A 57,671-nucleotide genomic window follows, 5' to 3' on the forward strand; every position below is an offset into this window, starting at 1 on the left:
CTACTGGAAGAAGCCGGAACATAATCTCAAGGAGATCGTGTTCACGCCGATCGCGTCGGACGCAACGCGCGTTGCGGCACTGTTGTCGGGTGAGGTCGACGTGATCGAACCGGTTCCGATCCAGGACATCCAGCGCGTCAATGCGAGCCCCAATGCGACGGTGCTGTCCGGGCCGGAACTGCGCACGATCTTCATCGGCATGGATGAGTCGCGCGATGAGCTGCTGTTCTCGAACGTCAAGGGCAAGAACCCGTTCAAGGACATCCGCGTCCGCGAGGCCTTCTACAAGGCGATCGACGTCGAGCTGATCAAGAATCGCGTCATGCGCGGGCTTTCGACCCCGTCCGCCCTGATGGTCGCCCCGGAGCTCTATCCCCTGTCGAAGGAGTTCACGCGGCCGAAATTCGATCTCGATGGCGCCAAGAAGCTCTTGACCGAGGCGGGCTATCCCGATGGCTTCGAGGTCACGATGGACTGCCCGAACGACCGCTACGTCAATGACGCCGCGATCTGTCAGGCCGTGGTCGGCATGCTTGCCCGCATCGGTGTCAAGGTGAGCCTGCTGGCGCAGCCCAAGGCGCAGTATTTCGCCAAGGTGCTGAAGCCCGGCGGCTACAAGACCTCCTTCTTCATGCTGGGCTGGACGCCGGCCACGATGGACTCCCAGAACGTGCTGCACGACATCATGGGCTGTCGCGACGATCCGAAGGATCCCAACCGCGGCGAAGCCAATCTCGGCGGCTACTGCAACAAGCAGGTCGACGCACTCACGGACCAGATTCTGGTCGAGCCTGACATGAACAAGCGCAATCAACTGATCAAACAGGCCTTCGAGATCGCCAACAAGGACTACGCCTATATCCCGCTGCATCAGCAGGCGTTGGCCTGGGGCGTATCGAAGAAGGTGAAACTGGTTCAGCGCGCGGACAACCAGGTCCTGCTCTACTGGGCCACCAAGCAGGAAGAGTAAGTGTCGACGAGTTGTGAAGTCCCGGAAGCCTCGGCTTCCGGGACTTGCCGTTTAGGGTTACGCAATGATGCGCACCGCTGAAGAGACGTGAAGGTATCAGATGCTCGCTTTCACGCTTCGCAGGGCAATCCAGGCCGTCGGTGTCATGATCGCCGTAGGCATCATTGCGTTCTCGATGTTCCGCTTCGCCGGCGATCCCGTGAACCAGATGGTGTCGATCGACACCTCGGGCGCCGAGCGCGCCGCGATCCGCCAGTCGCTCGGCCTCGATGATCCCGTGATCGTTCAGTTCGGCCGCTATGTCGCCAATGCAGCGCAGTTCAAATTCGGCATCTCCTACCAGTTCCGCCTTCCGGTCACGAATCTGTTGATGGAGCGGATGCCGGCGACGCTCGAGCTCGCGATCTGCGCCACCATCTTCGCGATGGTAGGCGGCATACTGATGGGCGTCTATTCGGCGCTCCGCCGCGACACCTGGCTCGCGCATGCATTCCAGGCGATCTCGCTGATCGGCATCTCGCTGCCGACTTTCCTGATCGGCGTCCTGCTGATCTATCTGTTCTCGGTGACGCTTGGCTGGCTGCCCTCGTTCGGCCGCGGCGACGTCGTTCATATCGGCTGGTGGACGACGGGGCTTCTCACGCTCTCCGGATTGAAGGCGCTGATCATGCCCTCGATCACGCTTGGCCTGTTCCAGATGACGCTGATCATGCGCCTGGTGCGCGCCGAGATGCTGGAGGTGATGCGCACCGACTATATCCGCTTCGCCCGCGCCCGCGGCCTCACGACACGCGCGATCCATTTCGGCCACGCGTTGCGGAACACGCTGGTTCCTGTGATCACGGTGGCCGGCCTGCAATTTGGCTCGGTAATTGCATTTGCGATCATCACCGAGACGGTATTCCAGTGGCCGGGAATGGGCTTGTTGTTCGTCCAGGCCGTTCAGAATGTCGATATCCCGATCATGGCAGCGTATTTGATGATGGTGTCCCTGATCTTCGTCACCATCAATCTCGTCGTCGACATCCTCTACACCATCGTCGATCCGCGCTTGCGCTCGACGGTCAGCCGGGCACACTGAGATGAGCGAGGCCGTCGTCCAGCACAAAACGGAAGAGCCCCTCGCGCGCAGTGCGGCCCATTCCGGCTGGTTCAAGCGCGCCGTTGAGAGCGACCTGTTCTATTCCTTCCGCCGCTCCAGGATCACCATGATCGCGGCTGCGATCACGCTGCTGTTCTTCCTGCTCGCCATCTTCGCCTCATTGCTGGCCGTGCAGAATCCGTTTGATCCGGCGCAGCTCCAGCTCCTGAATTCGCGCATCTCGCCACTCTGGACCGCCGACGGCCAGAGCCCGTTCCTGCTCGGCACCGACGAGCAGGGCCGCGACGTGCTCTCCGCGATCCTCTACGGGCTGCGGATCTCTCTCGTCGTCGGCGTGCTCGGTGTCGTCTTGTCCGGTGCGCTCGGCATTCTGCTCGGCTTGACCGCGGGCTATTTCGGCGGCGCCGTCGACGGCCTGATCATGCGCGTCGCCGACGTGCAGCTCTCCTTCCCCGCGATCCTGATCGCGCTTCTCGTCAACGGCATCGCCAAATCGGTGCTCGGCAACAAGCTCGACGAGATGAGCATGCTGGGTGTGCTGGTGCTCGCGATCGGCCTGAGCTTCTGGGTGCAATATGCCCGCACGGTGCGCGGCTCGGTGATGGTCGAGAAGAACAAGGATTACGTTGCCGCAGCGCAACTGATCGGCCTCCCCGCCCCCGTGATCATGCTGCGCCATGTGCTGCCGAACACGATGGGGCCGATCCTTGTCATCGCCACCATCAACCTGGCGCTGGCGATCATCACCGAGGCGACGCTGTCGTTCCTCGGCTCGGGCATGCCCGAGACCATGCCCTCGCTCGGCACGCTGATCCGCATCGGCAACAACTATCTGTTCGCCGGCGAATGGTGGATCGTCGCCTTCCCCGGCCTCGCGCTCGCGGCGCTGATCCTCTCCATCAACCTGCTCGGCGACTGGCTGCGCGACGCACTCAATCCCAAGCTCAGGTGAGTCCACCTCGTTCATGACCGACACAGTTCTCTCCGTGCGTAACCTTCAGGTGGAGTTCGCCTCCCGTCGCGGCACGCTGCGCGCGATCGACGACGTCTCCTTTGATATCGCCAAGGGCGAGGTGCTGGGCGTGGTCGGCGAGTCCGGCGCGGGCAAGTCGGTCACCGGGCTCGCCGTGATTGGCCTGATCGATCCGCCCGGCCGCATCGCCGGCGGCGAGATCCTTCTCGCCGGCACGCGCATCGACAACCTGCCGCCGGAGGAAATGCGCCGCGTCCGAGGCAAGCGGATCGGCATGATCTTCCAGGATCCGCTGACCTCGCTGAACCCGCTCTACAAGATCGGCGACCAGATCGTGGAGACGATCCGCACGCATCTGAACCTGTCCGAGCAGGCTGCGCGCCGCCGCGCCATCGATCTCCTCGCCGAGGTCGGCATCCCCGCGCCGGAGAAGCGCATCGACGGCTATCCCCACGAATTCTCCGGTGGCATGCGCCAGCGCGTGGTGATTGCGCTCGCGATCTGCGCCGAGCCGGAGCTGATCATCGCGGACGAGCCGACCACCGCGCTCGACGTCTCCGTGCAGGCGCAGATCATCTCGCTGATCAAGCGGCTCGGACGCGACCACGGCACCGCCGTGATGCTGGTAACCCACGACATGGGCGTGATCGCAGAGACCTCCGACCGCGTCGCGGTGATGTATGCCGGCCGCGTCGCCGAGATCGGCCCGGTGCAGGATGTCGTGAAGAATCCGCTGCACCCCTACGCCAAGGGTCTGATGGGCGCGATCCCGACGCTCGCCGGCGAAGACAAGCGCCTGGTGCAGATCCCCGGCTCCATGCCGCGTCTGTCGGCGATCCCGCGCGGCTGTTCGTTCAATCCGCGCTGCGCCTTTGCGTTCGACCGCTGCCGGGTCGAGCGGCCCGAGCCGCTTGCCCAGGGCGCGCAATCGGTCGCGTGCCATCTCTATGACAACGTCCCCGCGGAGAGCGCAGCATGAGCGCATCCTTCGTCCAGGCCAGGAACTTGCGCCGCGTCTTCGACGTCTCGAAGCCATGGTTGAACCGGGTGATCGAAGGCGGCCATCTCGAATATCTCAAGGCCGTCGACGGCGTCACCTTCGACATCAACAAGGGTGAGACTTTTGCGCTGGTCGGAGAATCCGGCTCGGGCAAGACGACGGTCGCACGGATGGTCGTCGGGCTGTTGCCGCCGAGTTCGGGCCAGGTCCTGATCGACGGCGTCTCGATGACCGATCCGAAGCAGGCGCCGGCGCGTCGCCGCTTGCGCCGCCGCATCCAGATGATCTTCCAGGATCCTTATGCGAGTCTCAATCCGCGTTTCCGGGTCGACGCCATCATCGCCGAGCCGATCCGCGCCTTCGACCTGATCCAGGGCGAGCGCGACATCCAGGCCCGCGTCGGTGAATTGTTGAGCCTGGTGGGGCTGCATCCCGACGACCGGCTGAAATACCCGCATGAGTTCTCCGGCGGCCAGCGCCAGCGCATCGCGATCGCGCGCGTGCTGGCGTCCGACGCCGAGTTCATCGTCTGCGACGAGCCGACCTCGGCGCTCGACGTGTCCGTGCAGGCGCAGATCCTCAACCTGATGCGCGACCTCCAGGACAAGTTCGGCCTCACCTACATGTTCATCAGCCACAATCTTGCAGTCGTTCGCCACATGGCGAGCCGCGTCGGCGTGATGTATCTCGGCCGCATCGTCGAAATCGCCGAAGGCCGTGAGCTGTTCGCGCGCCCGCGCATGCCCTACACCAAGATGCTGCTCGGCGCGGTGCCGGATCTGGCGATGTCCGGCCGCCAGCGTATTCCGGTCAAGGGCGAGATCCCGAATCCGATCAATCCGCCGCCGGGCTGCGCCTTCAATCCGCGCTGCCCTCTCGCCTTCGATCTCTGCCGCAAGAAGACGCCGCAACTGATCGACGGCGTCGCCTGCCACGCCGTCAACACCGCGCCGGTACCGGCGTGACGCGCGCGTGCCATGCTGCCCGCGCAATTGGCAGCGGGTCGTGCCTGTGATCAATTGTGGCCGCAGCAAACAAGAAAAGTGACCCCCCATGGCCAGCAATGTCAATCCCGATCCCTTCACGACGCGGCCCGAGATCGAAGGCACGTTCGGGGTCGTCGCCACCACGCACTGGATCGCGACCGCCGTCGGCATGGCCATCCTCGAAAAAGGCGGCAACGCGTTTGACGCCGGCGTCGCGACCGCCTTCACGCTTCAGGTGGTCGAGCCGCATCTCAACGGCCCCGGCGGGGACGTGCCCATCATCGTGTATGACGTCAAGCGCGGCCGCACCGAGGTGATCTGCGGCCAGGGACCGGCACCGGCGCGCGCCACCATTGCCCACTACAAGAGCGAAGGCCTGGATATGGTGCCCGGCACTGGCCTCCTTGCGGCCTGCGTCCCCGGCACCTTCGAATCGTGGATGCTGCTGCTCCGCGACTACGGCACGATGCGTGTGCGCGACGTGCTTGAGCCCGCGATCTCCTACGCACGCGACGGTTATCCGCTGGTCGAGCGCGCCTGCGCCACGATCAAGACCGTCGAGCAACTGTTCCGCAAGCACTGGCCGACGTCGGCCGCTGTCTATCTTCCGAACGGCGAGGTGCCGAAGCCCGGCACACTCTTCACCAATAAGACTCTCGCGGCGACCTACGCCCGCATTCTCAGCGAAGCCGAAAGCGGCGGCGGTGGCCGCGATGCCGAGATCGAGCGCGCGCGAAACGCCTGGTCGAAAGGCTTTGTCGCGGAGGCCATCGACAGGTTCTGCCGGACGCAGGAGGTGATGGACGTCAGCGGCGCGCCGCATCGTGGCGTTCTCTCGGCCGACGACATGGCGCGCTGGCAACCGACGATCGAGGCGCCGCTGACCTACGACTACGGCCGCTACACCGTCTGCAAGGCCGGCGTCTGGAGTCAGGGTCCGGTCACGCTCCAACAGCTTGCGCTGCTCAAAGGCTTTGCCCTCGACGGGCTCGATCCGACGGGCCCCGAGTTCATCCATGTCCAGATCGAATGCGCCAAGCTCGCTTTCGCTGACCGCGAAAAGTTCTACGGCGATCCCAAGTTCAACGAGATCCCGATCACAACGCTGTTGTCGGATGCCTATAACGACGAGCGCCGCAAGCTCGTCACCGAAAAAGCCTCGCTCGACTTCCGGCCCGGCTCGGTCGAAGGCTTTGGCGGGGTCGTCAAGCTGCGCCGCGCCGAAGGCCAACGCGAGGCGGTCGGCGCGCTCGGCGCCGGCGAGCCCACCGTCGGCAGGTTCGGCGAGGTACGCGGCGACACCGTGCATTTCGACATCATCGACAAGGCCGGCAACGTAGTGTCCTCGACGCCGTCGGGCGGCTGGCTACAATCCTCGCCGGTCATTCCGGAGCTCGGCTTCTGTCTGGGAAGCCGCGCCCAGATGTTCTGGCTGGAGGAAGGTCATCCCGCCTCGCTCGCGCCGGGCAAGCGTCCGCGCACCACGCTGTCGCCGACCATGGCGCTGCGTGACGGCGAGCCGTATCTCGCCTGGGGATCCCCGGGCGGTGACCAGCAGGATCAGTGGATCACGCAGTTCTTCTTGCGGCATGTCCATTGCAACCTCAATCTCCAGGAGGCGATCGACGCGCCGGCATGGCATTCGGAGCATTTCCCGATCTCGTTCTGGCCACGCACCGCGCGACCCGGCGTGCTCGTCGTGGAGAACCGCGTGCCGAAGGCGACGATCGAGAATTTGCGCGAGCGCGGGCATATCGTGGAGGTCGGTCCCGACTGGTCCGAAGGCCGCCTTACCGCCGCATCGCGCGTCGGGGGGCGCCGACGCGCCGCGGCGAATCCACGGGGTATGCAGGGATACGCGGCAGGGCGCTGACCGAGACGAGCACAACATGACCTGGTCGATCATCGCGCGAGATCCTGCCACCGGCCAGTTCGGCATCGCGGTTGCGACGCGCTTCTTCGCCGTCGGCGCGCGCGTCCCCTTCATCGCCGCTGGCCTCGGCGCCATCGCGACGCAGGCTTTCGTCAATCCCTATTATGGCATCGACGGCGTCAAGCTGTTGCGCGAAGGTCTGAATGCGCATGACGTACTCGCGGCGCTGCTCGCGACCGATGATGGCCGTGAAAGCCGCCAAGTCCACATCATGGATGCCAGCGGTGAAGTCGCGGCGCACACCGGCCGCGACTGCATCGACTGGTGCGGACACACGGCGGGAAACGGCTTCTCCATTGCCGGCAACATGCTCGCCGGCCCCGACGTCCTCAGCGAGACGGCAAAGACCTACATCGCCAATGACAGCCTGCCCTTCCCGCGCCGCCTGCTGGCGGCGATGCGGGCCGGAGAAGCCGCCGGCGGCGACAAGCGCGGCAAGCAGTCTGCTGCCTTGCTCATCCATGGCGAGGAGGAATGGTCCGCGCTCGACCTGCGCGTCGACGATCATCTCGATCCGCTTGCCGAACTGGCACGGCTTGAGCAGGTCAGCAACGAACTCTGGGTGCATTTCCGCGCCTCGCTGCCGACGCGCCGGAACCCGGCCGGGATCACCGACCGCGCCGTGGTCGATGCCCGCACCGCAGCGGCCCGCACGACAGAGCAATGAGCGCGGCGCCCCTCATCAAGATCGAGAACCTGCGCGTCCGCTTCCACGGCGACGATGGTCGCATCACCCACGCGGTGGACAGCGTCGATCTCAGCGTCGCCAATGGAGCGACGCTCGGCCTCGTCGGCGAATCCGGTTGCGGCAAGAGCGTGACGTCGCTTGCGATCATGGGACTGTTGCCGAGGCAAACCAGCGAGGTCACCGGCTACATCCGCTTCGATGGCGTTGATCTCCTGCAAAGCTCCGACAAGAGCCTGCGCGACCTGCGCGGCAATCGGCTCGCGATGATCTTCCAGGAACCGATGACCTCGCTCAATCCGAGCTTCACCATCGGCGACCAGATCATCGAGACGATTTTGCGCCACCGCGGCGGCTCGAGGAAGAACGCCCGCGAGCGGGCGATCGAGCTGCTCCGCCGCGTCCACATTCCCTCCCCCGAACGGCGCATCGACGAATACCCGCATAAGCTCTCCGGCGGCATGCGCCAGCGCGTGATGATCGCAATGGCGCTTGCCTGCGACCCGCGCCTTTTGATCGCCGACGAGCCGACCACGGCGCTCGACGTCACCTTGCAGGCTCAGATCCTGGAACTGATGCGCGAATTGAAGGCGGCGAGCGGCGCTGCCATCATCCTGATCACCCATGATCTCGGCGTCGTCGCCGAAGTCTGCGACGAGGTCGCCGTGATGTATGCCGGCGAGATCGTCGAGCGCGCGCCAGTGGACGAGCTGTTCGCCTCGCCGCAGCATCCCTATACCGTCGGCCTGCTCGGCTCGATCCCGCGCCTCGACCACCGCGCCGAGCAGCTTGCAACGATCGAAGGCATGGTGCCGAACATGGCACATCCGCCGGCCGCCTGCCGCTTTGCTGCAAGGTGCCCGTTCATGCTGGAGGCCTGCACGAAAGCGCCGCCGCCGCTTGCCGAAGTGAGCGCCGGCCATCTCTCGCGCTGCATCCGCGCGCCGCTCGAGCAGTTGGTGTCGTGATGGCGCTGCTCGAGGTCGAAAATCTGGTCAAGCATTTCGTTGCCGAGCGCTCGCTGCTCGGCAGGCCCAAGTCCCTGGTCAAGGCCGTCGACGGAGTCAGCTTTGCACTCGAAGCAGGCAAGACGCTGGCGCTGGTCGGCGAATCCGGCTGCGGCAAGTCGACGGTCAGCCGGCTGGTGCTGCGGCTGATCGAGCCGGATGCCGGTAGCGTTCGCTTCGAAGGTCGCGATCTGCTCGCGCTCAACGCCGATGCGCTGCGCGCCTTTCGCCGAAAGGCGCAGATCATCTTTCAGGATCCTTACGCCTCGCTCAACCCGCGCATGACGGTCAGCCAGATCCTGACCGAGCCGCTCGCGCTGCATAATCTCGTCCCGCCATCGCGCCGGCGCGAGCGCGTTGCGGAACTTTTGCAGCTCGTCGGACTGGAATCGCGGCTGGCTCGCCGCTATCCGCATGAATTCTCCGGCGGCCAGCGCCAGCGTATCGCGATTGCGCGGGCGCTCGCGGTCGAGCCCAGGCTGATCATCTGTGACGAGCCGGTCTCGGCGCTCGATGTCTCCATCCGCTCTCAGATCCTGAATCTGCTGCGGGAGCTCCAGGATCGGCTCGGCCTCGCCTACATCTTCGTCTCGCACGATCTTGCCGTGGTGAAGCATATCGCCGACCGTGTTGCCGTGATGAACCTTGGCCACATCGTCGAGACGGCCGACGCCGACGCGCTGTTCGCCGCGCCGCGCCATCCCTATAGCCGCGCACTTCTGTCCGCGATTCCTCTGCCGCAACCGCACGCAAAGCGAAGCACCATCCTGCTCAAGGGCGAGATGCCGAGCGCGCTCGCCCCGCCGGCAGGGTGCCGCTTCCACACCCGCTGCCCGTTCGTGGTCGACCGCTGCCGCAGCGAGGCACCGCAACTTTTGGCTGACAGCAGCGGCCATGCCACTGCATGTCACCGCGTCGCCGAGCTGCCCCCGGCCGATGCCATCCTGCCCGCCCCGCACGCTTTGTCGCCGGCGCTCGCGAAATTGGTTGCCGCCTTCAGCCGAAAGACGGAAGGCGCTGGCCCCTCCGGGGTTGGTATACAAGATGCACCGGCAACACCGAGATAGCCGCCAGTCATGTCAGATGAGTCTTGATAGCCTTGGGGATGATGCAATGAAGATGTTCCGCCTCGCGGCCACCGCCGCCGCATTGCTGGTGTCACTCGGCGCCGCGCAGGCCCAGACCACGCTGCGCATCGGGCTTGCCGAGGACCCCGATATCCTCGATCCGACCATGGCGCGCACCTATGTCGGCCGCATCGTGTTCTCCGCATTCTGCGACAAGCTGTTCGACATCGACGAGAAGCTGAACATCGTGCCGCAGCTCGCGCTGTCGAGCGAGACCGCCGACGACGGCAAGGCGCTCGTCATCAAGCTCCGCCCCGGCGTGAAATTCCACGATGGCGAGCCGTTCGACGCGGAAGCCGCAAAGTTCTCCCTCGAGCGACACCTCACCTTCCCCGGCTCGTTCCGCAAGCCCGAGCTCGCCTCGGTCGACCATGTCGAGGTGGTCGATCCCCTCACCATCAGACTGGTGCTGAAGGCGCCATTCTCGCCGCTGCTCGCGCAGCTCACCGACCGCGCCGGCATGATGGTCTCGCCGAAGGCAGCCAAAGCCGAAGGCGACAAGTTCGGCCTGCATCCGGTCTGCGCCGGTCCCTACAAATTCGTCGAGCGCGTGCAGCAGGACCGCATCGTGTTCGAGAAATTCGCCGACTATTGGAACAAGGACAATGTCTTCATCGACCGCGTCGTGTTCCAGCCAATCGTCGATTCCACGGTGCGGCTTGCCAATTTGAAATCCGGCGGGCTCGACCTGATCGAGCGCGTACTCGCGACCGATCTGAAGGACGTGCGGGCCGACTCGCGGCTGAAGGTCGCGACCGCGATCGAGCTCGGCTATCAGGGCGTCACGCTCAACATCGGCAAGGACAAGGCCAAGGGGCCGCTCAGCCAGTCCGCCAAGGTGCGCCAGGCGCTCGATCTTGCCATCGACCGGGACGCCATCAATCAGGTCGTTTTCAACGGCGAGTTTCAGGTCGGCAACCAATGGGTCAATCCCGACCATCCCTTTTATCAGAAGGCCGTTCCGGTCCGCGCCCGCAACGTGGAGAAGGCCAAGGCGCTGCTGAAGGAAGCCGGCGTGACGCCGCCTGTCAGCGTCGATTTCCTGGTGCCGAAAGGCGCGGAAACCGAAACGCCGGCGCAGGTGATCCAGTCGATGGCGGCGGAAGCCGGGTTCGACATGAAGATCCGTGTCACTGAGTTTGCGACCGGACTCAAGCAGGCCGAGGCCGGCGATTACCAGGCCTTCGTGCTCGCCTGGAGCGGCCGCGTCGATCCCGACGGCAACTCCTACATCTTCCTGCACAGCGACGCGCCGCAAAATTACGGCGCGTGGAATAATGCGCAGGCCGACAAGGCGCTCGAGGAGGCCCGGCTCGTCAGCGATCCCGACAAGCGCAAGGCGATCTATGAGACTCTGGCGAAGCTGGTTCAGGAGGAGGAGCCGATCCTCTATCTCTACCACCGCCGCATCATCATCGCCCACACGACCAGGCTGGAAGGTTACAAGCAGATGCCGGACGGCCTCGTGCGCGTCATCGGCCTCAAGCTGAAGTGACGTCCCGGGGATGCTGAACTTCCTCGCCCGCCGTCTTGCGCAGATCATACCGACGCTGTTCTTCGTGTCGGTGCTGATCTTCTCGCTCCAGCAGCTCCTGCCGGGTGATCCGGCGCTGGTGATGGCCGGCGAAGAGCGGGATCCCGCCGTGATCGCGCAGATCCGCCAGCAATACCGGCTCGATCAGCCGATCCCCGTGCAATACGCCTATTGGGTCAGGGGCGTTCTGACCGGCGACTTCGGGGAGTCCCTGCGCAACAAGATGCCGGTGCGCGCGCTGATCGCGCAGAAGCTGCCCGTGACGTTGCAGCTCGCGTCGATGGCAATTCTGATCGCGTTCCTGATCGGGATCCCCGCAGGCATCGTCTCGGCGGTCAAGAAAGGCACGGCCTGGGACTACGGCGCCAACCTGTTTGCGCTGTGGGGCATCTCGACGCCGAACTTCTGGCTCGGCATCATGCTGATCTTCCTGTTCTCGATCGAGCTCGGCTGGCTGCCGGCCTCCGGCTATATACCGCTGACGGAGGACTGGCGCGCGAGCCTTGCCGCCACGATCATGCCAGCCTTCGTGCTCGGCAATGCCATCGCCGCGATCCTGATGCGGCATACGCGCAGCGCCATGCTCCAGGTGCTGGAGAGCGACTATGTCCGCACCGCGCGCGCCAAAGGCCTCCTGGAGCGGACCGTCATCCTCAAGCACGCCATGCGCAATGCGCTGACGCCGGTGATCACGCTCGGTGCGCTCGAGCTCGGCACACTCTTGTCGGGCGCGGTGCTGACCGAGCAGATCTTTTCCATTCCCGGCTTCGGCAAGCTGATCGTAGACGCCGTGTTCAACCGCGACTACGCAGTCGTGCAGGGCGTGGTGCTGGTCACCGCGACGATCTACATCACGCTCAACCTGATCGCCGACATCGCCTATATCCTCGTCAACCCGCGGCTGAGGGGCTAGGTCATGACCGACGCCGTTCTCTCAGCCCATCCCGTCACTGATACGAGCGAGCTCGACAGCCCCGCACGGCGCGCCCGGCGGCGCCTGTTCAAGCGCAAGGCGGCGGTCATGGGGCTCGTCGTGATGACGACGTTCATCCTGCTGGCCCTGCTGGCGCCGCTGATCGTTCCCTACGATCCCGTCGCCACGAGCTGGAGCCTGGTGCGAAAAGCCCCCACCGCGCTGCATTGGTTCGGCACCGACGAGCTCGGCCGCGACATATTGAGCCGGGTCATCTACGGTGCGCGCGCCTCGCTGCTCGCCGGCGCCATCTCGGTCGCGATTGCGCTTGGCATCGGCGTACCGCTCGGCCTGCTCGCCGGCTACCGCGGCGGCTTCACCGACGCGCTGATCAGCCGGATCACCGATGCGATGCTCGCATGCCCGTTCCTGATCCTGGCTATCGCGCTCGCGGCGTTCCTGGGCCCGAGCCTCGGCAACGCCATGATCGCAATCGGCATCTCGGCCACCCCAGTATTCATCCGCCTGACCCGCGGCCAGGTGTTGAGCGTCAAGGCCGAGGACTATGTCGAGGCGGCGCGCGCGCTCGGCAACCCGTCCTGGCGGATCGCATTCGCTCACATCCTGCCGAACATCCTGCCGGCGCTGCTGGTGCAGGCCACGCTGTCGATCGCCGCGGCGATCATCGCGGAAGCCGCTCTGTCGTTTCTCGGCCTCGGCCAGCAGCCGCCGGCTCCGTCCTGGGGCAGCATGCTCAACGCGGCGCAGCGCTTCCTGACGCAGGCGCCGTGGATGGCGATCTGGCCTGGCCTTGCGATCTTCCTGGTGGTGCTATCCCTGAACCTGCTCGGCGACGGCCTGCGCGACGCGCTCGATCCGCGCCAGCGCTGAGGCGTTCCTCATGGTGAGGAGCGCGCTCTTGCGCGCGTCTCGAACCATGAGGCCCCGCTCTCGCCCCGGGGCCATCCTTCGAGACGCGGCCTGACGGCCGCTCCTCAGGATGAGGATTTCAGATCACGACTTCGCGCACCACGCGCCGGCAATCCATCTCGAATTCGAGATCGACCACCGGCGGCCGCGCGAAATGCCAGGTGAGGCCGGAGCGCAAGGCGCCGCGACGCACCAGCTCGTCGGCCAGCGCGTGGTGGAAATCGCGGATCGAATAGGCCTGCACGGCGGTCGTCTCCTTCCAGCCGAAGCCGAATGCCGCAAGGCGGCTTTCCATCTGCGCGGCGGTGAAGCGGACCTTCTCCGTGATGCCCTCCGGGCTGAGGTCCCGGTAGCGCACGCTGCGCTCGACATAGCTGCCGCTCCCCTCGCGCGCCTCGGCACCGCCGGCGATCACGAAGGTCGGTGTGCTCGATCGCGTCGGCCGCGTGAAGGAGAACGCATGGAAGGAAGGTTCAGTGGGTGGGTCGATCTCGGGACAGACATTGCTGCGTGCCACCGGATTGGTGGTGCCATCGAAGATGCCCCACTCGGACAGCGTCTTGACGTAGTGCAGATTGAAGTTGCGGAAGCCTTCTTCCGTGAACGCGGCCGGCGAGCGCAGCTCGCAGGCGCAGAACGCGGTCAGCGGACGCCCGGCCTCCCGGATCAACTTGGCGGCCAGGGCAAATCCTTCCGCGAGCGGCGCCAGGCGATCCAAGCGAACCCGCTCGATCTCGTAGCCGGGATCGGCGGCGGCACCCGCCGAATACTGGAACACGGACGGAATGAAACGATAGTTGCCGGCAGAGAATTCGCGGGTCATTTTCGAATCCCTATTCCAATTGCATGCGGACGCCCTTGGCGCCGTTGAGCAGGCGCTTGAGGTGGAAGCCGGCCAGCGCATCGTCGGCGTGCATGCCGACCAGCGCGGCGAAGGCTGGCATGGCCGCGACGTCGCCCGCCTCAAGCTTGGCAAAGGCTTCGGAGTATTGCGTCGTCAGAGGTGTTTCGAATCTCGCCGGCGGAAGCGGCTCGAAGGCCCGGAGCGGCTCGCTGCGGCCGCGCAACATGAGGTCGCCTACCGGGCGGCCCCGAAAATTCGCGGCCTCCTTGGCGATGGTGGCGCTGACGCAGATGCGCGTGCCCAGGTACTTGTTGGCGGCTTCCAGCCGTGCCGCCGTGTTGATAGTGTCGCCATAGGCAGTGTAGTCGAAGAAACGGCTGCCGCCGAAATTACCGACCAGCGCGGGCCCGGCATGGACGCCGATGCGTGTCGTGCCGAAATTGACGCCCTTGTCCTTCCAGCGCAGGCGGAAGTCCTCGGCCCATATATCGAGATCGTGGGCGCAGGCGACCGCGCGTGTCGCAAAATCGGGTTGATCCCCGGGGGCATTGAACAGCACTTGAATGGCGTCGCCGATGATCTTCGCAACGGTGCCTTCGTGCTGGAACACGATGTCGGTCATGCCGCCGACATAGGCGTTGAGGAGCCCGCCCAGCGTTTCCGGCGCAGCACTCTCGACCAGCGTCGTGAAACCGGTGATGTCGGTGAAAATGGTCGCCACGTCGCGCCACTGCACCTCCATGCCGTCGCTCTCGCCGCTCGCCGCGGCCAGACGCTTGGCGATCTCGGGCGAGAAGTAGCGCGACAGCGAGGCATGGGCACGCTCGGCTTCCGCCTGCCGGCGCCGCGCCTCGCGCAGCGTCTCGACGTGGCGGATGGTCTTCTGGATCGTCATCTCCAGATCCGCAAAATCAATCGGCTTGGTCAGGAAGTCGAAGGCGCCGCGATTCATCGCGGTCCGGATGTTGCTCATGTCGCCATAGGCAGAGACGATGATCGTCGACTTCTTGTCCTCGGCCTCCTGGAGCTTCTGGAGCAGCGACAGCCCGTCCATCCGCGGCATGTTGATGTCTGATACCACCAGGTCGACATGAGGATGCAGCTCGATCGATTGCAGCGCCTCGATGCCGTCATGGGCAAACATGAAGCTGACAAGCCCCTCGCGAATCTGCCTACGAAACTTCTGGAGGACCAGCGCCTCCAGATCGGGCTCATCATCGACAACGAGAATCGTGGATGTCATGCCGCTTGCTCGAGCCTGGTGTCGATCTCCTGCCGCAGCAGCGCAAAGTCGATCGGCTTGGTCAGAAGCCCGACCGCGCCGCGCTCGATCGCCTTCCGCCGTGTTTCCGCATCGCCGTAGGCCGTGATCATGATCACGGGCACATCCGGACGTGCCGCGCGCACCTTCGGCAACATCTCGAGCCCGCTCATGCCGGGCATATTGATGTCGGAAAGGATCAGGATCAGCGAGGCGTCGCGCACCGCGACGGCGCGTTCGATCGCCACCGGCGCGGACGATGCGAACTCCATCTGGAAACGGCCGGCGCGCAGGTCGCGCCGGAAATGTTGACGAAACAGCGCCTCAACGTCGGGCTCGTCGTCGACGACAAGGATATAGACGTTCAATTCCTGCCTCCGGTATGGCCTTCTGCCAGCATGCGCGGCAGCGTAATGATGAATTCGGTGAAAGCACCCGGCTCAGTGTTTACGTCGACTGTGCCGCCATGCTGTTTCACCACGATGTCGTGACTCATGGACAGGCCAAGCCCGGTTCCCTCGCCGGCCGGCTTGGTGGTGAAGAACGGATTGAACATTTTCTCCTTCACCTCGGGCGGGATGCCGGTGCCGTTGTCGCGGATCCTGATTTCGACCTTGTTGCCGAGATTCCTGGTTGAGGCGCTCAGCGTCGGCTCGAAACCGTCGCCCACCTGCTCCTTCCGTTTGGTCGCGGCATAGAAGCCGTTCGAGATCAGGTTGAGGAAGACGCGGGTGATCTCCTGCGGATAGATGTCGAGCATGCCGGCGGCCGGGTCGAGGTCGCGCTTGAGCGTGATGTTGAAACCCGGCTTTTCGGCACGCGCGCCGTGATAGGCAAGATTGAGGCTCTCCTCGACGAGCGCGTTGATGTCTGCCGCCCGCCGCTCGCCCGAGCCTTCGCGCGAATGCAGCAGCATGTTCTTGACGATGGAATCGGCGCGCTTGCCGTGCTGTACTACTTTCTCGAGGTTACCCTTGAGCATGTAGGTGAGCTCGGCGACCTCCTCCTTGGTCTTGTCGTCGAGGCCTACCGATTGCATGACCTCGTTGAGTTCGTCGATCAACTCCGTCGACACCGAGGAGAAATTGTTGACGAAGTTGAGCGGGTTCTTGATCTCGTGGGCGATGCCGGCGGTGAGCTGCCCCAGCGAAGCCAGCTTTTCGGTCTGGATCAGGCGGTCCTGCGCGGTGCGCAGCTCGTCGAGGGATTGCGAGAGCTCATTGGTGCGCTCACGAAGCTGCTTGAGCAGTCGAGCGTTCTCGATCGCAATGACCGCCTGATTGGCAAAATTCTCCACCAACGCGATCTGCTTGTCGGTGAACGCGCGAACCTCCCGGCGAAAGATCGTGATCACGCCGACCAGCTCGCTCTCCCGCAACAGCGGCACCATGAGCGTCGTGCGCGCACCCCCGACATCGGCGAGCAAGACCGCCATCTCGGATCCGGCACGATAGGCAGGGCCTTCGCGAACGTCGAGGACCTGGGCTACCTGATGCGTCCTGACAACCTGGGCAAGGCCGCTCTCGGGATGTGGAGCAATCGTGCCATCGTGCCGCCGCGTGGCTGCAAATTCCGGGGGAAGATTGTAGTCCGATACCAGACTGTATCGCTCTCCGTCCCAGAGATCCATGACGCCAAAGCTTGCGCCGCAGACCCGCGTTGCATTCTGCAACATCTTGTTGAAGACCGGCTGCAGTTCGCCGGCGGACGAACTGATCGTCTCCAGAACCTCCGAGGTTGCCGTCTGCTGCTGGAGGGATTCACTCAGCTCCGCCGTGCGCTGCTCGACCTTGTTCTCCAGGTCCGCATAGGACTCCTGCAAGCGCGCGCCCATGTCGTTGAACTGGTTGGCGAGCCCTTCCAGCTCGTCGCCGGTCTTGATCGAGATACGCTGCGAGAAGTCGCCACCGCCGATGCGCTCGGCGCCGGTGCGCAGGGCCTGGATCGGGCCGACCATGCGCCGCGCCAGGAAAATCCCTGCGAGCACCGCGAAGATGGATGCTGCGAGCAGCACGATGGCGAGACGTTGCAGGGAGGCATAGAGCGAGGCATAGGCCTCCTCGACCGGAAGCTCCACGAACATGGTCCAGCCCAGCGGCGCGATCGGCGCGGACGCGGTCAGCACCTTCTGTCCCTGGAGATTGGTCGCCTCCTGCAACGAGTCGGGCATGGTCCCGCCACCGGTCTGCGCGGCGCGCACCTGCTCGAGCCTGGACATGTCGGTGTTGCGCAACACCAGGCTGATGTCTGGATGTGCGATCAGCCGGCCCTGCGAGCCAACCACATAGGCATGCCCGTGCTCGCCGACCTTGATCTGCGAGACGACGTCCCAGATCAGCTTGAGATTGACTTCCGCGATGCTGACGCCGGCGTCCTTGCGCGTGCCGGCGAGCGCCAGCGTCATGTAGGGCTCGGATTCTCTCCGGAAATAGACCGGCCCGTAATAGACCTTGTGCGCAACGGCTTCGGTGAATTTCGCGTCATTGGAAAGATCGATCCCGCTATCGACGACGTCCATCGCCAGGCGCGAGACACGCAAGCGCTCCTTGCCGGTCGAATCCACCTGGGCGAGTTCGGTGATGGCCGGAACCTGGCGCAGCAGCCGCAGCGCATCGAAGCGGCGCTGCTCGATCGAGCCGGCCGACCACGGCAGTTGCGTGGTCCAGCCAAGCTGGCTCTCGATCTCCTTGACGAACTGGCTGATCTTGGCGGCGGCCGCCTCGGCCTGCTCGCGCTGAACGCGGATCAGCGCGGCCTTGTGCTCACGATAATAGAAGAACACCTCGAAGAGACCGTTGGCGAGCAGCGCAACCGCCACCACAGCCACGAACAGCCCGACATATTTGGTGAACAGCCGGGTCCGGATCCCGGGCCGCGCGCCGTCACCGGAAGCAACATCGCCCGCCGCTGCGCTACCAGGCAGCGACCGGCCCTGCGGCGTGTCGGGATGGAGGGAAATGCTCATCCCGCCAAACCTAGCAAGAAGGCCCGGGCTTGTCTCTTGCCGCAGCGCACAAGGTTACTCGATGACTTCGTCTGCGAGGGCCAGCAAGGTGGGCGGAATCTCGAGTCCAGTCGCCTTCGCCGTCTTCAGGTTGAGCACCAGGGGATAGCGGGTCGGCTGCTCGAACGGCAAATCGCCGGGGTTCGCTCCATTGAAAATGCGAGCGACCAGTGCTGCCGCCCGCTCGAAACATTCCGACACGTCCGGTCCGTAGGACATCAGCCCGCCGTCGCGGGCGAAATCATCATTTTCGTAGATCGCCGGCAGCTTCCGGACGGCGGCGAACTCGAACACCCGCTTTCGGTTGAGAATGGTGAGCGCATCCGCCACCATCAGGATGCCGTCCGGCAAATCGCCTGACATCACCGAGAAGGCCTCGTCGAAATCGTCGGGCTCGCGGACGCCGAGGGCCTGCACGGTCAGCCCAAGCGCCTGGGCGGCCTTCGCCGATGCCTGATAGCGCATGGTCATGCCGAGGTCGTCCTTGTTCCAGAGCATGGCGACCTTGGTCAGTTTCGGCGACATCTCCTTCAACAACGCCAGCCGCTTGGCACTGAGCGTCGCCGCGACGTCCGAAATGCCGGTGATGTTGCCGCCGGGATGGGCAAGGCTTTCAATGAGCCGGGTCTCGACGGGATCGCCGATGCCGCTTGCCGCGACAATGGGCATGCCCGCCGCCTTGGCGGCTATGGCCGTCGGGTAGCCTATGATGACAATGGCATCGACGCTCCTGGACTTCAGCTCCGCGATCAGCGAGGGGAGCTTGGCAACATCGCCTGCCGCGCCGCGGGGCTCGAGACTGAGATTCTGACCGAGGTTGAAGCCACGCTCGCCGAGCACCTTGATCAGGATCTTGCCGCCCGGTCTCGTCTCCGAAATGGGCACGATCGGTGTCAGCGTGCCGAGACGGTAGGTTTTGCTGCCCTGTGCCGCGACCGAACCCGGACACAACAGCGAAATGCAGCCAAGCCCTCCCAGGAATTCGCGCCGCCTCATCATGCCTTCCCTGCCCTGGTGCAACCTTTGCGCGGCAGAAGTCTAGCAGGGACAAGAAAAAAGCGGCAATGGCGATGTGCCATTGCCGCTCTTCACCTTGGATTGAACGGCCTCAGGTCGGCCGCAGCGCGCTGGAGTCCATATCCAGCGCCTCGATCTGCTTGTTCCGCTCGGATTCGGTCTTGGCGCGGTGGTCGGTCGCGAGCACCACGTAGACTGCCGGCAGCACGAACAGCGTGAACAGCGTGCCGATCGACATGCCGGCCACGACCACGAGGCCGATCGAGAAGCGACTGGCGGCACCCGCGCCGCTCGCGGTCAGCAGCGGGATCAGGCCGGTGACCATCGCGGCCGTCGTCATCAGGATCGGCCGCAGACGGATGCGAGCCGACATCTCGATCGCCGAACGGCGATCGAGCCGTTCGTTGACCTGGAGCTCGTTGGCGAACTCCACCATCAGGATGCCGTGCTTGGTGATCAGGCCGACGAGTGTCAGCAGGCCGACCTGGGTGTAGATGTTCATCGTCGCCGCACCGAAGAACAGCGGGATCAGCGCACCGACGATCGCCATCGGCACCGAGATCATGATGACCAGCGGATCGCGCAGGCTCTCGAACTGCGCCGCCAGCACCAGGAAGATGATGATCAGCGCGAAAGCAAAGGTGATTGCGAGCTGATTGCCTTCCTGCACGTATTGCCTGCTGTCGGCGAGATAGTCGTGGCTGAAGCCTTGCGGCAGCTTCTTGGCCTCGCCTTCGAGGAAGTCGACCGCCGCACCGACGGTGACGCCTGGCATCGGCACGGCCGAGAAGGTCGCCGAGTTCAGCTGATTATAGTGCGTCAGCGAGTTCGGCTCGGTCGAGGTCTCGAGCGACAGGACGGTGGACAGCGGAACCTGCTGGCCGGTGTTGGTCGTGACGTAGTAACCGTCGAGCGCCTCCGGCGAGAGCCGCTTCTCCCGCGGAACCTGCGGGATCACCTGGTAGGAGCGCCCCTCCAGGTTGAAGCGGTTGATGTAGTTGCCGCCGAGCAGCACGGCCAGCGCACTACCGACGTTCTGCATGTTGATGCCGAGGTCCTGCGCCTTGGTACGATCGATCCTCACCTTCACCGTCGGCTGGTTGAAGGCGAGATCGCTATCGGAGACGATGAACATGCCGCTCTTGCGCGCAGCATCCTTCAGCTTCTCCATCTGCTCATAGACGGTCTGGAAGCCCGCGGTCGAGTTGATCACCATCTGCACCGGCAGGCCGCCCGGGCCGCCCGGGAGCGGCGGCAGGTTGAAGGCGAACGCCTGCACGCCCTCGATCTTGGAGAGCTCGGCCTGCACCAGCGGCTTAAGCTTGATCGACGAACGCTGACGCTCGTCCCAGGGCTTGAGCAGCATGCCGGCGATGCCGCCCTGAGGGCCGTTGATGCCGTTCAGCACGAAGCGCAAGTCGGTCTCGGGGAAGCTTTGAAATTTCTTGTCGAGCTTTTCGCCATAGAAATCGAGATAGTCGATATTGGCGTATTTCGGCGCCTTGGTCACCGCGAACACGATGCCCTGGTCTTCTTCCGGCGCCAGCTCCTTCGAGGTGTGCATATAGAGGAAGCCGACGAGGCCGAGGATCGTCAGCGCGAACAGGCCGGTCACCGCCTTGTAGTCGAGCGAGCGGTCGAGCCTGCGGCCGTACCAGCGCGTCACGGCGCCGAACACCTTGTTGACGAGCTTGGCGAAACGGCCCTCTTCGGTGTTCTTGAGCAGCACCGAGCACATCATCGGCGACAGCGTCAGCGCGATGACGCCCGACACGATCACCGACCCCGCCAGCGTGAACGCGAATTCGCGGAACAGCGAGCCGGTGAGGCCGCCGAGGAAGCCGATCGGCGCGTACACGGCTGCAAGCGTGATGGTCATCGAGATGACGGGGCCGACGATTTCGCGCGCGCCTTGCAGGGCCGCCTGCACCGGTGACTTGCCCTCCTCCAGATGGCGGTGGATGTTCTCCACCACCACGATGGCGTCGTCGACCACGAGACCGATCGCGAGCACCATCGCGAGCAGCGTCAGCAGGTTGAAGCTGAAGCCGAATGCGAGCATCAGCGTACAGACGCCGATCATCGACAGGGGGATGGTGACGACGGGAATGATCACCGAGCGGAATGAGGCCAGGAACAGGAAGATCACCACGATGACGATGATCACGGCCTCGCCCAGCGTCTTCTCGACCTCGTCGATCGACGACTGGATGAACTTGGTCGAGTCGTAGGCGACCTTCATCTTCATCGACGGCGGCAGATTGCGCTCGAGCTCGGGGAACAGCGCGCGCACGCCCTTCACCAGCGTCAGCGGGTTGCCTTGCGGGGTGGCCTGCACGCCGATGAAGATCGCGTGCTCGCCATTGAAGGCGACGCTCGCATCCGTGCTCTGGGCAGCAAGCTCGACGGTTGCGATGTCCTCCATCCGGACGAAGCCGCCGTCCTTGGCCTTGACGATCATCTTCCTGAACTGGTTGACGTCGGTCAGGCCCGTGTTCGTCGAGATGTTCGAGACGATCAGATAGCCCTTGGTCTGGCCAGCCGCCGACTGGAAGTTGTTGGCGGTGATCGCGGCCGCGACATCGCCGGGCGACACGTTGCGGCCGGCCATCTTCACTGGATCAAGCCACAGCCGCATCGCAAAGGTCTGGCCGCCCAGAATGTCGGCCGACGCCACGCCGTCGACGGTCGACAGCACCGGCTGCACCACGCGCGTCAGATAGTCCGAGATCGCAGAGCCCGACAGCTCCTCCGAGGAGAAGCCGAGATACATGACGGCCGTGGTCTGGCCGGTCGTCTTGGTAACGATCGGGTCGTTCGATTCCTTCGGGATCAGATATTTGACCGAGTTCACCTTGGCGAGCACCTCGGTGAGCGCCTGGTTCGGATCGAAGTTCAGCTTGATGTAGATCTGGATCGTCGAGGTGCCCTGCACCGAGGACGAGGTGATGTAGTCGACACCCTCGGCCGAGGCGACCGCCTGCTCGATCGGCGTCGTGATGAAGCCCTGGATCAGGTCAGCGGACGCGCCCGGGTACACCGTCGTGACGTTGACGACCGTGTTCGACAGTTTCGGATATTGCCGGATCGGCAGCACCATCGCCGCGCGCAAGCCGATCAGCAGGATCAGCAGGCTGACGACGACCGACAGGACCGGTCGCTTGATGAAGATATCGGTAAAGGCCATCGCGGCGATCTCGAATTCGTTTGCTTGAGTGGCGTGATCCGGCGTCAGGCCGGATCACGCGAGCGCGTCAATCAGTAGCGCGGCGGCTGCGCAGGAACGGCCGGTGCCGGATCGGACGAAATCGCCACCGGCGCACCCGATTGCAGCTTGAGCTGGCCGACGGCGACGACCTTGTCGCCCGGCTTCAGGCCCTTCAGGATCTCGACGCGGCCTTCGACCCGGTTGCCGGTCTGCACGAAGGTGCGCACCGCATTCAGGCTGGTCTTGCCGTCATCCTCCTTCTTCTCGGTGATGACGAACACGGAGTCGCCATAGAGCGTGTAGTCGACCGATGTCTCCGGAACGGTGATCACCGGCGGCTTGTCCGGCAGCACCACGGTGGTGGTCACGAACATGCCTGGCTTGAGGATCTTGCCCGGGTTCGCGATCGTCGCCTGCACGCGGATGTTGCGGGTGTCGCTCGCGATTTGCGGTTCGATGGTGGTGATCTTGCCCTCGAAGACGCGGCCCGGATAGGCATCAACCTTCAGCCGCACGGCCTGGCCGACCTTGAGATTGCCTGAGTCCTTCTCCGTCACCGTGAAGTTGGCCCACAGCACCGACAGATCCGTCAGCGACACGATCGCCGTGCCCGCGGTGAGATACTGGCCGACCTCGACCTTGCGCACGCCGAGATCGCCGGAGAACGGCGCCCGCACCAGCTTCTGCGAGATCAGCGCTTCCGTCTTGGCTATGCCTGCCATCGCCTGATCGTAGGAGGCTTGCGCCTGGTCGACGGTCGCCTGCGGACTGAACTGGCGCGCGGCGAGCTGCTTGGCACGATCGAGCGAGAGTTGCGCGACGGTCGCCTGCGCCTTGAAGTTGGCGAGATCGCCCTGCTCCGGCGCGTCGAACAGCTGCACCAGTGGCGTGCCTTCCTCGACATGCGCGCCCGGCTCGAACTTGATCTCCGTGACACGGCCGTTGACGTCGGCGGTGACATTGACCTGATGCACGGCGGCGAGCTCGCCGACCGCGGTCAACAGATTCGGCACCACCTCGTTCTTCGCCTCGGCCGCGCTGACGCTCACCGGCGGCGGCTTGTTGTTGGCGAAGAACTGCTTGATCATCTGGCCACGGAACGAATTGAACCAGACCAGCCCGCCGACGAGTGCGCCGAGCAGCAAACCGACAATGATGAACCAGCGCACCGGCTTCACCGGGCGCTTGGGCGCCTTGTCGATCGGTTCGCCCGATATCTTGTGTTCAGCCACGATGTTCATGTCATGCACTTTCTGCAATCGCCGCCTTGCCGGCACCCGGCGCCAAAGCGCGGCCCAGATGCGAAGCAATTGCGGCGTCGTTAAGTCCGATACCTCTCAGGAGAAACTCACAGAGCTGCCCTTCCAGATCGTCCGCCTTGCCGTAAGCGAGGCAGGGCGTGGCCGGCAGCCTGGTCAGCGCAGCCGTCATCAGCGAATGGTGCGCGAACCAGAACAGGTTGAGCGGCGCCGTTGCGCAGGGCCTCGCGTCCCCCGCCGCCACCGCACGCTCCAGCGAGGCGACGAAGACGGCTCCGATCAGATGCTCGATCTTGGCATAGAGCAGACGAGCAAATTCGCCATCATCCAGATGGCTAGTGACCATCAGCCGCAGGCGCTGCGCCTCTTCCTGATCCGGGCTGTCGGCGACCTGCATGAAGTGCTCGACCATGCTGCGGATCAGCTCGACCAGGGTGGCCGTCGACGGCTCACGCTCAAGAAGCTCCATCAGAGCCGGATCGGCCTCGCACTCGTCGCTGAGGATTTCGGCATAGAGCGCCGCCTTGGACGGAAAATGCTTGAACAGCAGCGCCTCGGAAATGGCAGCCGCGGCCGCCACGCTCTTGGTCGTGGTGCCGGTATACCCGTGACGGGCAAAACAACGTTTAGCGGCACCGAGGATGAGTTGCCTCCTCAGGTCGCTGGTCATACGCAATGAGCTCATGTGAGTGAGTAAGCACTCACCCACGCAAAAGTCAAGCAGGATGCTGCGATGCAACCAAAATGCGTTGGCGACTCAGCGGGATATCGCCCCCTGGGCCGCCGGCACTGAGCTAGATCGGCGGGAACCCGAGGTCGCCGCGCAGCCGGTTGACGATGTAGGTGCCGTCGCGCGTGGGCAGGATCCGGGTCAGTTCGGCACTGTCGATCTTCACATTGGCAAAGCGGGGGCCGGCCGAGACGTCATGGACGGACGCGGCGAAGGCCTCGACCTCCGCCATGGTGGAGATCGCCCGGCTGTCCTTGATACCGCAGGCCTTGGCGACGCCGACGAGATCGGCGGCGGCCGAGGTGTGACTGGTCTGGCCACCGGTCTCGCCATAGCGTTCGTTGTCCAGCACCACGATCGAGAGATTGGCGGGCTTCTGCAGGCCGATGGTGGCAAGACTCCCCATACCCATCAGCATCTCGCCATCGCCGGTGATGACCAGCACCGGCAGTTTTGGCTGGGCCAGCGCCAGCCCCAGGCCAATCATCGCGGCGCCGCCCATGCCGCCCCAGAGATAGAAGTTGCGCGCATGGTCACCGGCGGCGCTGATGTCGTTGGTCGAGGCGCCGAGACCACCGATCGCGACCACATCCCTGCGGTTCGCAAGCAGCGCGGTGACGACCTGGCGGCGATCGAGGAGATTGGTCTTGCTCATTTGGTGAAAACCTTGGCACCGATCAGGCGCTGCGACAGGAGAACGGCGGTCGGCGTCAACGCGTTGTAGGCCTGCGCTGCGGCGGCCTCCAGCACGGCCGGCACTTCGGCGGCCTGCGACGCGCGCAGCACCTTAACGCCGGAGAGTTCGAACACGCCCTGCGTGGTCGATCCCATTGGTACCTGCCAGGGATTGAACTCGCCCCATTCGCCGCGCATCGTCACCAGCGTGAGGAACGGAAAGCGCAGGATCGGGATCAGCGACAGCATGTTGATGCAATTGCCGACCCCGCTCGACTGCATCAGCAGCACGCCGCGCTGTCCGCCGGTCCAAGCGCCGGCAAGCAGCGCCACGCCCTCCTCCTCGGTCGTCAGCGGAATGCCGCGCATGCTGGAGGACGCGAGCACGCGCTCGATGAGTTTGGAGTGTCCGGCATCGGGCACATAAGGCACCTGCCGGACATCGAAGCGCTCCAGGGCCGCGAAGATCTCGTCAGGCCATGACGGCGGGGCATCAGCATCAGTGCGCGCGTGCATTTTGGTGTCCAGTCGGCTAGCAAGTCGGAAGAAGTCTAGACGGACGCACGCGTCGTTCGAAGAACAATAACGGCATATCGGCTTTAACCGGTGAGTATAGCGGGATGAACGCACACGCGAGAGAGCTGGCGGCGAGCTTCGACCTGGAGAAGCTGACCGCGGAATTCTACGACAACCCCTATCCCACCTATCGTGCACTGCGGGAGAACGAGCCGGTCAAGCGCCTGCCGAACGGCACGGTGTTCCTGACGCGCTATGACGATCTGGTCGCCGCCTACAAGAACACGAGATCGTTCAGCTCGGACAAGAAGAAGGAGTTCGCGCCGAAATACGGCGCCTCCCTGCTCTACGAGCACCACACCACGAGCCTCGTCTTCAACGATCCGCCCGCCCACACCCGCGTGCGGCGCCTGATCATGGGCGCGCTGTCGCCGCGCGCGATCGCCAGCATGGAGGTCGATCTGGTTGCGCTGGTCGATCGGCTGCTCGATGCCATCGCTGCCAAAGGCGACTGCGAACTGATCGGCGACTTCGCCGCCTCCATCCCCATCGAGGTGATCGGCAACCTGCTTGACGTCCCCCATGACGAGCGCGAGCCGCTGCGCGGCTGGTCGCTGGCGATTTTGGGCGCGCTCGAGCCAGTCATCTCGCCGGAAGCTTTTGCACGCGGCAATCAAGCGGTGAAGGACTTCCTTGCCTATCTCACAACGCTTGTCGCGCGCCGGCGCCAAAAACCCGGCAATCCCGAGCGCGACGTGCTGACGCGCCTGATCCAGGGAGAAGATAGCGGCGAGGACAATGGCGAACGGCTGACCGAGACCGAGCTGCTGCACAATTGCATCTTCCTGCTCAATGCCGGCCATGAGACGACCACCAACCTCATCGGCAACGGCCTCGTGGCACTCGACCGCCATCCCGACCAGAAGCAGCGGCTGATCCAGAACCCCGAACTGATCAAGACGGCGGTCGAGGAGATGGCGCGCTACGAGAGCTCAAACCAGCTCGGCAACCGCATGACCACCGAGCCGGTCGAGCTCGGCGGCGTGGCGTTGGAGGCCGGCACCTCGATTACGCTGTGCATTGGCGCTGCGAACCGCGATCCCGCGCAATTTCCTGATCCCGAAGTCTTCGACATCGCGCGCGCACCTAACCGCCATCTCGCCTTCGCCACCGGCGCGCATCAATGCGCCGGCATGGCGCTGGCGCGGCTGGAAGGCGCCATCGCGATTTCGCACTTCCTGGCGCGCTTCCCGAACTATGCCTTGAGCGGGAAGCCCGTGCGTGGCGGCCGCGTCCGGTTCCGCGGCTTCCTCAGCGTGCCGTGCTCGATCGGCTGATGGGTGGCGAGGAAACACATGAGCATCGAGAGCTTGCGTAAGCGCTGGGCCGATCCGCTCTTGACGGCGCTGACCGGACTCCTCGTCGTCATGATGTTCGTCGTTGCGCCGCTCCAGGCCCTCGGAATCTTCGCCTTCCAGGTATCCGAGCTCGTACTCGCGCTGCTGCTCGTTTGCGGCATCTTCATCATCTCGGGGAGTCCGATCGCGGTCGCGGCGATGCTGCTCGCACTCGTCATGATCGTCATCGGCGCCGTCCTGCGCTTCCACTCGCCCTCGCTGCTCGACCTCAACCTCTTCGCCGGCTCATGGTTCATCCTCGGCGTCGCGATGGCGTGGGCTGTGGCGCGCGCGACCTTTGCACCCGGGCGCATCAATTTTCATCGCGTCATCGGCGCCGTCCTGCTCTACTTCACCGTCGCCGTGATCTTCGCAGCTCTTTTCACCTTCGTCGGATCGCTCGTGCCGGAAGCCTTTTCCGGCATGAAGGTGCAAGATAGTCCGGCGCTGGCAAGCCAAGTGATCTATTTCAGCTTCGCAACCATGACGACGACCGGCTACGGCGACGTTGCACCCGTGCATCCCATCGTTCGCAGCCTCTGCAATCTCGAAGCCATATTCGGACAGCTCTATCCGGCGACCCTGCTGGCGAGGCTGGTGACGCTGGAGCTCGAGCACCGCGACAAGGAGTGAGTTTCGAAACGTGTCTCGCATTTTCGGCCAAGGCCCGAATGCCTACGGCAGACAAGCTGGAGTGACGGCTGCCTGCGTCGGAAGATCCCAAGGCCGGTGGCCATCAACAACGAACGATTTCGCCAATCGGGTGCAGCCGGCGTTGGACGAGTTCTATGCGACGCTGAGCAGCGAGCAGAAGGCGCTTCAACGCGCTGCCCCGGACGGCAAGCCAGTGATTGCAAGCCAGTGATTTTCGCATCGCTGCCTGAGTACCGATCCTACACCACGCTCCGGTGCCGTTCGATGCAGGTGCGCAACACCTCATCCATCGGCTTGTCCCACCAGTCATTGGAGAAGATCTCGATCTCGGAATAGCCGGCATAGCCTTGGGCCTCGACCGCGGAGCGCACCGATTTGATATCGATCACCCCGTCGCCCATCATGCCGCGGTCGTTGAGGATGTCCTTCGTCGGCACCAGCCAGTCGCAGACATGGAACGCCAGCAGGCGATCCTGGCCCGCGCGCGCGACCTGGCTCATCAGCTCCGGATCCCACCAGATGTGATAGACGTCGAGCGCGACGCCCAACGTACCGCTGCGACCGGGATCGAGCCGGTCGCAGATATCGAGCGCCTGCTTCGTCGTGTTCACGCAGGCGCGGTCCGCGGCATAAGCCGGATGCAACGGCTCGATCGCAAGCGGCAGTCTTGCTTGACTGGCGTAGTCGAGCATTTCACCGAGAGCATCCTCGACCTGCGCACGCGCTGAAACGATATCTTTCGAGGCGCCACTGCCCGGCCGCGAATATTGCGGCAGGCCGCCGACGACCAGCACGATGCAGGAGGCGCCAAGCGCCTTGGCTTCGTCCACGCAGCGGCGATTGTCGTCGCGCACCTCCGTGCGGCGCGCAGCGTCGGACGTGAACATGCCGCCACGGCAATAGCCCGAGAGCTCCAGCCCGGCGTCGCGCACCGCGCGCACGGCACGGTCGAGCCCCACATTGGCGACCTGATCGCGCCAGGGATCGATGGCGCGAATGCCGTGGCGCGCGCAGGCGTCGATGATGGCGACGAGGTCGCCCTGCCTGCGGACCGTCGCCGTGTTCAGCGACAGCCAGCGATGATCGGAAGAGAAGTCGCGCATCAGGCTTCGATTCCGCGTGAGGCCATCACGGTCTTCATCCGCTGTGTCGCGGCTTCCGGATTGGCGAGCAGCCCGGCCTGATCAGCGAGCCGGAACAGCTCGGCCAGATGGAGCGTCGAGCGCGCGCTCTCCTGTCCGCCCACCATGGTGAAGTGATCCTGGTGGCCGTTCAGATAGGCCATGAACACAACGCCGGTCTTGTAGAACCGCGTCGGCGCCTTGAAGATGTGACGCGACAGCGGCACGGTCGGCCCCAGCACGTCGTGGAAACCGGCCTCGTCGCCGGCCGCGAGCCGCGACAGCGCATATGAGGCCGCCGGCGCGATCGCGTCGAAAATACCGAGCAATGCGTGCGAAAAGCCCTCTTCGTCGCCGGCGATCAGCTCCGCATAGTTGAAGTCATCGCCGGTGTACATCTTGATGCGCTGGTCGAGGCGACGGCGCATGTCGATCTCGCGCTGCTTGTCGAGCAGCGAGACTTTGACGCCATCGACTTTGGCGGCATTGCCGTTGATGATGGCGACGGCGGTATCCATCGCCTTGTCCAGATCCGTGGTGCCCCAATAGCCCGTCAGGGCCGGATCGAACATGTCTCCGAGCCAGTGGATGATCACGGGCTCGCGGACTTGCGACAACACACGGTCATAGACCTTGGCGTAGTCGTCGGCATTGCGGCCGAGTCTTGCCAGCGCCCGCGACGCCATCAGGATGATGCGGCCGCCGACCTTCTCGACCGCCGCAATCTGCTCCTCATAGGCGCGGATCACGTCGTCGAGGCCTTTGGCATCCTCGACCGCGAGGTGATCGGTACCCGCCCCCGAGAACACCAGCGCGTTGCGCCGCTTTGCGGCTGCGACCGATCGCGTGATCAATTCCAGCGAGGTCGGCCAGTCCAGCCCCATGCCGCGCTGCGCGGTGTCCATGGCTTCGGCAACACCAAGACCGAGATCCCAGACATGCTCGCGGAAGGCAATGGTCTTGTCCCAGTCGATAGCGGCGGAGAGCCAGGGATCGTTGTCGGCGAGCGGATCAGCCACCATGTGCGCGGCCGAGAACGCAACGCGGTTCAGCGTGCCCTCGAGCTTTGCAGGGAAGCTGCGCGAGGCAGCAAGCCGATAGATCTCGATCGAACGATCCGCCTTCGGCAGTTTCAGCGACAAGGACGATGTCGGCATGACCGGCTTGTTCATGGCTTCCTCCTCAGACCTTGATCGGGGCAACGTCGATCCAGCGCCGCTCCTTCCAGCTCTTCAGCGCACATTCGGCGAGCTGTACTCCCTTGGCGCCTTCGAGCAGCGTGAACTTGTACGGCGCATCCTCGCAGACGTGCCGGATGTACATCTCCCACTGCTCCTTGAAGCCGTTGTCGTAGGAGACATTGTCCGGCAACTTCTGCCAGTCGCCGTAGAAATCATGCAGCCGCTTCTCGTCGGGATTCCACACCGGCCGGGGCGTCGCCTGGCGCGCCTGGATCATGCAGTCGGAGAGGCCCGCCACGGCCGAGCCGAGCGTACCGTCGACCTGGAAGGTGACGAGATCATCGCGATAGACGCGCGTGACCCAGGACATGTTGATATGGGCGATGATGCCGCCCTTGAGCTGGAAGGTGGCGTAGGCGGAGTCATCGGCCGTCGCCTTGTACGTCTGGCCCTGCTCGTCATAGCGTTCGGGAATGTCGGTGTTGCCGATGCAGACCACGCTCTCGACGTCGCCAAAGAGATTGTCGAGCACGTATCGCCAGTGGCAGACCATGTCCAGGATGATGCCGCCGCCATCCTCATTGCGATAGTTCCAGGATGGCCGCTGCGCCTCCTGCCAGCCGCCTTCGAATACCCAATAGCCGAACTCGCCGCGCACCGAGAGGATGCGGCCGAAGAATCCGGAATCGCGCAGGAACGCGAGCTTCTTCAATCCCGGAAGGAACAGCTTGTCCTGCACCGTGCCGTGCTTGACGCCCTTCGCGTTGGCGAGCCGCACCACTTCGACAGCTTCCTCGAAATTGGTCGCAATCGGCTTCTCGCAATAGACGTGCTTGCCGGCGTTGATCGCGCGGGTCAGCAGGTTCGGTCGCGCCTGCGTGGTCGCGGCGTCGAAGAACACGCTATCGTTCTCGTCGGCCAGCGCCGCATCGAGATCGGTGGTCCAGCGCGTGATGTTGAACTGCTTTGCCAGCCGCTCGATCTTGTCGGCGCTGCGGCCGACCAGGATCGGATCGGGCATCACGCGGTCGCCGTTCTTCAGCTTGACGCCGCCCTGGTCGCGGATCGCGACGATCGAGCGGATCAGATGCTGGTTGAGCCCCATGCGGCCGGTGACGCCGTTCATGATGAGGCCGAGGCGTTGCGTGGTCATGCCGATTGCTCCTGGAGTGATCTTGGCTGCTCGAGCGGCGCCAGTGCCGACCAGTCCGGATGGACCGACGTCGCAAAGCCCGGTATGGCGAGCGATCCCGTCAGGAGATCGCCGTCGTGAATGGAAAGGCGGATGCCCCGGCCGGTATCGGCATAGAGATCGGGGTGCGCGACCGCGAACGCCCTTGCTTCGCCTGCGGGCGCATCGCCAAAGCCGTCGGCATAGTGGTGGCCGTTGCGCTCGGCGTGGGTGATGCCGATGAGGGCGCCGAGCGCGAGATCCTGCTGGACTGCAAGGCCGGCCTGGCAGGTCAGGTCCTCGCTGGTGACGAAGAACTTTTCGCCGCCGGCACTCCATTTCGCGGCGCGGGTAGCGTTGATGATCGACTTGTAAAGGCCCTTGCAGGATTTCGACGAAATGCCGCGATAACCGAGCGCCCGCGCTGCCGGGAAGGCATCATAGGAATCGTCGGCCTCGTCGATGATGAAGCTGCGTGCCGCGAGCGAGCCAAGCGGCGTCTGCCGGGTAATATCGCGGGGCATCGGCTGCTCGATGTAGAGCAGTCGCGTCGCGATCGACCGTAGCGCCGCGTCCCGGTCAAGCCGATCGATCAGCGCGTGCAGCGCGGCGAGATCGGCGTATTGTTCGTTGGCGTCGAGCGAAACCTTGTAGCCATGTCCGAGCGTCCCAAGCTCGGTGCCGATGCGCGCCAGCCGCTTCGCATCATCTTGCGGATTGCCGGAAAGCTTGAGCTTGAAATAACGCGCCCCGCGGTTTTCCTGCGCATCAGCGACGCCGCCCTTCCCTTCGATGTTGTCGTCGAGACCAACCGTGTGCCTGACCGCGACCCGCAGCAGCGGCTTACGCTCGCCCAGGAATTTTGCGATGTCGGCGCGGACCAGATCGGGCGCAAGCCGGGCATCGACACCGGCGATGTTCTCGGTCATGCCATCGAAGAAACTTGTCCCGGCTGCCCGCAGCAGCGCATCCAGGACGGCCTTGTCGATCTCGGCGGGGCCGTAGGCAGCCGTGAGCGCTGGGATGTCCCTTTTTGCGCAGGCGGCAACATGCGCGCCGGTACAGACGGCGTGCAGGCCGAATGCGGTATGGAATCCCGATTGCGCCAGATAGAGCTCGCGCGCGATCTCGAGCGAGCGGCGCAACTCATCGACCGTCTGCTCCGGCGAGAGCTCTGGCCGCTTGTCGAACCATTTTGGCACCAGCAGCTCGGCGCTGGCGCCGACTGCGGTTCCCCTACCCGTCCCCTTGCCCTCGACCTCGATCTCGGCCCGCACGAAGATCTGGGGCGTTGCGCTGATGGTGACAGCGCCGAAACGGAACGGCCGCGTGAAGCGCACGGGCCGTTCGAAAAATGCGATGTCTCGCAGCTTCAGGCGCGGGGACATGTTACGGCCTGACGAGGTTGGTGAGCGAGGTTTGGCCGCGGCCGCGGTGCAGCTCTCCCGCTTGCGGGAGAGCTCGGCACGAAGTGCCGGGTGAGGGTTTTCTCCTCTGGAGGGTTTTCGCGAGCGGAAACACCCTCTCCCCAACCCTCCCCCGCAGGCGGGGGAGGAAGCGCACCGTCTTCTTGGCTACGGCCAGAACCAATCGCATTGCCTTAATCCAATGCACCTTGCGTGAAGAAGTGCGTGCGGATGCGTTGCACGAGCTCGGTGAAGACGGGGTCGGCCATCACGTCGAGCGAACGCGGACGCGGCAGCGGCACGTCGTAGATCGCCGCGATCGCGCCCGGCCGCTCGGTCATGACCAGGACTCGGTCAGCGAGGAACACGGCTTCTGAAATGGAATGCGTGATCAGCAGCACCGTCTTGCCGGTCTCGCGCTGGATTCGCATCAGCTCCACGTTCATGCGCTCGCGCGTCAGCGCATCGAGCGCGCCGAACGGCTCGTCCATCAGCATGATCTTGGGATCGTGCACCAGCGCACGGCAGATCGAGGCGCGCTGCTGCATGCCTCCGGAAAGCTGCCAGGGCAGCTTCTTCTCGAACCCTTCGAGGCCGACCAGCTTCAGCAATTGCTTCGCGCGTTCGAGATATTTCGCCCGCGGCAGCCGTTTCATGTCGATCGGCAGCATCACGTTGGTCAAGATGTTGCGCCACGGTAGCAGCAGCGCGTTCTGGAAGACGATGCCGACATTGCCGTGCGGCTTCGTCACCTTCTCGCCGTCGACCAGGATTTCACCGCTCGACGGCGGCAAGAGCCCGGAGATCAGTTTCAGCAACGTGGACTTGCCGCAGCCGGAGGGGCCGACCACGACAAAGAACTCGCCCTCATTGATGTGGAAGTCGAGCGGCCGCAGCGACGGCACGTCGCCGTCGCGCGAACGATAGGTTTTCGACACGCCGGACAGCTTGATGCCCGACGTGTCGCTGCCGGCCCGGTCGCTCACCAGTCGAAGATGAGCGGCCGGCTGCACGTCGCTTGGTTTGGCCGCCGATTTCACGAGTCGCCCTTCGGCAGATAGTCGTTGGTGTAGAACGCCTTCGGGTTCTCCTTGGCCTTGGCATCGAGACCGCCATATTCGACCAAGAGGTTGACCGTATCGGTCATGTTCTGGTCGGTGACCTGGAACGGCCGCTTGTTCTTGGTCTCGGCGGTCCGGTAGAGCGGAATGGTCAGCTCAAAGCCCTGCGTCAGCGTGTCGATCTTGCCGCCCTTCGGATTGGCGTCGAGGATCGACTGCGCGGCGGCCTTCGGGTCCTTCTCAGCGGCTTCCACCGCCTTGGTCGTCGCCGACATGAAGCGGCGGACGAGATCGGCATTGGCCTTCACGTAGTCCGCGTTGGCGATGATGCCCGAGGAGACCATGTTGATGCCGTAGTCGGCAAACTTGATCGGATAAACATCCTTGCCGGTCGCATCCTTGATCTTCATCGACTGGTCCATGACATAGCCGAGGAGGAGGTCGGCCTGGCCGTTGATGACCGCGTTGAGCTTGGTCTGGCCGTCACCGGCAACGGTCTGGAAGTCGCTCTCCTTCAGGCCAGTCTTCTTCAGGAACAACGGCCAGATCTGCGTCATCGAGTCCGCGGGGGTGATCGCTACCGTCTTGCCCTTGATGTCCTCGGGCTTCCTGATGTTCTTGTCGACAAAACCCATCGCCGACATCGGGCTGGTCTGGAGCAGCACGCCGGTCGCGATCACGGGCGCACCCTTGATTGCGGCGCGCATCATGGTGGGAACGTCGACATAGCCGAAGTCGGCGGTCTTGGCCGCAACGGCCTGCGTCGTTGCCGCCGAGCCGCGGCCTTCCTGGATCTCGAGGTCGATGCCTTCAGCGGCGTAAATGCCCTTGGCCTTGCCGTAATAGAACGGCGCGTGCTCGCCATAGACATACCAGTTGAGCATCAGCACGACCTTGTCGGCGGCCTGTGCCGGCGCGACGAAGAGCGCCATCAGCGTCACCGAGACAACTCCTATCCACCGCCTCATCACGTCTCTCCCTTGTCGTTTTGTTTCGGCCGTTGCTGGCCATTCGTTGTTTTAGCTTTTGTTTGAGCATCGGAAAACCGCTGCACACTTTTCCGGATCATGCTCTAAGAGGCAAAAATGACGTCCTCGCGCTGGCTGACATGCCAGGGAATGACGAGGCGCTCGATCCGGTCGACGATCCAGAACAGCACCACGCCGAGCAGCGCCAGGATCACCAGCGCCGCGAACATCGTCGGCAGGTCGAAGGTTCCGATCGAGCGCTGCATGACGTAGCCGATACCGGAATTGGAACCGACGAACTCGCCGACAACTGCGCCAACGACGGCGAGCGTCACGGAGACTTTCAGGCCGGAGAAGATCGCCGGTAGCGCATGCGGCAGGTTCACCGCGCGGAACACCTGGAAGCGACTGCCCTGCATAGCGCGAGCGAGATCGACCATATCAGGATCGACCGACTTGAAGCCCTGCACGGCGGAAACCACCACGGGGAAGAATCCGAGCAGGAATGCGGAAATCACTTTTGGAATGATGCCGAAGCCGAACCAGACCACGAACAGTGGCGCGATCGCGATCTTCGGCACGGACTGCGAGAACACCAGAAGCGGATAGACGTAGCTCTCGACCGTCTTCGAGCCTGCGATCAGCATCGCCACGGGAATGCCGAACAGCGCGGACAGGAGGAAACCGCAGACCGTTGCATAGGTCGTCGGCCAGCACTGTCGCAACAGTTCCGGCCAGTCGGTGCGCAGCACCGCGACGACGTCGGCCGGCGCCGGAATCTGGTAGGCGGGAATCCTGAACAGCCGGATCGCGAGATCCCAGGCAATGACGACGAATACCAGGAACAGGAACGGCCGCACCCAGACCGCGTTCAGCATTTTCGACAGCGCACTCTGCGGTTTGGCCTCCGCCACATCTCACTCCCGGTCTTCTTTTTGGTTCTTGGGTTCGATCTTGGGAGAAATTAACTTGTTGGATAAATACTGTCCAGTGCTTTCCCTGTGGCGTTTTGCGGCTGTTCCCGTTTCTTCGTTTAGATAGCGGAACAGTCGCGCCACGCTTCCAGCGTCATTCCCCGCGAAAGCGGGGAATCCAGTACGCCGCAGCTTCTACGTATCCTCGCACTGCTCTGGAATACTGGATCGCCCGCTTTCGGCTTTCGCGGGCGATGACAGCTGGGGCTATCGAAGCAGTGCGCAGGATGGGTCGAACGGCATGCCGATGACGGCCTCGCGCCGCTGATTTACCCGACGCGTCAAAGGCTTCGCGGAATGCGCAAGGCATCAGACCGGCGGCTACCGGCTACTTTGCATGGGGTTGTTTTCGAGATTTTGGTTTGCCGTCGGCCCCGGCTAGACCGGCTGGTGCTGCGCCACGCGCGGCTTCGGCGCCTTGACCATGTCGAACAATTCCGCCGAGCGCCCGGTCAGTGCCGCCAGCACGAGGCCGACCATGTGCGCGAGCCGCTCCTCCTTGGCGTCTTTCGCGAGCAGGTCGCGGCCGAAAATCACGCTCAGCGTGGCGCTGTTGGAGAGATAGAAGAAGGTGAGCGCCGCGATCGAGATGTAGAGCTGCACCGGATCGACCGCGACCTGGAAGTCGCCGCTCTCGACGCCACGGCGGACCACGGCACGGATCATCTCGACGAAGGGCGAGTGCATCGACTTGACCTTGGTCGAGCGTTTCAGATGTCTTGCGCGCGCGAGGTTCTCGGTCTGGAGCAGCGACAGGAATTCGGGGTTTCGCAGAAAGTAATTCCAGGTGAACTCGATCAGCCGCTTGATGGCCTCGGGCGGATCGAGATGCTCCAGATCGAGCCCCCGCTCCTCGTTGCGTATCTTCTCATAGGCGCCCTCCAGCACCGCGAGATAAAGCTCGTCCTTCTTGCCGACGTGGTAGTAGAGCATGCGCTTGTTGGCGCCGGCCTTGGCCGCGATGCGATCGACGCGGGCACCCGCAAGGCCATGGGCCGAAAACTCCTGCTTGGCGGCTTCGAGGATGCGAAGCCGCATCCCTTCCGGGTCGCGCTGCCATTTGAGAGTTCGTTTTGCCTTCGCCAAACCGCTTGCCCGCCAATACTTGTCCCGATTGCATGTATCACGCGCGCGTGGGTTTGAGAATGCGAGCGATCACGCTGCCGGCTTTGGTGCGCGCTCGAGGAGGATCGTCTGGATGCCGCAGGTGCCGGTGCGCACCGTCATCACCCGCGTGCCCGGCTTTCGGCCGTTGCGCACCTCGCTGACGTCGACGCCCGCGGCGATCAGGCGGGCGCGGGTCGCTTCGATGTCGGCGACGCGCCAGCTCAGGCCCCAGAGCCGGTCATGGGTGAGGTCACCGCCCGCAACCGGCCGCCGCACCACCTCGACGATGAGATCGCCGCAGCGGAAGAACATGAGCTGGCCCCAGTCGTGATGCGAGCGGTCGAGCGCCAGGTCGAGCCCGAGCCGGGCGCCATAGAGCGACGCGGCACGCTCGGAATCCTCGGTCGCGACCACGACGTGGTCGAGCCCTTCGATCGGGCCGACGTCGGTTGCCGCCGAGATCGGGCGCTGCTCGGCGAGCTCGAGAAAGAACATGCGCACGCCGCGCGTGAGTTCGGTGGACGTGCGGGTGCGCCTCCAGTGCAGCACCGCGCCGCTCTCGTCGTCGCGACTCTCGACCTCGGTGACCGGCTCCGGCTTCAGCGCCACCCGGTCGAGCCGCCGGTGCACCTTGCCAATGTCTGCAACGCGGAAGCACAGGCTTGCGAGCATGCCCTCGTGGTCGTCCAGCAGCGCGCGCATCCGGTCGGCGGTGACGCTGAAGCCGCTCGGCGCCATCAATTCCAGCGTCATGTTGTCGAGGGTGAACAGTACGCGGTCGGCACCGTCGCCGGAGTTTTGCCAGGCCGGTGCCCGTGCCAGCAGGGTCTGATACGCAGCCCTGGCGGCGGCGATATCGCTGACCAGGGCGACCACGTGATCGAGGCCGGTGATCATGTTCCCCCCTTAGTTGATCGACCCGGAACAACGGCTCGAAATACGGCATTTGTCCGGGCTTGGCATTGCCCAGTGATGGTCGTATTCCGGCCCTATGCTCACCTCAAGCGCTGAGGGCGGTGCCTTTGCGAATAATTTCCGCGTTCCATCCGCGGAAGCGGTGCTAATGTAATGCCGCCGGCCGGGACCACCCAGCGCATCACGGACAACCAATGCAGGCTCTCTTTATCGGACAGACCTATATCGACGTCACCTTCATTACCGACCACATGCCGACCGGCGACGAGAAGCACGTGGCGGACGCCTACGCGGTCTCCTTCGGTGGTAATGCGGTCACGGCGGCTTTCTGCTGCGCCAAACTGGGAATCGTGCCCGACCTGATCGCGACCGTCGCGAACGACTGGCTTGGCCGCATGTTCCAGGACATGTGCGCCAAATACGCGATCTCGCTGCACAACCGGAAGGTCAACCAGTCCTCGCTGTCCTTCATCATGCCCAAGGACGGCAAGCGGGCGATCGTCCGCTGCCGCGACGATCACCACATCCATCCCTTCCCGATCCTCAATCTCGGCAGTTGTCGCGCGCTGCATATCGACGGCCACCAGCCGGATGCTGCGATCCACTACGCGAAGGTGTGCCGCGAGGCCGGCATTCTGACCTCGCTCGACGGCGGCGGCCTGCGCACCAACACGCATGAGCTCCTTGAATTCATCGATGTTGCAATCGTCGCGGAGCGGCTGTGCGAGCAGATGGATCTGACGCCGGACAAGATGCTCGATTATCTCAAGAGCCGCGGCTGCAAGATCGGCGGCGTCACCATGGGCGAGAAGGGCCTGCTCTGGTACAACGAGACCGGAGCGGTTGACATCATGCCCGCGATGCCGATCCCGCGCGAGCGCGTGATCGACACCAACGGCGCCGGCGACGTGTTCCACGGCGCTTACATCTATTCCTACCTCGCCCATCCCGGTAAAAGCTGGCGCGAGCATTTCGACTTCGCCCGCGCCGCCTCGACCCACAAGATCCAGCGCCTCGGTAACGAGGCCGGACTGCCGACCCTTGTCGACATCGCCAAAGTCAGGCAGGAATTCGAGGTGAGGGTCTAGGCTTCGCTGGGGTTTCACATGGGGCGTGTCTTCGTGGCCGGTAGCATCAACATGGATGTGGTGGCGACCGCCAATCGCCATCCCAGGGTCGGCGAGACCGTCGCCGGCAAAGAGGTGCTGTATTTCCCGGGCGGTAAGGGTGCGAACCAGGCGGTCGCGGCTTCAAGGCTTGGCGCGGGGACGACACTGATCGGCCGGCTCGGCAAGGACTCCTTCGGCACAGAGCTGAAGGCGTTCCTCGAAGGTCAAGGCATCGATCTTGGCTATGTCCAGGAGACGGCGGAGGCCCACACCGGCACCGCCATCATCACGGTCGCCGAGGCCGACAACACCATCGTCGTCATTCCCGGCACCAATGCGCTGGTCAGCGCCGAGGACGTCGGCGTTGTACCCCTGGTGATGGGCGATGTCGCCGTCAGCCAGTTCGAGATTCCGCTGCCCACGATTGCTGCCTTTTTCCGGCGTGCCCGCGCCGCGCAGGCGAAGACGATGCTCAATCCGGCTCCGGCACAGATATTCGGCCGCGACCTGCTCGAACTGGTCGACGTGCTGGTGCTGAACGAGACCGAGCTTGGCCTGCTCGCCGACGTGGCGTTGTCCGACAGCGACGACGTTGCGCGGATCCTAGATGCAGCGCGGCGGCTTCAGGCGAGCCCGGATCAGACCATCTGCGTCACGCTCGGCAAGCGCGGCGTCGTCGCGCTCGCGGGCCGCGAGGAGCTGGTCGTGCCGGGCCGCGTTGTGAAGGCCGTCGACACCACCGGCGCCGGCGATTGCTTCGTCGGCGCGCTGGCCGCTCAGCTTGCAGGTGGCGCGGCCCTGCGCGACGCGCTCGCCTTTGCCAACGCCGCCGCCTCGATCTCCGTGCAGCGTATGGGTGCCGGCCCTTCGATGCCGACGGCGGAAGAAGTTTCGGCTGTCCTCAACGAACGCTGATCAAGCCAGCGCGCTCTTCAGATCGAAGGTCTCGTCCGCGGCGTTCTCGGGAGCGAGCGAGCGGTCCATGCCGAGCAGCCGACGGCCGAACATGTGATCGCCGGCGCGATTGATGGATTCGATGCCGAGCAGCTTGTCGCCCTTGTAGCAGAAAGCCGAGAACGCCTTCTTCGTGGGACCGCCGCGCAGCACGACGCGGTCGTAGCCTGTCGTCAGCCCCGCAATCTGCAGCTTGTCATCGCCCTGGTCGCTCCAGAACCAGGGCTGGCCGTCATAGACCTTTTTGTCACCGGTCAGCCGCGCCGCCACGCAGCGGGCGTGGTCGGTCGCGTTCTGCACCGACTCCAGCCGCAGCGAGCCTCCGAAGCGCGGGCTCGCGAACAGCGCACAATCGCCGACTGCCGAGATGTTCGGATCGGCCGTCAGGAGATATTCGTCGACGATGATGCCCGAGGCGACCGGCAGCCCCGCCTCTGCCGCGAGCTCGATATTGGGCAACACACCGACGCCGACCACGACAAGATCCGCCGGCAGATGCCGGCCGTCGCTCAAGGAGACACCGGTGACCTCGCCGCCCTCGGCCTCGATGCTGGTCGCCTGCACGCCGAGATGGATGCGGATGCCTGCCTCGCGATGGCGCTCCTGGAAATACTCCGAGACCTCCGCCGTCACCGCCCGCGCCATCACGCGCGGTGCGAGCTCGAGCACGTCAACCTCCAGCCCTTTGATCCGGGCGGTAGATGCGAATTCGAGGCCGATGAAGCCGGCACCGATCACCACGACCCGTGTCTTTGACGGGATGATCTTCCGCAACGCCTCGCTTTCATCGAGGATACGCAGGTATTTGACGTCAGGCAGATTGGCGTTGGGCAGATCAAGCAACCGGTTGCGCGCTCCCGTCGCCAGCACGAGGTGGCCGTAGTCGAACGTCTCGCCGGAGGCGAGATGAACCTTGCCCGCGGCGCGGTCGATCGAGGTCGCGCGTCCCGCAATCAGCTCGATCTTCTGGTCGGTATAAAATTTCTCCGGCCGGAACATCAGGCTTTCAGGGCCAGCCGAGCCCTTGATATAGGCCTTGGACAAAGGCGGCCGCTGATAGGGTGGATGCGCCTCGTCATTGATCAGGCAGATGCGACCGGCAAAGCCGGACTGACGGAGCGACGCGGCAACCTGGTAGCCGCCATGGCCCGCGCCGACGATGATCACCGAACCGTCCGTCATCGGAACGGCCCAACTTTCTGGACACGAGCGTTACCCATGTCGTCTCCTCTCTCTCGCTGATTTTGGCTTGCTGGCCTTGTCGGTCGAGGAGCCGGCGCTCGTGTCCGTCCCTAAACGATGGCACCGCCATTTGACCCTATCGTTCCCGGTAACGCAAGAGCGACTGACGGTAGGGATTGTCTCCCCTCGCCTTCTGCGATTTAGTTGCGGCAAAGACCTCTTGCCGGGGATTTGCCATGTCCGCGTCCACCGCCTCCCACCCCGACGATGCCGCCCTGCTGCGCATCGACGGCCCCGTCGCCACCATCACGCTCCACCGCCCCGCAGCGTTCAACTCGATCAATCTCGCGATCGCGCAGAGGCTCGAGCAGCTCGCCGTCGAGATCGAGGCCTCCGATGCGATCAGGGTCATCGTCATCGAAGGCGAAGGCCGCGCCTTTTGCGCCGGCGGCGATCTGCAGACCATCGGTGCTGCGGCCGAAGCTAACACGGTGACACCGGTCGTCGGCGAGCTTTTGAAGCATTATCACGCGTTCATCGAGACGCTCAGGCGCATGCCAAAATTGTCGCTCTCGAGCGTGCACGGCTCGGCCGCCGGTGCCGGCATGGGACTGGCCTTCGTCACCGATCTCTGCATCGCCGCGGAAGATGCCAAGTTCACGCCGGCCTATGCCAAGATCGGCGTCTCGCCCGACGGCGGCAGCACGGTCGGGATTGTAGGAACCGTCGGCACAAGGCGCGCGCTGCAGATCTTCCTTGCGGAGGACAGCTTTACCGCGCAGCAGGCCCACGAATGGGGTCTCGTCGCCAAGGTCGTTCCCGCGGCTGAGCTCAAGGCGGCCACACGGCAGCTCGCAGAGCGCCTCGCGCAAACCCCGCCAGCGGCGATTGCGGGAACAAAGTCGCTCGTCTATCAGGCCACGACGACGCCGGTGAGGCAGCAGCTCGACGCAGAAGAGCACAAGATCATTATGGCGATGCACACGGACGATTTTCGGGTGGCCGTGAAGAAATTCACCAGCAAGGGCAAATAGCCGCCAACCTACTGAGGGCAGAGATAGCCTGTGCCCGCCGGCGATTTGAAGCAACCGACCGACTCGGGAAGCACGTGCCGCGGCAGCCACAAAACCACGCTCGGGAAATAGATCGCAAACGCGATGGTGGCGAAGAACACGACGTAGATCGGCAACGCGGCGCGCAGCGCCTTCGCAAAGCTGATGCCGACGAATTTCGATGCCATCAGCAGCACGAGGCCATAGGGCGGCGTGATCAGGCCGAAGGCGAGCGTTGCGATCAGCACCACGCCCATATGCACGCCGTTGATGTCGCCCGCCTCCGTCAGCGCGTTGACCAGAGGCATGAAAATGATGATGGTCGGCACCGGCTCGATGAAGTCGCCGACGACGGTGAACAGCAGCACCATCAGGAGCATGATCAGGTGCGGATCGTTACCGGCGATGGAGGTGATCCATTCCGCGATGTAGTTCGCGCCGCGCAAATAGGCGAGCATCCAGCCGAACGCGTTGGCGGCGCCGATCGTGATCAGCGGCAGCGCGAAGATCAGCCCGGCAAGGCAGAAATCGTACGGAATCTTCTTGAAGTGGCCGCGGTTCAGTGCGGGGATCACGACCAGGATGATCCAGGCCACGGCGACGACGCCGGCTTCCGTCGGCGTGAACCAGCCGGTCAAGATGCCGCCGAGCAGGATCACCGGGATCATCAGCGGCAAGGCCGCATCGCCGGCAGCGAACACCACCTGCCGCAGCGGCGCGCGCGGCTTGCGCAGGCCCGAGGGGCCAAAGAAATAGCAGTAGATCATCAGGCCGAAGCCGATCATCAGGCCCGGCACCACGCCCGCCATGAACAGGCCGGCGATCGAGACGTTGCCGACGGCGCCATAGACCACCGCGGTGATGCTCGGCGGCACCAGCGCCGCAATGGTCGAGGCCGACGCAATGATCGCAGCGATGAATGCGGGCTCGTAGCCTTCGCGCTTCATCGGGCCTCCCAGCGCACGGCTCATCACGGCGACGTCGGCCGTGGTCGAGCCTGACATTTCCGAGAAGAACATGCTGAAGACGACGACGACCTGGGACAGCCCTCCCCTGATATGCCCGACCAGCGATACCGAGAGGTTCGCGATACGCACCACCACGTTCGCCGAGCTCATGAGTTCGCCGACCAGCAGGAAGAACGGGATCGCCAGCAGTGCCTCGGAATCGACGCCGTCAAAGATCTTCTGAATGATGGCGGCGAGCGAGACGTCGGACAGGATTGCGCCAATGAAGACGCCCGCCATCAGCGAGAACGGCACGGGCACACCGAGATAGCCGAAGAAAAGGAAGCAGAACGACATCAACGCCAGGACGACGGGTGCGCTCACGGCTGCACCCTTCTCTCGCCGGCCGCGGGAGGCGCAGCAACTTCGTCTGGCGGCTCGGGATGATCAAAACCGTTGCGCAGGCCGTTGACGAGCTGCTCGATGGTGAACAGGCCGATCAGGACGCCCGACACCGGAATGATGGCATAGAGCGAGGCGATCGGCGTGCCCGACGGGAGACGAAAACTGCCGAAGCCACGGAGATAGTTGAGATAGCCGTACCAGATCAGGCAGGCGGCGACGCCGAGCACAACGATGCGGATGACGACCTCGACGATCAGCCGCGGCGTGCCATGCATCGCCTCGGAGATCGCGGTGAGATAGAGATGGTCGTTGCGCCGCGTCGCGGCCGCCGTGCCAATGAAGATCGCGTAGATGAACAGCGTCGAGGTGACCTCCTGCAGCCACAGCCAGGGATGACCGATGGTGCGCGTGACGATGTCGGCGGTCACCGAGAGCGAGAAACCGAAGCACAGCACGCCACAAAGCATCATCAGCGCAAGCTCGAGCCAGTCGAGCGAGCGCCATTTCAGATGACGCTGGCGTTGCAATACGAGCTTGTCGGCGATCGCCATTTTGGTCCCCGTCGTCCCGGCGAAAGCCGGGACCCATAGCCCCGAAAGGAAGTTGTTGCGCGAGCTGGCGACTCCAAGTCTTCGCCAAACTCAATCCTGTGGTTTATGGGTCCCGGCCTTCGCCGGGACGACGCAGAGAAAAGCCTGCACGCGGCCTAGTTGATCGACCGGATCAGGTTCTTGATCTTCTCGGCGTGCGGGCCGAGATCCTTGGCGAGCTTGTCGAGATAGGGATCGGCGATCGCCGTAAAGCTCTTCTTGTCGACGTTGTCTACGATCTTGACGCCCATCTTCTTCAGCTTCTCGGCCGCGCTGCGCTCGAGATCGAACGCCTTCTGTGGCTCCTTCGAGCTGATCTCGTTCGCCGCAGTCTGCACCCACTGCTTCTGCTCGGCCGAGAGGCTTTGCCAGAGCTTGTCGGAGACGAACACCAGCGCGTTGTTGGCCTCGTGCTCGGTGATGTTGAGCACCGGCGCCACTTCGTAATGCTTGTTGACGAGATAGACGTTGATGCTGTTCTCGGCGACGTCGACCACGCCGGTTTGCAGCGAAGTGTAGACGCTGCCGAAGGGCATGTGCACGGTCTGGGCGCCATAGGCCGGGAACATTGTGTCCTCCGTCGCGGTCGCCTGCACGCGGACCTTCAGCCCCTTGATGTCACCGACGTTGTGAATCTCCCGCTTGGAGTACATGTGGCGCACGCCTTGCGAGCCCGTCGCAATGACGTGCAGGCCCTGCGTGGTCTCGTCGATCAACGTCTTGAGCGCCTCGAACACTTTCGGGTCGGCCAATCCCTTGATCACGTGATTTTCGTCGCGGAACAGAAAGTGCAGCGACATCACGCCGGCCTGCGGCGAGATCGTCGCGGTGTTGGCGGAGGAGATGATTGCGAATTCGACGTCGCCCGCCTTCACGAGCTGGAGCACCTGCGGCTCCTGGCCGAGCTGCGCGCCGGGATATTGATCGATGATCATGGTGCCCTTGCTCAATTCCTTGAGCTTGTCGGCAAAGAGATCGCCGGCGATCGAATAGCCGGTGTTGCGCGGCTGGTCGTAGGCGAAGCGATAGTGCTTTACCTCCTGTGCGGATGCGCTAGTTGCGAACAGGATCGCGGCCGTTGCCGCCAGCCCAAGCATGGATCGTGCAATCATCGTCTCCCCCTGTTTTATGGTTCGCCGCTTTTGCGGCTGAACGGTTTTGCGGGTGGTCGCTCACCCCTTCTCGGTCTTTTGCTCGGTCTTTGGTCCGGTCCTCTGCATGAAATCGAAGTCACAGCCTTCGTCGGCCTGCAAGATGGTCTCGTTGAACAGCCAAGCATAGCCACGTCTGCTATTGTCCGGCGCGGCCGCTGGCTTCAACGCCGCCCGCCGTCGCGCTAGCTCCGCATCGTCAACCAGAAGCTCGATGCTGCGCTTGGCAACGTCCAGCCGGATCATGTCGCCATTCTTCACCAGAGCAAGCGGCCCGCCGACGGCGGATTCCGGCGTGATGTGGAGCACGATGGTGCCGAAGGCCGTGCCGCTCATGCGCGCGTCGGAGATGCGCACCATGTCCTTGGTGCCACCACGCGCGAGCTTCTTCGGGATCGGCAGGTAACCCGCTTCCGGCATGCCGGGCGCCCCCTTCGGTCCCGCATTGCGCAGCACCAGCACGTCATCGGCGGTGACGTCGAGATCGGGATCATCGACCCGCAGGGTCATGTCCTCGACGGATTCGAACACCACGGCACGCCCGGTGTGCTGCAACAGCTTGGGGCTTGCCGCGGATTGCTTGATGACCGCGCCGCGCGGCGCGAGATTGCCGTGCAGGACGGCAAGCCCGCCCTCGGGCTTGATCGGATTGTCGCGCGGACGGATAGCGTCCTGTCCGGGCACCTCTTCCGCATTGGCAACCACGTCGCGCAGCGTCTGTCCAGAAATCGTCTTGGCGTCGAGATCGATGAGATCGCCAAGCTGCGCGAGCAGCTTCGGCACGCCGCCGGCGTGATGGAAATGCTCCATATAGTGCTCGCCGGACGGTTTGAGATCGACCAGCACCGGCACTTCGCGGCCGAGCTTGTCGAAGGCGTCGAGATCGAGCCGGAGCGGCGAGCGATGCGCCATCGCCGTCAGATGGATCAGGCCGTTGGTCGAGCCGCCGATCGCTTGCAGCACGACCTGCGCATTCCTGAAGGACGCCGGCGTCAGCAATTCACTCGGCTTCGGTCCCTTGGTCTTGGCCATCTCCGCGGCGACCTTGCCGCTCGCCTCCGCCAGGCGGAAGCGCTCGGCGTGCGGCGCCGGGATCGTCGCGCTCATCGGCAGTGAAAGCCCCAGCGCCTCGATCATGCAGGCCATGGTCGAGGCCGTACCCATCACCATGCAGGTGCCGACCGAAGGCGCGAGCCGGCCGTTGACCGCCTCGATCTCGACGTCATCGATATCGCCCGCGCGATATTTCCCCCACAGCCGCCGACAGTCCGTGCAGGCGCCCAGCACCTCGCCCTTGTGGTGGCCGACGACCATTGGCCCCACGGGAATGACGACGGTCGGCAGGTCGGCGCTGATCGCCGCCATCACTTGCGCGGGCAGAGTCTTGTCGCAGCCACCGATTACGATCACCGCGTCCATCGGCTGGGCACGGATCATCTCCTCGGTGTCCATCGCCATCAGATTGCGTAGGTACATCGATGTCGGATGCGCAAAACTCTCCGCGATCGAGATGGTCGGGAACACGAAGGGCATCGCGCCCGACAGCATCACGCCGCGCTTGGCGGCCTCGATGATCTGAGGCACGTTGCCGTGGCACGGATTGTAATCACTGTAGGTGTTGGTGATGCCGACTATCGGGCGCTCGAGCGCGTCGTCGGAATAGCCCATGGCCTTGATGAAGGCCTTGCGCAGGAACAGCGAGAAGCCGGCATCGCCGTAGCTCGTCAGCCCCTTGCGCAAGCCACTCGTCATGACGCCACTCCGTTCGCCTCGCCATTGCCCCATTGTCGTACAGGCCGGCCCCCGATTGTCAACAACAGAGCACAAGTCGGATTATCTGAACCGGATCGCGGACGAGGAGACCAAGCGCTAAAGCGCGCGCTCTGCGCGTTCCACGAGCCGATCCAGAGCGTCGGCAGGCATGACCCACCGCCGCCACTCAGGATCCTCAGTTGCACCGAGACCGCGATAAAATGACCGCGCCAGCACGTTGTCGTTCAGCACGAACCAGCAGAAGCGCTTGTGTCCTGTCGCACGGGCATGCAGCGCCATTTGCCGCATGAGTCTTTGGCCGACACGCCCGCCTCGGCACTCCGGATCAACATAGAGCCATTTCAGCATCAAGAGTGGCCGCAGCGTATGCATAAAAGGGATTTCGTAATGAACGGCCATTCCGGCAAGCGACCCAGGACCTGCATCTGCGACGTAAGCGCCAAACTCGGGCCGCTCACCGAAGCCACGACGTAGCAGCTCCGCTTCATTAAGGCTGAAATTCTGACCACGCTCAAAGCTGACAATCGCACGCATGAGCCGAAGCAGTTCCGGTACGTCGCTCTCATGCATTGGCCGTATTGTGATTGCGGTGGTCGTTCCAGGGCGAGATGTTGCCGATTTCTCCATGTAACGCGCCTTTTTGGCGTCTCCTAGCGCTTGGTCCAGTCGATGATCCGGCTCTTGTCCGCATCGAATTCGATGCTGCAGAACGCGCCGCCCTGGTAGTAGTCGCCGACCGGATCCGGCTTGAGCTTGGCCTGCTCGGCCATTGCGTGCTGCACATGATCCTCGGCGCGGCCGGTCGGACGATAGCCGAATTCGTAGGCCCGATGGTTGTCCCACCAGGCGCGTTCGTTGAGCGAGGCGCCGTAGAAGATCTCGAAATGGATGTCGGGATGCTCGAGGCCAATGCGGCAGAGCTGCACGAGGTCCTCAGGCTTCAGCCAGATCGCGAGCCGGCGCTGGTCGAGCGGCTTCTCGCCGAAATTGCCGATGCGCAGGCAGGTGACCTTCAGGCCATGCTTGTCGGCATAGAGCGCGCCGACCGCTTCACCGAATACCTTGCTGACGCCGTAACGGCTGTCGGGACGCGGGGTGACGTCGGTGCCGATCTTGTGATGGCGGGGGTAGAAGCCGACCGCATGGTTGGATGACGCGAAGACCACGCGCTTGACGCCCTTCTTCCGCGCCGCCTCGAACAGGTTGTAGCCGCCGATGATATTGGCCTGGAGGATATCGTCCCAGGATCCCTCGACCGAATAGCCGCCGAAATGCAGGATGCCATCGACGCCATCGCAGATCGCCTCGCATTGCGCGAGATCGGCAAGGTCCGCCGCCTTGAACGTCTCGTTGGCGCCGAGATCGGCAGGCGGCTTGATGTCGGAGAGCAGGAGATCCGGATAGATCGGCGGCAGCAATTTGCGCATTGCGCTGCCGATTCCACCCGAAGCTCCCGTCATCAAAATACGCGGCATTTCTTCCCTCGTTGGTAGCGACCGGTTTGCGGTCTTGGGTCACTGATGATAGCAGACTTGGCCTGAGGGGACGCAACAACGAGAACTGCAAATGTCCGATGCATCGGTGCAATCCCAAGGTTGGCGGCCGGCGACCTATTACCCCGACCCGGCGATAACTGCACTAGACCCAAGGTTTGAGAAATACTGGCTGAAACCCGCGGCCGTGGAACGCCTCGCCACCGGCCTGCGCTGGGCCGAGGGACCGGTGTGGTTCGGCGACGGGCGATATCTCTTATGCAGCGACATCCCCAACCAGCGCATCATCAAATGGGAGGAGGAAACCGGAGCGGTCTCCATTTTCCGAAAACCCTCCAATTTCGCGAACGGCAATACGCGCGATCGGCAGGGTCGGCTGATCACCTGCGAGCACGGTGGGCGCCGGGTGGTGCGCACCGAATATGACGGCTCGATCACGGTGCTGATGGATTCGTTTGGCGGCAAGCGGCTGAACTCGCCAAACGACGTCGTCGTGAAATCCGACGGCGCGATCTGGTTCACCGATCCGGTGTTCGGCCTGCTCGGCAATTACGAGGGCCACAAGGCGGAGTCGGAGATCGAGCCGAACGTCTACCGGCTCGATCCCGTGAGCGGCAAGGCAACAATCGTGGCCGAGGGCGTGCTCGGCCCGAACGGGCTGTGCTTCTCGCCGGATGAGAAGATCCTCTACGTGGTGGAATCGCGCGGGCAACCGAACCGCAAAATCCTCGCCTATGACGTCTCGCCCGATGGCACCACGGTTTCCAACAAGCGCGTGCTCATCGATGCAGGGCCGGGCACGCCGGACGGAATGCGCTGCGACATCGACGGCAATCTCTGGTGCGGCTGGGGCATGGGCGATCCCGAGCTCGACGGCGTCGTGGTGTTCGCGCCCGACGGCGTGATGATCGGTCGCATCGCCCTGCCCGAACGCTGCGCCAATCTCTGCTTCGGCGGCGTCAAGCGCAACCGACTGTTCATGGCGGCGAGCCAGTCGATCTACGCGCTGTACGTGAACACGCAGGGGGCACTGGGGGGATAGTCTCTCCGCCGTTGCCGGAATCGTAGGGTGGGCAAAGTGACTTGTCCGCCGTAGCGCGAAGAGCGAAGGCGGAAGCGTGCCCACCACTTCTCGTTCATTACGCGACGGTGGGCACGTCGCTACACTCCTTTGCCCACCCTAAGAATTCTCTCGTTGTCGAAACACCGTCAGCAAAACGAAAAACGCCGGAGCGGTGTCCCGCTCCGGCGTCATGTTTGTTCAGACTACGAGGCTTACGCCGCGTTGAAGCCGGCGACAGCCTTCACCTCGAGGAAGTCTTCGAGACCGTACTTGCCCCACTCGCGGCCGTTGCCCGACTGCTTGTAGCCGCCGAACGGCGCGGAGCGATCGTTGGGCACGCCCTGGAGGTTGACGTTGCCGGCGCGGATCTGGCGGGCAACGCGCTTCGCGCTCTCGACCGTATCGGCCGAGACGTAGCCCGCAAGGCCATAGGGCGTGTCGTTGGCGATCTGCACGGCCTCGGCTTCGTCCTTGGCGCCGATGATGGTCAGCACCGGTCCAAAAATCTCCTCCTTCGCGATCGTCATATCGCTGGTGACGTCGGCGAAGATGGTCGGGCGAACGTAGAAGCCCTTGTTGACGCCCTCGGGCAGGCCCGGGCCACCGGCGACGAGCGTTGCGCCCTCGTCGATGCCCTTCTTGATCAGCGCCTGGATCTTGTCCCACTGGCCGCGGTTGACGACGGGGCCGATGGTGGTGCCTTCGCCGCGCGGATCGCCAGCCTTGGTCTTGTCGGCGACCGCCTTCGCGATCGCGGCCACTTCCTTCATCTTGGACAGCGGCACGATCATGCGCGAGGGCGCGTTGCAGGACTGGCCGGAGTTGTTGAACATGTGCATCACGCCGCCGGTCACCGCCTTCGTGAGGTCGGCGCCCTCGAGGATGACGTTCGGCGACTTGCCGCCGAGTTCCTGGCTGACGCGCTTCACGGTCGGAGCTGCGCGCTTGGCCACATCGATGCCGGCGCGGGTCGAACCGGTGAACGAGATCATGTCGATATCGGGATGCTCGCTCATGGCGGCGCCGACCTCGGGGCCGAGGCCGTTGACGAGGTTGAACACGCCCTTCGGCACGCCGGCTTCATGGAGGATTTCCGCGAAGATCAGCGCCGAGGTCGGCGTAAACTCCGACGGCTTCAGGATCATGGTGCAGCCGGCGGCGAGCGCGGGCGCCACCTTGCAGGCGATCTGGTTGAGCGGCCAGTTCCAGGGCGTGATCATGCCGACCACGCCGACCGGCTCACGCAGCACCATGGCGGTGCCAACCGGCTCCTCGAAATGATAGTTCTTGAGCACGTCGAGCGTGGTCATGAGATGGCCAAGGCCCGCGCCGGCCTGGAGTTTTTCCGCCATCGGCAGCGGCGCGCCCATCTCGTCGGACACGGCGGCGCCAATCTCCTTGAGACGGCCTTTGTAGATCTCGATGACCTTGGAGAGCAGCGCGACGCGCTCCTCGCGGCTGGTCTGGGAATAGGTGACGAAGGCGCGCTTGGCGGCAGCGACAGCCTTGTCCACGTCGGCCTTGGAGCCGAGCGCAACCTCATACATCGCCTCTTCCGTCGCCGGATTGACGACCGGAGTGGACTTCTTGACGGCGGGATCGACCCAGGCGCCATCGATGTAGAATTGCAAGCGATTGACCATTGTGAACCTCTTCTTGGGGAGCATTGGAGGGGCGTTTCGGCAGCTATCCTTGCACGAAAACCCGGGTTGTTGAACCCGCCCTCAGCTTGACCTGCGTTGCGGCGGACGCGCGGGAATATGATCGCGCGACCGGGAACTGGCAAGGTCTCGGTTGAATGTCGTCCTGGCGAAAGCCAGGATCCCCGCGCGAGCGCCCGCGCTCGTCGCGATTACCCCAGGGAGCAGTTTGGCGAAGGCTCGTTGCCGTGGGACGACCACGATCGGCGATCGATGGACCTCGCGGTATGGGCCCTGGCTTTCGCCAGGGCGAGGACACACTTCACACCGCCATCTTCCGATGCAGCACCGGCGCGCCGGTGGTGAGGCTTTCGGCCGCATCGATGATGGCGTTCGCGTCCAGGCCATAATGGCGGTAGAGGTCGGCGATGGTGCCGGTCTGGCCGAACTGTTCGACGCCGAGCGCCTCGACGCGATGGCCGCGGACGCTGCCGAGCCAGCCGAGCGTGGCCGGGTGGCCGTCGATCACGGTCACGAGACCGCAATCGCGCGGCAATGGCGCAAGCAGCTTTTCGATATGGCTCAAATGCTGCACGCCGCGGCGGTCGCGCCGCAATTTCCGCGCGGCGGTCCAGCCAGCGTGAAGGCGGTCGGCCGAGGTGATCGCAAGCAGGCCTATGTCGCGCCGGCTTTCGCCGACGAAGCCGGTCGCCTCGATCGCCTCCGGCGCCACCGTGCCGGTGTAGGCGATTACGATTTCGGCATTGGGGCCCGGCTTGCGCAACCAATAGGCGCCGTCGGTGATGCCCTGAGCGAGCTCCGGAGTCATGATTCGCTGCGCTTGCTCGATGGTGCGCGTCGACAGACGCAAGTAGACCGAGCCACCCTCGCCCGCCTCGCGCTGCATGTGGTCAAAACCCCAGCCCATGATCACGGCGAGCTCGTCGACGAAGGCCGGCTCGAACGATGCGAGCCCATCCTGCGCCATGCCGATCAGCGGCGTTGCGATCGACTGATGCGCACCGCCTTCGGGTGCGAGCGTGACACCGGAGGGCGTTGCCGCCACCATGAAGCGAGCATCCTGATAGCAGGCGTAGTTCAGCGCATCGAGGCCGCGCTCGATGAAGGGATCGTAGAGCGTGCCGACCGGCAGCAAGCGCTCGCCATTGATCTGGTGCGAGAGCCCCAGGGCCGACATCATGATGAACAGGTTCATCTCTGCGATGCCAAGCTCGAGATGCTGCCCCTTGGGCGATGCGTCCCAGTTGAACGTGGATGGAATTTTCTCGCTGCGGAATAAATCCGCCTTCTCGGCGCGCGCAAACAGGCCGCGCCGGTTCACCCAGGGACCGAGATTGGTCGAGACGGTAACGTCGGGCGACGTCGTGACGATGCGCTCCGCAAGCTCGCTGTCGGTGCGCGCGATCTCGTTCAGCACAAGCCCAAAACCCTGCTGGGTCGACATCTGCGCCGACGGCTTGAAGGTGAGCTGAGAGGGCACTTCGACGGCGGGCGCGGTCAGCCGGCGGCCATCCTGGTTGAAGGGCACGCGCGCGAGGAAGGCTTCGAGCCCGGCAGCGCCCTGCGCCATGCCCTCGAACTTGTCCCACTCGTGACCGGGGCGAATGTTCTGGCTCTCGCGAAACTTCTCCATCTGCGCAACCGTCATCAGGCCGGCATGGTTGTCCTTGTGGCCCTGGAACGGCAGACCGACGCCCTTGATGGTGTAGGCAATGAAGCAGACCGGGCGATCGTGATCGATCTTTTCGAACGCCTCCAGCATGCTCGCCATGTCGTGTCCGCCAAGGTTCGACATCAACGCCAGCAGTTCATCATCGCTGCGCCGGTCGATCAGCTTGGTGATCGGCCCCTGGTCACCGATCTCGTCATGCAGGTGCTTGCGGAAGGCCGCGCCGCCCTGGAAGCACAGCGCCGCGTAGAGCGCGTTCGGGCAGTTGTCGATCCACGCTTTAAGCGCTTCGCCACCGGGCTCGGCAAAAGCCTCGCGCATCAGCCGGCCGTATTTCACGATGACCACGTCCCAGCCGAAATTGCGGAACATGGTCTCGAACTTTTCCCAGAGCCCCTCGCGCACGACGGCGTCGAGCGACTGCCTGTTGTAATCGACCACCCACCAGGTGTTGCGCAGGCCGTGCTTCCACCCCTCGGCGAGCGCCTCGAAAATGTTGCCCTCGTCCATCTCGGCGTCGCCGACCAGCGCGATCATCCGCCCTTCGCGGCGATCCTTCATCCAGCCATGCGCCTTGACGTAGTCCTGCACCAGCGACGAGAACAGCGTCTGCGCGACACCGAGACCCACCGAGCCGGTCGAGAAATCGACGTCGTCGATGTCCTTGGTGCGCGAGGGATAGGACTGCGCGCCCTTGAAGCCGCGGAAATTCTCCAGCTTCTCGCGGGTCTGCCGGCCAAACAGATACTGGATGGCGTGGAACACCGGGCTTGCGTGCGGCTTCACCGCGACGCGATCCTCAGGTCTGAGCACGTGGAAATACAGCGCCGACATGATGGTCGCGAGCGAGGCGGATGAGGCCTGATGGCCGCCGACCTTCAGGCCGTCCGCGTTGGCGCGGATGTGGTTTGCATGATGGATGGTCCATGACGACAGCCACAGCACCTTGCGGGCGAGCGCGGACAAGGTGTCGAGGCGGGCGGAATCGACGGGCATGGCGATGCTCCGGAAAATGATGGACTATGATACGCCTGCGGCAGCCGGCAAAATTCTCAATTTTTGGCGCCACGCCCGCCCAAGTTGGGATATTTTACCAAAGAATAGCCACTCCACATAGGTTTCATCCCAATGCCCGAGCTTGACGCCATCGACCGAAAGATCCTCGCCCTGCTCCAGGCCGACAGCCGGCTGACCATGCAGGAACTCGCCGACAAGGTCGGCTTGTCGGTCTCGCCCTGCCATCGCCGGGTCAAGCTACTGGAGGAGCGCGGCGTCATCACGCGCTACATCGCAACCGTCGACCAGAAGGCGCTGGGGCTGCACGTCAGCGTCTTCATCTCGATCAAGCTGGCTCGGCAGAAGGAGGAGGACCTCAATCGCTTTGCGCGCGCGATCTCGAAATGGGACGAGGTTTTGGAATGCTACCTGATGACCGGCAACCGCGACTACCTCTTGCGCGTCGTCGCCGCCGACCTGTCGTCCTATGAGGCGTTCCTGAAGAACAAGCTGACCCGGCTCGACGGCATCGCCTCGATCGAGTCGAGCTTTGCGCTAAGCCAGGTGAAATATTCGATCGCACTACCCGTGTGACGGCAGCCTCGCTGACCCAATCCGCCCGGGGCAAACGCCTGCCCGATCCCCGGTGTCACATTGGCGCAACAAAGCCCGCCGATGGTCAGCCCCTGGCACTCTAGCCGAGAGTAAGGATCCATGACTGCAGCCGACCGCACCTCCGAAGCCGCCAAGCGCGACCGCATTATCCAGGAAATGGCCGACGACCTCGACGAGGAGCTTGAACTCGAGCTTGACGACAGCCGCCTCGACAAGCTCCTGAGCGAGACCGATACCCCCGGTCCGACCATGGACCGCAGGGCTTATTTCAGGGAGCTGCTCCGCCTCCAGGGCGAGCTCATCAAGCTGCAGGACTGGGTGCAGAGCGAGAAGAAGAAGGTCGTCATTCTGTTCGAGGGCCGCGACTCCGCCGGCAAGGGCGGCGTCATCAAGCGCATCACCCAGCGCCTCAATCCTCGCGTCTGCCGGGTCGCCGCGCTTCCAGCCCCCAGTGAGCGCGAGCGCACGCAATGGTACTTCCAGCGCTACGTGTCGCATTTGCCCGCAGGCGGAGAGATCGTACTATTCGACCGGAGCTGGTACAACCGCGCGGGCGTGGAGCGCGTGATGGGCTTCTGCAGCGAGGAACAGTACGAGGAGTTCTTCCAGTCGGTACCGGAATTCGAGCGGCTGCTGATCCGCTCCGGCATCATCCTGCTCAAATACTGGTTCTCCATCACCGACGACGAGCAGCAGTTCCGCTTCTCCATGCGCATCCAGGATCCGCTGAAGCAGTGGAAGCTGAGCCCGATGGACGTCGAGGCACGCAGCCGCTGGGAGCTGTACACCAAGGCCAAGGAGACGATGCTGGAGCGCACCCACCTGCCGGATTCGCCATGGTGGATCGTCGACGCCGTGGACAAGAAGCGCGCGCGGCTCAACTGCATCTCGCATCTGCTCAGCCAGATCCCCTACCAGGAGGTCTCGCGCGTGCCGGTGACGCTGCCGCCGCGCGTCCGCAACCCCGACTATCACCGCGGGCCAATTCCGGACGAGATGTACGTGCCCGCGAAATATTGACGGCGCCGGCAGCAGCCACCGGCAACCGGCCTTCGGGATGAGGACCACGAGATGCCCGTGCCGAGCGATTTGAGCGTGACTAGTGAGACCTTGCTTCGTCGCCGCAATCGCTCCGGCCCGTGGCTGCTGCTCGCGAGCATCCTTTCGGCGGTGACGGTGGTTCTCGCCGTTGCCTATTGGGCTTGGCAGCCGGCGAGCTTGCGCATCGCCGTCGGCCCGCCCGGCAGCGACGACCAGACGGTGATACAGGCGCTCGCGAGGGCCTTCGATGCGAAGGGTGGCGCCGTGCGGCTGGCGCCGATCGAGACGGACGGCGCGTTGCAAAGCCTCAACCTGCTTGGCGGCGGCAAGAGCGATCTAGCGGTAGCGCGCGGCGACCTCGACATGCCACCCGACACCAACTCGGTGGCGATCCTGCGCCGAAACTTCGTGGTGCTGTGGGCGCCGACGGGCCGCAAGGGCGCGGCGAAATCAAAGGTGACCGAGATCGCAGGCCTTAGCGGTCGTCGCATCGGTGTCGTGGGCCTCGGCGATGCCAACATCATCTTGCTGCGCGTGATCCTGGCAGAATCCGGCGTCAATCCGCAGAAGGTGACGGTGGTACAGTTCGGTACCGACCACATCTCCGAAATGACGCAGGACACCACGCTCGACGCATTCATGATGGTCGGCGCGCTCGATGCGAAAGTGATCGCGGACACGATCGCCGCAACGGCGCGGGCGCGCGGCGAGCCAAAATTCCTCGGCGTCGACGTTTCCGACGCGATCGCCGAACGGCATCCGCTCTATGAATCCGAGGAAATACCGGCTGGCGCGTTCGCTTCGTCACCGCAACGGCCCGACGACAAGATTGACACCATCGCCGTCAACCACCTGATCGTGGCGCCGAGCTCGCTCTCCGAGGATACGGTCGCTGCCTTCACCCGCGAGCTGTTCACGATCCGGCCGTCACTCGCGAAGGAGTTGCCCAGCGTCAGCCACATCCAGAAGCCGGACACCGACAAGGACGCCGCGCTGCCAGCCCATCCCGGCGCTGCCGCCTATATCGACAGCAACGAGCGCAGCTTCATGGACAAGTACAGCGACTACATCTGGGGCGCGGTGCTGATCCTCTCCGGCCTCGGCTCGGTGGCCGCGTGGCTGCGTCATTACCTGCGGCGCGATGAGCGCAAGCTGAACACGCTGCACCGTGACCGCTTGCTCGGCGCGATCGTGAGCGTGCGCGAGGCTTCGTCCCTCGATGAACTTGCGGCCATGCAACGCGCCGCGGACGACATTCTGCGCGAGACGCTGATCTGCCACGAGGACGGCGCCATTGAAGACGGCGATCTCGCCGCCTTCGGGCTCGTGCTGGCGCAATTCCATCAGGCGATCATCGATCGCCGAGCCCTAATCAGCGATAGGGCCGAGGGACCTGCAAAGCCCGATGGCCCCGCGCTTCAGCTCGCCGCTACCTCCACGGCTCCACGATGATCTTGGTTTGCGCCTCGGGATTGGCGAGATCGGCGAAGGCTTTGGGCACGCCGTCGATGCCGACCTTGGCCGTCACCATCGCGGCCGCCTCCACCTCGCCCTCCGCGATTAGGCGTAGCGAATAGGCGAACTCCTCTGGCGTGTAGCCGACGACTTATTGGACGTTGAGCTCTTCATGATGCCGAGCATCGGCTCGCTCTTGTCGCTCTCGATGCAGCCCGTACCCGGCTCCTCCCATTCTTGTCGGAGCCGTTGATAGCACAAAGCCAGCCCTTCAGATTGCGTCAGGCGTTCGGCGAACGCTCCTCGCGCACCAAGAGCTGGGCCCGGCGGACACGCTCGCGATGGGCGATATAGAGGCCGCTCGCGACGATGAACGCCGCGCCCGTGATGGTCCAGACGTCCGGCAACTCACCGAAGATGAAGAAGCCCAAAATGCTGACCCACAGCAATTGCGTGTAGGAGAACGGCGCCAGCACCGAAGCATCGCCATAGCGATAAGCGAGCACGATGATCCACTGGCCAACCGTGGAGGCGATGCCGATGAAGATACCGAGCCCGATGGCAGTCCAGCTCGGCGTGACCCAGACGAACGGCACCATCGCGGTCAGGAGGGCAACGCCCGTGAGCGCGGAATAGGCCATCGTGGTGAGGACAGCTTCCCGCCCGCTGATCATGCGCGTCAGGATCAGCGCAGCCGCCCAGCAAAACGCCGAGACGATCGGGAAGAACGCGGCGACGTGAAATGCGCTTGAGCCGGGCCGCAAAATGATCGTAACGCCGACGAGGCCGAGCGCAGTTGCGAGCCAGCGGCGCAGGCCGACCTTCTCACTCAGGAAGATGATCGAGAGCGCCGTGACGAACAGTGGCGAGACGAAGCCGGTGGCGG

At 64.0% G+C, this 57,671-nt stretch carries 50 protein-coding genes (2 of these 50 cut by a window edge); 21 read left to right on the forward strand and 29 right to left on the reverse strand.

The features are described 5' to 3' along the window. From SO140_RS04165 to SO140_RS04220, 12 genes are all read left to right on the forward strand, one after another. Positions 1-970, forward strand: the 3' portion of a protein-coding gene (locus tag SO140_RS04165) for an ABC transporter substrate-binding protein (protein ID WP_474798128.1). It extends 632 nt beyond the left edge of the window; the window shows 970 of its 1,602 coding nt (coding positions 633-1,602); the start codon falls outside the window, past its left edge; its stop codon occupies positions 968-970. 100 nt (positions 971-1,070) lie between these two features. Continuing rightward, entirely contained in the window at positions 1,071-2,051 is a 981-nt protein-coding gene (locus SO140_RS04170; protein WP_449379445.1) for an ABC transporter permease, read from the forward strand. A 1-nt stretch (position 2,052) separates the two neighbouring features. Further along, complete coding sequence (locus SO140_RS04175; RefSeq protein ID WP_449379446.1) at positions 2,053-3,024, forward strand: ABC transporter permease; 972 nt, start codon at positions 2,053-2,055, stop codon at positions 3,022-3,024. Positions 3,025-3,037: 13 nt separating this feature from the next. Then, positions 3,038-4,024, forward strand: a complete 987-nt coding sequence (locus tag SO140_RS04180) for an ABC transporter ATP-binding protein (protein ID WP_449379447.1) — start codon at positions 3,038-3,040, stop codon at positions 4,022-4,024. Continuing rightward, entirely contained in the window at positions 4,021-5,010 is a 990-nt protein-coding gene (locus SO140_RS04185; protein ID WP_449379448.1) for an ABC transporter ATP-binding protein, read from the forward strand. The genes SO140_RS04180 and SO140_RS04185 overlap by 4 nt, the downstream gene beginning before the upstream one ends. A gap of 88 nt (positions 5,011-5,098) precedes the next feature. Beyond that, positions 5,099-6,904, forward strand: a complete 1,806-nt coding sequence (locus tag SO140_RS04190; RefSeq protein ID WP_449379449.1) for a gamma-glutamyltransferase family protein — start codon at positions 5,099-5,101, stop codon at positions 6,902-6,904. Positions 6,905-6,920: 16 nt separating this feature from the next. After that, positions 6,921-7,631 carry a DUF1028 domain-containing protein gene (locus tag SO140_RS04195; protein WP_449379450.1) on the forward strand — a complete coding sequence of 237 codons (711 nt, stop codon included), beginning with the start codon at positions 6,921-6,923 and terminating at the stop codon, positions 7,629-7,631. After that, positions 7,628-8,617: an ABC transporter ATP-binding protein gene (locus tag SO140_RS04200; protein WP_449379451.1), complete on the forward strand. Its 990-nt coding sequence runs from the start codon at positions 7,628-7,630 to the stop codon at positions 8,615-8,617. Before SO140_RS04195 ends, SO140_RS04200 begins: the two co-directional genes overlap by 4 nt. Beyond that, a complete protein-coding gene (locus SO140_RS04205) occupies positions 8,617-9,723 on the forward strand; it encodes an ABC transporter ATP-binding protein (protein WP_449379540.1) in 1,107 nt (368 codons plus the stop codon). Before SO140_RS04200 ends, SO140_RS04205 begins: the two co-directional genes overlap by 1 nt. A 46-nt stretch (positions 9,724-9,769) precedes the next feature. Next, entirely contained in the window at positions 9,770-11,278 is a 1,509-nt protein-coding gene (locus SO140_RS04210; RefSeq protein ID WP_449379452.1) for an ABC transporter substrate-binding protein, read from the forward strand. Between the two features lie 10 nt (positions 11,279-11,288). Further along, positions 11,289-12,230 carry an ABC transporter permease gene (locus SO140_RS04215; RefSeq protein ID WP_449379453.1) on the forward strand — a complete coding sequence of 314 codons (942 nt, stop codon included), beginning with the start codon at positions 11,289-11,291 and terminating at the stop codon, positions 12,228-12,230. A gap of 3 nt (positions 12,231-12,233) precedes the next feature. Beyond that, on the forward strand, positions 12,234-13,121 hold the full coding sequence (locus SO140_RS04220; protein ID WP_449379454.1) for an ABC transporter permease: 888 nt from the start codon (positions 12,234-12,236) through the stop codon (positions 13,119-13,121). A 118-nt stretch (positions 13,122-13,239) separates the two neighbouring features. Here the strand turns inward: SO140_RS04220 and cnbZ are convergent, their stop codons facing one another. The 10 genes from cnbZ to SO140_RS04270 form a co-directional block, all read right to left on the reverse strand. Next, entirely contained in the window at positions 13,240-13,983 is a 744-nt protein-coding gene (gene cnbZ / locus SO140_RS04225) for a 2-amino-5-chloromuconate deaminase CnbZ (RefSeq protein WP_449379455.1), read from the reverse strand. Positions 13,984-13,993: 10 nt separating this feature from the next. Next, positions 13,994-15,247, reverse strand: coding sequence for an adenylate/guanylate cyclase domain-containing protein (locus SO140_RS04230; protein WP_449379456.1), 1,254 nt, complete (start codon positions 15,245-15,247; stop codon positions 13,994-13,996). Further along, entirely contained in the window at positions 15,244-15,633 is a 390-nt protein-coding gene (locus tag SO140_RS04235; protein WP_449379457.1) for a response regulator, read from the reverse strand. The genes SO140_RS04230 and SO140_RS04235 overlap by 4 nt, the downstream gene beginning before the upstream one ends. Continuing rightward, a complete protein-coding gene (locus tag SO140_RS04240) occupies positions 15,630-18,230 on the reverse strand; it encodes a sensor histidine kinase (RefSeq protein WP_449379458.1) in 2,601 nt (866 codons plus the stop codon). The genes SO140_RS04235 and SO140_RS04240 overlap by 4 nt, the downstream gene beginning before the upstream one ends. Positions 18,231-18,284: 54 nt before the next feature. After that, positions 18,285-19,265 (reverse strand): ABC transporter substrate-binding protein, encoded by a 981-nt coding sequence (locus SO140_RS04245; RefSeq protein WP_449379459.1) that lies wholly within the window; start codon positions 19,263-19,265, stop codon positions 18,285-18,287. Between the two features lie 112 nt (positions 19,266-19,377). Beyond that, positions 19,378-22,473, reverse strand: a complete 3,096-nt coding sequence (locus tag SO140_RS04250) for a MexW/MexI family multidrug efflux RND transporter permease subunit (RefSeq protein WP_449379460.1) — start codon at positions 22,471-22,473, stop codon at positions 19,378-19,380. Positions 22,474-22,544: 71 nt separating this feature from the next. Continuing rightward, entirely contained in the window at positions 22,545-23,735 is a 1,191-nt protein-coding gene (locus tag SO140_RS04255; protein ID WP_449379461.1) for an efflux RND transporter periplasmic adaptor subunit, read from the reverse strand. Position 23,736: 1 nt separating this feature from the next. Next, complete coding sequence (locus tag SO140_RS04260) at positions 23,737-24,438, reverse strand: TetR/AcrR family transcriptional regulator (protein WP_474798182.1); 702 nt, start codon at positions 24,436-24,438, stop codon at positions 23,737-23,739. A gap of 109 nt (positions 24,439-24,547) precedes the next feature. Continuing rightward, on the reverse strand, positions 24,548-25,138 hold the full coding sequence (locus SO140_RS04265; protein ID WP_449379462.1) for a thiamine pyrophosphate-dependent enzyme: 591 nt from the start codon (positions 25,136-25,138) through the stop codon (positions 24,548-24,550). Next, a complete protein-coding gene (locus tag SO140_RS04270) occupies positions 25,135-25,674 on the reverse strand; it encodes a phosphonopyruvate decarboxylase (protein WP_449379463.1) in 540 nt (179 codons plus the stop codon). Before SO140_RS04270 ends, SO140_RS04265 begins: the two co-directional genes overlap by 4 nt. Positions 25,675-25,778: 104 nt before the next feature. Here SO140_RS04270 and SO140_RS04275 point away from each other — a divergent pair, with 104 nt between their 5' ends. Together SO140_RS04275 and SO140_RS04280 are read left to right on the forward strand one after the other, a co-directional pair. After that, positions 25,779-27,011: a cytochrome P450 gene (locus SO140_RS04275; RefSeq protein ID WP_449379464.1), complete on the forward strand. Its 1,233-nt coding sequence runs from the start codon at positions 25,779-25,781 to the stop codon at positions 27,009-27,011. An 18-nt stretch (positions 27,012-27,029) separates the two neighbouring features. Further along, positions 27,030-27,704, forward strand: a complete 675-nt coding sequence (locus tag SO140_RS04280) for an ion channel (RefSeq protein ID WP_449379465.1) — start codon at positions 27,030-27,032, stop codon at positions 27,702-27,704. Between the two features lie 260 nt (positions 27,705-27,964). Here SO140_RS04280 and SO140_RS04285 read toward each other — a convergent pair whose 3' ends face one another. The 9 genes from SO140_RS04285 to SO140_RS04325 all read right to left on the reverse strand — a co-directional run bounded on the left by SO140_RS04285 (position 27,965) and on the right by SO140_RS04325 (position 37,611). Beyond that, positions 27,965-28,828 carry a sugar phosphate isomerase/epimerase family protein gene (locus SO140_RS04285; RefSeq protein WP_449379466.1) on the reverse strand — a complete coding sequence of 288 codons (864 nt, stop codon included), beginning with the start codon at positions 28,826-28,828 and terminating at the stop codon, positions 27,965-27,967. After that, positions 28,828-30,018 carry a dihydrodipicolinate synthase family protein gene (locus SO140_RS04290; protein WP_449379467.1) on the reverse strand — a complete coding sequence of 397 codons (1,191 nt, stop codon included), beginning with the start codon at positions 30,016-30,018 and terminating at the stop codon, positions 28,828-28,830. Before SO140_RS04290 ends, SO140_RS04285 begins: the two co-directional genes overlap by 1 nt. A 10-nt stretch (positions 30,019-30,028) precedes the next feature. Beyond that, a complete protein-coding gene (locus tag SO140_RS04295; RefSeq protein ID WP_449379468.1) occupies positions 30,029-31,180 on the reverse strand; it encodes a Gfo/Idh/MocA family protein in 1,152 nt (383 codons plus the stop codon). Continuing rightward, positions 31,177-32,586: a hypothetical protein gene (locus SO140_RS04300; protein WP_449379469.1), complete on the reverse strand. Its 1,410-nt coding sequence runs from the start codon at positions 32,584-32,586 to the stop codon at positions 31,177-31,179. The genes SO140_RS04295 and SO140_RS04300 overlap by 4 nt, the downstream gene beginning before the upstream one ends. A 212-nt stretch (positions 32,587-32,798) precedes the next feature. Beyond that, positions 32,799-33,644 carry an ABC transporter ATP-binding protein gene (locus tag SO140_RS04305; RefSeq protein WP_449379470.1) on the reverse strand — a complete coding sequence of 282 codons (846 nt, stop codon included), beginning with the start codon at positions 33,642-33,644 and terminating at the stop codon, positions 32,799-32,801. Next, a complete protein-coding gene (locus SO140_RS04310; protein WP_449379471.1) occupies positions 33,641-34,633 on the reverse strand; it encodes an ABC transporter substrate-binding protein in 993 nt (330 codons plus the stop codon). The genes SO140_RS04305 and SO140_RS04310 overlap by 4 nt, the downstream gene beginning before the upstream one ends. A 104-nt stretch (positions 34,634-34,737) precedes the next feature. Then, on the reverse strand, positions 34,738-35,547 hold the full coding sequence (locus SO140_RS04315) for an ABC transporter permease (RefSeq protein ID WP_449379472.1): 810 nt from the start codon (positions 35,545-35,547) through the stop codon (positions 34,738-34,740). Between the two features lie 438 nt (positions 35,548-35,985). After that, entirely contained in the window at positions 35,986-36,693 is a 708-nt protein-coding gene (locus tag SO140_RS04320; RefSeq protein ID WP_449379473.1) for a TetR/AcrR family transcriptional regulator, read from the reverse strand. 69 nt (positions 36,694-36,762) lie between these two features. Beyond that, the gene (locus SO140_RS04325; protein ID WP_449379474.1) at positions 36,763-37,611 is read right to left on the reverse strand and encodes a VOC family protein; all 849 of its coding nucleotides are present in this window, start codon (positions 37,609-37,611) and stop codon (positions 36,763-36,765) included. Positions 37,612-37,823: 212 nt separating this feature from the next. On the opposite strand from SO140_RS04325, the gene SO140_RS04330 reads away from it, so the two are divergent. Together SO140_RS04330 and SO140_RS04335 are read left to right on the forward strand one after the other, a co-directional pair. Further along, entirely contained in the window at positions 37,824-38,717 is an 894-nt protein-coding gene (locus SO140_RS04330; RefSeq protein WP_449379475.1) for a sugar kinase, read from the forward strand. An 18-nt stretch (positions 38,718-38,735) separates the two neighbouring features. Then, the gene (locus SO140_RS04335; RefSeq protein WP_449379476.1) at positions 38,736-39,653 is read left to right on the forward strand and encodes a ribokinase; all 918 of its coding nucleotides are present in this window, start codon (positions 38,736-38,738) and stop codon (positions 39,651-39,653) included. On the opposite strand, the gene SO140_RS04340 is transcribed toward SO140_RS04335, so the two are convergent. Then, positions 39,654-40,874, reverse strand: coding sequence for an NAD(P)/FAD-dependent oxidoreductase (locus SO140_RS04340; protein ID WP_449379477.1), 1,221 nt, complete (start codon positions 40,872-40,874; stop codon positions 39,654-39,656). Between the two features lie 236 nt (positions 40,875-41,110). Here SO140_RS04340 and SO140_RS04345 point away from each other — a divergent pair, with 236 nt between their 5' ends. Then, a complete protein-coding gene (locus SO140_RS04345; protein ID WP_449379478.1) occupies positions 41,111-41,908 on the forward strand; it encodes an enoyl-CoA hydratase/isomerase family protein in 798 nt (265 codons plus the stop codon). An 8-nt stretch (positions 41,909-41,916) separates the two neighbouring features. Here the strand turns inward: SO140_RS04345 and SO140_RS04350 are convergent, their stop codons facing one another. The 6 genes from SO140_RS04350 to SO140_RS04375 form a co-directional block, all read right to left on the reverse strand. After that, positions 41,917-43,257, reverse strand: a complete 1,341-nt coding sequence (locus tag SO140_RS04350) for a TRAP transporter large permease (RefSeq protein ID WP_449379479.1) — start codon at positions 43,255-43,257, stop codon at positions 41,917-41,919. Beyond that, a complete protein-coding gene (locus tag SO140_RS04355; protein ID WP_449379480.1) occupies positions 43,254-43,829 on the reverse strand; it encodes a TRAP transporter small permease in 576 nt (191 codons plus the stop codon). Before SO140_RS04355 ends, SO140_RS04350 begins: the two co-directional genes overlap by 4 nt. Positions 43,830-43,984: 155 nt before the next feature. After that, a complete protein-coding gene (locus tag SO140_RS04360) occupies positions 43,985-44,980 on the reverse strand; it encodes a TRAP transporter substrate-binding protein (RefSeq protein ID WP_449379481.1) in 996 nt (331 codons plus the stop codon). Positions 44,981-45,040: 60 nt separating this feature from the next. After that, positions 45,041-46,771, reverse strand: coding sequence for an IlvD/Edd family dehydratase (locus SO140_RS04365; protein ID WP_449379482.1), 1,731 nt, complete (start codon positions 46,769-46,771; stop codon positions 45,041-45,043). A gap of 117 nt (positions 46,772-46,888) precedes the next feature. Continuing rightward, entirely contained in the window at positions 46,889-47,362 is a 474-nt protein-coding gene (locus tag SO140_RS04370) for a GNAT family N-acetyltransferase (protein WP_449379483.1), read from the reverse strand. An 80-nt stretch (positions 47,363-47,442) separates the two neighbouring features. After that, positions 47,443-48,267: an NAD-dependent epimerase/dehydratase family protein gene (locus SO140_RS04375; protein WP_449379484.1), complete on the reverse strand. Its 825-nt coding sequence runs from the start codon at positions 48,265-48,267 to the stop codon at positions 47,443-47,445. A 91-nt stretch (positions 48,268-48,358) separates the two neighbouring features. Between SO140_RS04375 and SO140_RS04380 the strand changes: the two genes are divergently transcribed. Then, positions 48,359-49,327, forward strand: a complete 969-nt coding sequence (locus SO140_RS04380) for an SMP-30/gluconolactonase/LRE family protein (protein WP_449379485.1) — start codon at positions 48,359-48,361, stop codon at positions 49,325-49,327. 233 nt (positions 49,328-49,560) lie between these two features. Here the strand turns inward: SO140_RS04380 and SO140_RS04385 are convergent, their stop codons facing one another. Together SO140_RS04385 and SO140_RS04390 are read right to left on the reverse strand one after the other, a co-directional pair. Next, complete coding sequence (locus SO140_RS04385; RefSeq protein WP_449379486.1) at positions 49,561-50,991, reverse strand: aldehyde dehydrogenase family protein; 1,431 nt, start codon at positions 50,989-50,991, stop codon at positions 49,561-49,563. 319 nt (positions 50,992-51,310) lie between these two features. After that, positions 51,311-53,674 carry a thiamine pyrophosphate-binding protein gene (locus tag SO140_RS04390; protein ID WP_449379487.1) on the reverse strand — a complete coding sequence of 788 codons (2,364 nt, stop codon included), beginning with the start codon at positions 53,672-53,674 and terminating at the stop codon, positions 51,311-51,313. 132 nt (positions 53,675-53,806) lie between these two features. Here SO140_RS04390 and SO140_RS04395 point away from each other — a divergent pair, with 132 nt between their 5' ends. The 3 genes from SO140_RS04395 (at position 53,807) to SO140_RS04405 (ending at position 56,782) form a co-directional block, all read left to right on the forward strand. Then, a complete protein-coding gene (locus SO140_RS04395; protein ID WP_449379488.1) occupies positions 53,807-54,268 on the forward strand; it encodes an Lrp/AsnC family transcriptional regulator in 462 nt (153 codons plus the stop codon). A 120-nt stretch (positions 54,269-54,388) separates the two neighbouring features. Next, positions 54,389-55,309 (forward strand): polyphosphate kinase 2, encoded by a 921-nt coding sequence (gene ppk2 / locus SO140_RS04400; RefSeq protein ID WP_449379489.1) that lies wholly within the window; start codon positions 54,389-54,391, stop codon positions 55,307-55,309. Positions 55,310-55,384: 75 nt separating this feature from the next. Continuing rightward, positions 55,385-56,782 (forward strand): TAXI family TRAP transporter solute-binding subunit, encoded by a 1,398-nt coding sequence (locus SO140_RS04405; protein ID WP_449379490.1) that lies wholly within the window; start codon positions 55,385-55,387, stop codon positions 56,780-56,782. Between the two features lie 284 nt (positions 56,783-57,066). Here the strand turns inward: SO140_RS04405 and SO140_RS04410 are convergent, their stop codons facing one another. Continuing rightward, positions 57,067-57,671, reverse strand: partial view of a DMT family transporter gene (locus SO140_RS04410; protein WP_449379542.1) — the 3' portion only. Its footprint extends 337 nt past the window's final position; the window shows 605 of its 942 coding nt (coding positions 338-942); its start codon lies beyond the right edge, outside the window — the gene reads right to left on this strand; it ends in the stop codon at positions 57,067-57,069.

Source organism: Bradyrhizobium sp. UFLA05-108 (genome assembly GCF_059803455.1).

Bases quoted from the DNA above. Each gene is read 5' to 3' on its own strand.
- SO140_RS04170 (WP_449379445.1), top strand. From the start codon at position 1,071: ATGCTCGCTTTCACGCTTCGCAGGGCAATCCAGGCCGTCGGTGTCATG.
- SO140_RS04175 (WP_449379446.1), top strand. From the start codon at position 2,053: ATGAGCGAGGCCGTCGTCCAGCACAAAACGGAAGAGCCCCTCGCGCGC.
- SO140_RS04180 (WP_449379447.1), top strand. From the start codon at position 3,038: ATGACCGACACAGTTCTCTCCGTGCGTAACCTTCAGGTGGAGTTCGCC.
- SO140_RS04185 (WP_449379448.1), top strand. From the start codon at position 4,021: ATGAGCGCATCCTTCGTCCAGGCCAGGAACTTGCGCCGCGTCTTCGAC.
- SO140_RS04190 (WP_449379449.1), top strand. From the start codon at position 5,099: ATGGCCAGCAATGTCAATCCCGATCCCTTCACGACGCGGCCCGAGATC.
- SO140_RS04195 (WP_449379450.1), top strand. From the start codon at position 6,921: ATGACCTGGTCGATCATCGCGCGAGATCCTGCCACCGGCCAGTTCGGC.
- SO140_RS04200 (WP_449379451.1), top strand. From the start codon at position 7,628: ATGAGCGCGGCGCCCCTCATCAAGATCGAGAACCTGCGCGTCCGCTTC.
- SO140_RS04205 (WP_449379540.1), top strand. From the start codon at position 8,617: ATGGCGCTGCTCGAGGTCGAAAATCTGGTCAAGCATTTCGTTGCCGAG.
- SO140_RS04210 (WP_449379452.1), top strand. From the start codon at position 9,770: ATGAAGATGTTCCGCCTCGCGGCCACCGCCGCCGCATTGCTGGTGTCA.
- SO140_RS04215 (WP_449379453.1), top strand. From the start codon at position 11,289: ATGCTGAACTTCCTCGCCCGCCGTCTTGCGCAGATCATACCGACGCTG.
- SO140_RS04220 (WP_449379454.1), top strand. From the start codon at position 12,234: ATGACCGACGCCGTTCTCTCAGCCCATCCCGTCACTGATACGAGCGAG.
- cnbZ (WP_449379455.1), bottom strand. From the start codon at position 13,983: ATGACCCGCGAATTCTCTGCCGGCAACTATCGTTTCATTCCGTCCGTG.
- SO140_RS04230 (WP_449379456.1), bottom strand. From the start codon at position 15,247: ATGACATCCACGATTCTCGTTGTCGATGATGAGCCCGATCTGGAGGCG.
- SO140_RS04240 (WP_449379458.1), bottom strand. From the start codon at position 18,230: ATGAGCATTTCCCTCCATCCCGACACGCCGCAGGGCCGGTCGCTGCCT.
- SO140_RS04245 (WP_449379459.1), bottom strand. From the start codon at position 19,265: ATGAGGCGGCGCGAATTCCTGGGAGGGCTTGGCTGCATTTCGCTGTTG.
- SO140_RS04250 (WP_449379460.1), bottom strand. From the start codon at position 22,473: ATGGCCTTTACCGATATCTTCATCAAGCGACCGGTCCTGTCGGTCGTC.
- SO140_RS04255 (WP_449379461.1), bottom strand. From the start codon at position 23,735: ATGAACATCGTGGCTGAACACAAGATATCGGGCGAACCGATCGACAAG.
- SO140_RS04260 (WP_474798182.1), bottom strand. From the start codon at position 24,438: ATGAGCTCATTGCGTATGACCAGCGACCTGAGGAGGCAACTCATCCTC.
- SO140_RS04265 (WP_449379462.1), bottom strand. From the start codon at position 25,138: ATGAGCAAGACCAATCTCCTCGATCGCCGCCAGGTCGTCACCGCGCTG.
- SO140_RS04270 (WP_449379463.1), bottom strand. From the start codon at position 25,674: ATGCACGCGCGCACTGATGCTGATGCCCCGCCGTCATGGCCTGACGAG.
- SO140_RS04275 (WP_449379464.1), top strand. From the start codon at position 25,779: ATGAACGCACACGCGAGAGAGCTGGCGGCGAGCTTCGACCTGGAGAAG.
- SO140_RS04280 (WP_449379465.1), top strand. From the start codon at position 27,030: ATGAGCATCGAGAGCTTGCGTAAGCGCTGGGCCGATCCGCTCTTGACG.
- SO140_RS04285 (WP_449379466.1), bottom strand. From the start codon at position 28,828: ATGCGCGACTTCTCTTCCGATCATCGCTGGCTGTCGCTGAACACGGCG.
- SO140_RS04290 (WP_449379467.1), bottom strand. From the start codon at position 30,018: ATGAACAAGCCGGTCATGCCGACATCGTCCTTGTCGCTGAAACTGCCG.
- SO140_RS04295 (WP_449379468.1), bottom strand. From the start codon at position 31,180: ATGACCACGCAACGCCTCGGCCTCATCATGAACGGCGTCACCGGCCGC.
- SO140_RS04300 (WP_449379469.1), bottom strand. From the start codon at position 32,586: ATGTCCCCGCGCCTGAAGCTGCGAGACATCGCATTTTTCGAACGGCCC.
- SO140_RS04310 (WP_449379471.1), bottom strand. From the start codon at position 34,633: ATGAGGCGGTGGATAGGAGTTGTCTCGGTGACGCTGATGGCGCTCTTC.
- SO140_RS04325 (WP_449379474.1), bottom strand. From the start codon at position 37,611: ATGATCACCGGCCTCGATCACGTGGTCGCCCTGGTCAGCGATATCGCC.
- SO140_RS04330 (WP_449379475.1), top strand. From the start codon at position 37,824: ATGCAGGCTCTCTTTATCGGACAGACCTATATCGACGTCACCTTCATT.
- SO140_RS04335 (WP_449379476.1), top strand. From the start codon at position 38,736: ATGGGGCGTGTCTTCGTGGCCGGTAGCATCAACATGGATGTGGTGGCG.
- SO140_RS04340 (WP_449379477.1), bottom strand. From the start codon at position 40,874: ATGACGGACGGTTCGGTGATCATCGTCGGCGCGGGCCATGGCGGCTAC.
- SO140_RS04345 (WP_449379478.1), top strand. From the start codon at position 41,111: ATGTCCGCGTCCACCGCCTCCCACCCCGACGATGCCGCCCTGCTGCGC.
- SO140_RS04355 (WP_449379480.1), bottom strand. From the start codon at position 43,829: ATGGCGATCGCCGACAAGCTCGTATTGCAACGCCAGCGTCATCTGAAA.
- SO140_RS04360 (WP_449379481.1), bottom strand. From the start codon at position 44,980: ATGATTGCACGATCCATGCTTGGGCTGGCGGCAACGGCCGCGATCCTG.
- SO140_RS04365 (WP_449379482.1), bottom strand. From the start codon at position 46,771: ATGACGAGTGGCTTGCGCAAGGGGCTGACGAGCTACGGCGATGCCGGC.
- SO140_RS04370 (WP_449379483.1), bottom strand. From the start codon at position 47,362: ATGCATGAGAGCGACGTACCGGAACTGCTTCGGCTCATGCGTGCGATT.
- SO140_RS04375 (WP_449379484.1), bottom strand. From the start codon at position 48,267: ATGCCGCGTATTTTGATGACGGGAGCTTCGGGTGGAATCGGCAGCGCA.
- SO140_RS04380 (WP_449379485.1), top strand. From the start codon at position 48,359: ATGTCCGATGCATCGGTGCAATCCCAAGGTTGGCGGCCGGCGACCTAT.
- SO140_RS04385 (WP_449379486.1), bottom strand. From the start codon at position 50,991: ATGGTCAATCGCTTGCAATTCTACATCGATGGCGCCTGGGTCGATCCC.
- SO140_RS04390 (WP_449379487.1), bottom strand. From the start codon at position 53,674: ATGCCCGTCGATTCCGCCCGCCTCGACACCTTGTCCGCGCTCGCCCGC.
- SO140_RS04395 (WP_449379488.1), top strand. From the start codon at position 53,807: ATGCCCGAGCTTGACGCCATCGACCGAAAGATCCTCGCCCTGCTCCAG.
- ppk2 (WP_449379489.1), top strand. From the start codon at position 54,389: ATGACTGCAGCCGACCGCACCTCCGAAGCCGCCAAGCGCGACCGCATT.